The sequence below is a fragment of the Phenylobacterium ferrooxidans genome (assembly GCF_042714595.1).
Classification (GTDB): domain Bacteria; phylum Pseudomonadota; class Alphaproteobacteria; order Caulobacterales; family Caulobacteraceae; genus Phenylobacterium; species Phenylobacterium ferrooxidans.
The window spans coordinates 1-41,661 of sequence record NZ_JAOTJD010000045.1; the positions used below are offsets into that span (position 1 = coordinate 1).

The 41,661-nt window shown below is 68.4% G+C and carries 38 protein-coding genes, 1 tRNA gene and 1 riboswitch; of the genes, 17 read left to right on the forward strand and 22 right to left on the reverse strand.

Going from position 1 to position 41,661, the window contains the following annotated elements:
• Positions 1-322, reverse strand: a 322-nt coding sequence (locus OCL97_RS19010) for a gamma-glutamyltransferase (RefSeq protein WP_377371344.1), incomplete at its 3' end; no start/stop codon positions are given.
• A 100-nt stretch (positions 323-422) separates the two neighbouring features.
• Here OCL97_RS19010 and OCL97_RS19015 point away from each other — a divergent pair.
• The 3 genes from OCL97_RS19015 to OCL97_RS19025 all read left to right on the forward strand — a co-directional run bounded on the left by OCL97_RS19015 (position 423) and on the right by OCL97_RS19025 (position 4,663).
• Positions 423-1,448 carry a P1 family peptidase gene (locus OCL97_RS19015; RefSeq protein WP_304780805.1) on the forward strand — a complete coding sequence of 342 codons (1,026 nt, stop codon included), beginning with the start codon at positions 423-425 and terminating at the stop codon, positions 1,446-1,448.
• A 246-nt stretch (positions 1,449-1,694) separates the two neighbouring features.
• On the forward strand, positions 1,695-2,954 hold the full coding sequence (locus OCL97_RS19020; protein ID WP_377371345.1) for a hypothetical protein: 1,260 nt from the start codon (positions 1,695-1,697) through the stop codon (positions 2,952-2,954).
• Between the two features lie 38 nt (positions 2,955-2,992).
• Positions 2,993-4,663, forward strand: a complete 1,671-nt coding sequence (locus tag OCL97_RS19025) for a glycosyltransferase family 4 protein (protein WP_377371346.1) — start codon at positions 2,993-2,995, stop codon at positions 4,661-4,663.
• Between the two features lie 19 nt (positions 4,664-4,682).
• Here the strand turns inward: OCL97_RS19025 and OCL97_RS19030 are convergent, their stop codons facing one another.
• Positions 4,683-5,348 (reverse strand): class I SAM-dependent methyltransferase, encoded by a 666-nt coding sequence (locus OCL97_RS19030; RefSeq protein WP_377371347.1) that lies wholly within the window; start codon positions 5,346-5,348, stop codon positions 4,683-4,685.
• Between the two features lie 181 nt (positions 5,349-5,529).
• Here OCL97_RS19030 and OCL97_RS19035 point away from each other — a divergent pair.
• Positions 5,530-5,606 (forward strand) — tRNA-Arg (locus tag OCL97_RS19035).
• A 78-nt stretch (positions 5,607-5,684) separates the two neighbouring features.
• Here OCL97_RS19035 and OCL97_RS19040 read toward each other — a convergent pair.
• Positions 5,685-6,176: a winged helix-turn-helix transcriptional regulator gene (locus tag OCL97_RS19040; protein ID WP_377371348.1), complete on the reverse strand. Its 492-nt coding sequence runs from the start codon at positions 6,174-6,176 to the stop codon at positions 5,685-5,687.
• 30 nt (positions 6,177-6,206) lie between these two features.
• On the reverse strand, positions 6,207-7,010 hold the full coding sequence (locus tag OCL97_RS19045; protein ID WP_377371349.1) for a PAS domain-containing protein: 804 nt from the start codon (positions 7,008-7,010) through the stop codon (positions 6,207-6,209).
• A gap of 175 nt (positions 7,011-7,185) precedes the next feature.
• Here OCL97_RS19045 and OCL97_RS19050 point away from each other — a divergent pair, with 175 nt between their 5' ends.
• Positions 7,186-7,830, forward strand: a complete 645-nt coding sequence (locus tag OCL97_RS19050) for a hypothetical protein (protein ID WP_377371350.1) — start codon at positions 7,186-7,188, stop codon at positions 7,828-7,830.
• Positions 7,831-7,836: 6 nt separating this feature from the next.
• On the opposite strand, the gene OCL97_RS19055 is transcribed toward OCL97_RS19050, so the two are convergent.
• From OCL97_RS19055 to tauD, 3 genes are read right to left on the reverse strand one after another with little or no spacing between them, the layout of a single operon-like run.
• On the reverse strand, positions 7,837-8,586 hold the full coding sequence (locus OCL97_RS19055; RefSeq protein WP_377371351.1) for a hypothetical protein: 750 nt from the start codon (positions 8,584-8,586) through the stop codon (positions 7,837-7,839).
• A 57-nt stretch (positions 8,587-8,643) separates the two neighbouring features.
• Positions 8,644-9,036, reverse strand: a complete 393-nt coding sequence (locus OCL97_RS19060) for a hypothetical protein (protein ID WP_377371353.1) — start codon at positions 9,034-9,036, stop codon at positions 8,644-8,646.
• Positions 9,033-9,911, reverse strand: a complete 879-nt coding sequence (gene tauD / locus OCL97_RS19065) for a taurine dioxygenase (protein ID WP_377371354.1) — start codon at positions 9,909-9,911, stop codon at positions 9,033-9,035. The genes OCL97_RS19060 and tauD overlap by 4 nt, the downstream gene beginning before the upstream one ends.
• 85 nt (positions 9,912-9,996) lie before the next feature.
• Between tauD and OCL97_RS19070 the strand changes: the two genes are divergently transcribed.
• The 3 genes from OCL97_RS19070 to OCL97_RS19080 all read left to right on the forward strand — a co-directional run bounded on the left by OCL97_RS19070 (position 9,997) and on the right by OCL97_RS19080 (position 13,545).
• Positions 9,997-10,266, forward strand: a complete 270-nt coding sequence (locus OCL97_RS19070) for a hypothetical protein (RefSeq protein WP_377371355.1) — start codon at positions 9,997-9,999, stop codon at positions 10,264-10,266.
• Between the two features lie 124 nt (positions 10,267-10,390).
• Positions 10,391-11,569: a carbohydrate porin gene (locus tag OCL97_RS19075; RefSeq protein ID WP_377371356.1), complete on the forward strand. Its 1,179-nt coding sequence runs from the start codon at positions 10,391-10,393 to the stop codon at positions 11,567-11,569.
• A gap of 59 nt (positions 11,570-11,628) precedes the next feature.
• Complete coding sequence (locus OCL97_RS19080; RefSeq protein ID WP_377371357.1) at positions 11,629-13,545, forward strand: HAMP domain-containing methyl-accepting chemotaxis protein; 1,917 nt, start codon at positions 11,629-11,631, stop codon at positions 13,543-13,545.
• Positions 13,546-13,635: 90 nt separating this feature from the next.
• On the opposite strand, the gene OCL97_RS19085 is transcribed toward OCL97_RS19080, so the two are convergent.
• The 5 genes from OCL97_RS19085 to OCL97_RS19105 all read right to left on the reverse strand — a co-directional run bounded on the left by OCL97_RS19085 (position 13,636) and on the right by OCL97_RS19105 (position 19,474).
• Complete coding sequence (locus OCL97_RS19085; protein ID WP_377371358.1) at positions 13,636-14,562, reverse strand: aldo/keto reductase; 927 nt, start codon at positions 14,560-14,562, stop codon at positions 13,636-13,638.
• A gap of 69 nt (positions 14,563-14,631) precedes the next feature.
• The gene (locus tag OCL97_RS19090; RefSeq protein WP_377371359.1) at positions 14,632-17,007 is read right to left on the reverse strand and encodes an ATP-binding protein; all 2,376 of its coding nucleotides are present in this window, start codon (positions 17,005-17,007) and stop codon (positions 14,632-14,634) included.
• An 88-nt stretch (positions 17,008-17,095) separates the two neighbouring features.
• On the reverse strand, positions 17,096-17,881 hold the full coding sequence (gene eutC, locus OCL97_RS19095; protein ID WP_377371360.1) for an ethanolamine ammonia-lyase subunit EutC: 786 nt from the start codon (positions 17,879-17,881) through the stop codon (positions 17,096-17,098).
• Positions 17,881-19,281, reverse strand: coding sequence for an ethanolamine ammonia-lyase subunit EutB (locus OCL97_RS19100; RefSeq protein ID WP_377371361.1), 1,401 nt, complete (start codon positions 19,279-19,281; stop codon positions 17,881-17,883). Before OCL97_RS19100 ends, eutC begins: the two co-directional genes overlap by 1 nt.
• A gap of 37 nt (positions 19,282-19,318) precedes the next feature.
• The gene (locus OCL97_RS19105; protein WP_304777220.1) at positions 19,319-19,474 is read right to left on the reverse strand and encodes a hypothetical protein; all 156 of its coding nucleotides are present in this window, start codon (positions 19,472-19,474) and stop codon (positions 19,319-19,321) included.
• Positions 19,475-19,772: 298 nt separating this feature from the next.
• Between OCL97_RS19105 and OCL97_RS19110 the strand changes: the two genes are divergently transcribed.
• The 3 genes from OCL97_RS19110 to OCL97_RS19120 are packed head-to-tail and all read left to right on the forward strand — an operon-like array spanning position 19,773 to position 24,444.
• Positions 19,773-21,557, forward strand: a complete 1,785-nt coding sequence (locus OCL97_RS19110) for an FAD-dependent oxidoreductase (RefSeq protein WP_377371362.1) — start codon at positions 19,773-19,775, stop codon at positions 21,555-21,557.
• On the forward strand, positions 21,545-23,392 hold the full coding sequence (locus OCL97_RS19115) for a 2-oxoacid:acceptor oxidoreductase subunit alpha (protein WP_377371363.1): 1,848 nt from the start codon (positions 21,545-21,547) through the stop codon (positions 23,390-23,392). Before OCL97_RS19110 ends, OCL97_RS19115 begins: the two co-directional genes overlap by 13 nt.
• Complete coding sequence (locus OCL97_RS19120) at positions 23,389-24,444, forward strand: 2-oxoacid:ferredoxin oxidoreductase subunit beta (protein WP_304777223.1); 1,056 nt, start codon at positions 23,389-23,391, stop codon at positions 24,442-24,444. The genes OCL97_RS19115 and OCL97_RS19120 overlap by 4 nt, the downstream gene beginning before the upstream one ends.
• A 306-nt stretch (positions 24,445-24,750) precedes the next feature.
• Here the strand turns inward: OCL97_RS19120 and OCL97_RS19125 are convergent, their stop codons facing one another.
• Positions 24,751-25,545, reverse strand: a complete 795-nt coding sequence (locus OCL97_RS19125; RefSeq protein ID WP_377371364.1) for a phytanoyl-CoA dioxygenase family protein — start codon at positions 25,543-25,545, stop codon at positions 24,751-24,753.
• Positions 25,546-25,599: 54 nt separating this feature from the next.
• On the opposite strand from OCL97_RS19125, the gene pseH reads away from it, so the two are divergent.
• Entirely contained in the window at positions 25,600-26,154 is a 555-nt protein-coding gene (gene pseH / locus OCL97_RS19130; protein WP_377371365.1) for a UDP-4-amino-4,6-dideoxy-N-acetyl-beta-L-altrosamine N-acetyltransferase, read from the forward strand.
• Positions 26,155-26,282: 128 nt separating this feature from the next.
• Positions 26,283-26,750 (forward strand): hypothetical protein, encoded by a 468-nt coding sequence (locus OCL97_RS19135; RefSeq protein WP_377371366.1) that lies wholly within the window; start codon positions 26,283-26,285, stop codon positions 26,748-26,750.
• Between the two features lie 7 nt (positions 26,751-26,757).
• Here the strand turns inward: OCL97_RS19135 and OCL97_RS19140 are convergent, their stop codons facing one another.
• A complete protein-coding gene (locus OCL97_RS19140; protein WP_377371367.1) occupies positions 26,758-27,453 on the reverse strand; it encodes a cytidylyltransferase domain-containing protein in 696 nt (231 codons plus the stop codon).
• 178 nt (positions 27,454-27,631) lie between these two features.
• Between OCL97_RS19140 and OCL97_RS19145 the strand changes: the two genes are divergently transcribed.
• The gene (locus tag OCL97_RS19145; protein WP_377371368.1) at positions 27,632-29,017 is read left to right on the forward strand and encodes an AMP-binding protein; all 1,386 of its coding nucleotides are present in this window, start codon (positions 27,632-27,634) and stop codon (positions 29,015-29,017) included.
• Positions 29,018-29,131: 114 nt separating this feature from the next.
• Here OCL97_RS19145 and OCL97_RS19150 read toward each other — a convergent pair whose 3' ends face one another.
• From OCL97_RS19150 to OCL97_RS19180, 7 genes are all read right to left on the reverse strand, one after another.
• Positions 29,132-29,671: an HD domain-containing protein gene (locus tag OCL97_RS19150; protein WP_377371369.1), complete on the reverse strand. Its 540-nt coding sequence runs from the start codon at positions 29,669-29,671 to the stop codon at positions 29,132-29,134.
• A 116-nt stretch (positions 29,672-29,787) separates the two neighbouring features.
• Positions 29,788-32,160: a hybrid sensor histidine kinase/response regulator gene (locus OCL97_RS19155; RefSeq protein ID WP_377371370.1), complete on the reverse strand. Its 2,373-nt coding sequence runs from the start codon at positions 32,158-32,160 to the stop codon at positions 29,788-29,790.
• Positions 32,161-32,249: 89 nt separating this feature from the next.
• Complete coding sequence (locus tag OCL97_RS19160; RefSeq protein ID WP_377371371.1) at positions 32,250-33,245, reverse strand: NAD(P)/FAD-dependent oxidoreductase; 996 nt, start codon at positions 33,243-33,245, stop codon at positions 32,250-32,252.
• Positions 33,242-33,640, reverse strand: a complete 399-nt coding sequence (locus OCL97_RS19165) for a thiol-disulfide oxidoreductase DCC family protein (RefSeq protein ID WP_377371372.1) — start codon at positions 33,638-33,640, stop codon at positions 33,242-33,244. The genes OCL97_RS19160 and OCL97_RS19165 overlap by 4 nt, the downstream gene beginning before the upstream one ends.
• Before the next feature lie 201 nt (positions 33,641-33,841).
• Positions 33,842-34,195 carry a GFA family protein gene (locus OCL97_RS19170; RefSeq protein ID WP_377371373.1) on the reverse strand — a complete coding sequence of 118 codons (354 nt, stop codon included), beginning with the start codon at positions 34,193-34,195 and terminating at the stop codon, positions 33,842-33,844.
• A gap of 18 nt (positions 34,196-34,213) precedes the next feature.
• On the reverse strand, positions 34,214-35,395 hold the full coding sequence (locus OCL97_RS19175) for an ImmA/IrrE family metallo-endopeptidase (protein WP_377371379.1): 1,182 nt from the start codon (positions 35,393-35,395) through the stop codon (positions 34,214-34,216).
• On the reverse strand, positions 35,395-35,712 hold the full coding sequence (locus tag OCL97_RS19180) for a type II toxin-antitoxin system HigB family toxin (protein WP_377371374.1): 318 nt from the start codon (positions 35,710-35,712) through the stop codon (positions 35,395-35,397). The genes OCL97_RS19175 and OCL97_RS19180 overlap by 1 nt, the downstream gene beginning before the upstream one ends.
• Before the next feature lie 379 nt (positions 35,713-36,091).
• Between OCL97_RS19180 and OCL97_RS19185 the strand changes: the two genes are divergently transcribed.
• Entirely contained in the window at positions 36,092-36,748 is a 657-nt protein-coding gene (locus OCL97_RS19185) for a hypothetical protein (protein ID WP_377371375.1), read from the forward strand.
• Positions 36,749-37,250: 502 nt separating this feature from the next.
• On the opposite strand, the gene OCL97_RS19190 is transcribed toward OCL97_RS19185, so the two are convergent.
• Positions 37,251-37,946 (reverse strand): restriction endonuclease, encoded by a 696-nt coding sequence (locus OCL97_RS19190; protein WP_377371376.1) that lies wholly within the window; start codon positions 37,944-37,946, stop codon positions 37,251-37,253.
• Positions 37,947-38,123: 177 nt separating this feature from the next.
• A riboswitch (cobalamin riboswitch) is annotated at positions 38,124-38,316 on the forward strand.
• Between the two features lie 154 nt (positions 38,317-38,470).
• Here OCL97_RS19190 and OCL97_RS19195 point away from each other — a divergent pair.
• Positions 38,471-40,474, forward strand: a complete 2,004-nt coding sequence (locus OCL97_RS19195) for a TonB-dependent receptor plug domain-containing protein (RefSeq protein WP_377371377.1) — start codon at positions 38,471-38,473, stop codon at positions 40,472-40,474.
• 57 nt (positions 40,475-40,531) lie between these two features.
• Positions 40,532-41,661 (forward strand): cobyric acid synthase (locus OCL97_RS19200; protein ID WP_377371378.1); only part of this gene is annotated, 1,130 nt, incomplete at its 3' end.

Sequence of the window (41,661 nt, forward strand, 5' to 3'; positions counted from 1 at the left end):
CGGCGGGCGGGTCCTGGGGGCGTTTAGAGGGGGTCCCTTGGGGGGTTTTGGGGTGGAAAGAGGAAAGAAGGGCCCGCCGGCGGAGCCCGGAGCTTGGGGGCCCCACCAGCCCAAGCACCGCCTGCACGGCCACCGCCGCGTCCACCGCCGAGCCGCCCCGGCGCAGCACGCTGACGCCGGCCTCCACCGCCAGCGGATTGGCGGCGGCCACCATGCCTGTTCCGACGCCGGGGGCGGGTGCGGTAGGGGCAGATTGAAGAGAGGCGCAGGCGCTGGCCAGGCCGGCCAGCAGGACAATGCTCAGGCGCTTGAGTTGCGACACAGACGGACCACGCGGAAATGAGGGGACTGGAAATGGGGCGGCGTCACCATAGCGACGCATGCGTGGACAACAAACGCCAAGCCATGCTCTTCGTTCGCTCATGAGCCAAAAGCCCCCCGCCGCTCCCGGAACGCGCAACCTGATCACCGATGTGCCCGGTCTGACCGTCGGCCAGGCCCAGGACGTGGCCGCCCGCACCGGGGTGACCGTGATCCTGCCCGACGCGCGCGCCGTTGCGGCCTGCGACGTGCGCGGCGGCGGGCCGGGCACCCGGGAGACCGACGCCCTGGCGCCGGAGAACCTGGTGGAGGCCATCGACGCCATCGTGCTGTCCGGCGGCTCGGTCTATGGCCTGGCCGCCGCCGACGGCGTGGTGAGCTGGCTGGGCGCGCGGGGCCGGGGCTATGGCCTGGTTGATCGGCCCGGCGTGCCCAGGTCGCCGGTGGTTCCGGGCGCGATTCTCTACGATGTGGCCAACGGCGGCGACCGGGCCTGGGGTGAGGATCCGCCCTATCGCCGCCTGGGGCGCGAGGCCGTCGAGGCCGCGGGGCTCGACGTCGCCCTGGGCACCACGGGCGCGGGGACCGGCGCCATGGCCGGCGCTCTGAAGGGTGGCACGGGGTCTGCCTCCATCCTGGCCGCCGACGGGATCGCCGTGGGCGCCCTGGCCTGCGTCAACAGTTTCGGCTCGGTCGTCTCCGGCGACGGGCGCACCTTCTGGGCCGCGCCTTTCGAGCTGGGCGGCGAGTTCGGCGGCCTGGGCTCGGCGGGTCTCTCGGCGCGGCCCGACATCTGGGACCTGGCCAAGGCCGATCCCCAGGCCCGCATGAACACCACCATCGCCTGCGTCGCCACCGACGTCGTCCTGACGCCGGCCCAGGCCAAGCGGGTGGCGGTCATGGCCCAGGATGGCCTGGCCCGCGCCATCCGCCCCATCCACGCCCCCTTCGACGGCGACGTGGTCTTCGCGATGTCCACCGGTGTCAGGCCCCTGGAGGGCGGCGATTTCACCGTCGCGCGCATCGGGGCGCTGGCCGCCGACTGCCTGGCCCGGGCCGTGGCCCGGGCGGTCTATGAGGCGACGCCCTGGCCGGGTTCCGACGTGCGCTGCTGGAAGGATTTGTAGGGCTCGCCCTGTCCGCTCCTCCCGGCGAAGGCCGGGATCCAGGTGAAACCCACTCCGGTCGCGATGACACCCGAGATGGGACTGAGGATCAGCTCGAACAGTTCCGGATGAATCTGGGTCCCGGCCTTCGCCGGGATGCGCGGCGTTTTCACGCCGGCTGCACGAATGCAGAGCCTGTCTTCATTTTTGCCGCGTGAATCCGCTAAGCTTAGCCGTTAAGTGACCCGCCTTTCGAGGAGACGCCCAATGGCTTGGATGAGGACGACGGCGGCGGTCAGTGTGATCGCTCTCACCGCCGGCGCGGCCGACGCGCAGCAGAAGCAGGTCGTGACCGGCCCGGTCGCCACCTATTGGATGAGCGCCCAGACCCAGTCCGGCTTCGGCGCCGGCATGGGGGCTCCAGGCGCCAAGCCGTCCATGAGCCAGATGATGGGCGCCATGAGCGGCGGCGGCGCCAGCAAGAGCCTGACCCTGCAGCTGGGATCGTCGCGCAAGCCGGCGGGCGAGCCGACCGCCGAACACCTGCCGCCCCAGGCCCTGCGGGCAGGTCCGACCCTGCCCCTGCTGACGCCGCGCGCCGAGCCCGTGCAGCGCACGGAGGAGACCCCGACCTTCTCCCGCGACTTCCAGAAGCCCAAGGGCCGAATGCTGATCTTCTGGGGTTGTGGCGAGCGCGCCCGTCCCGGCCAGCCGCTGGTGATCGACTTCGCCAAGATGACTGAGGGCAAGATGCCGCCGGGGATGGAGGCCATGAGCCGGGGCCTCAATGTCACGCCGATGCAGCCGCCGTCGCCCAGTCGCAACGCCACCTATGGCGAGTGGCCCAACGAAAAGACCCGCACCAGCGTGCCGGGCAACGGCTCCCTGGTGGGCGAGCATCGGATCCGCGGGACCTATTCGCCGGACATCGCCTTCAGCCTGAACGGCGCCCAGGACTTCCTGGGGCCGCTGAACCTCACCACCAACGCCATCAGCGCCAGCGGCGCCGGGCAGCTCGGCTGGGGCGCGGTTCCGGGGGCGCAGGCCTACCTGGCGACGGCCATCGGCGGGGGCCAGGACGACACCGTGGTGCTGTGGACCTCCAGCGAGGTCCAGGCCTCGGCCTTTTCCCTGCCCGACTATCTCAGCAATGGCGACATCAGCCGGCTGGTGGCGAACCGCGCCCTGATGGGTCCCCAGACCACGGCCTGCACGGTGCCCCAGGAGGTGGTGAAGGCCGCGCCCCAGGCCATGGTGCAGCTGGCCGCCTATGGGAACGAGACCAACCTCTCCTATCCCGAGCGGCCGAAGGACCCCAAGGTCGCCTGGAACATCGAGTGGACGGTGAAGGTCCGCTACAAGTCCCAGACCGGCGGCCTGCTGGGGATGGAGATGCCCGGCGCCCAACAGCAGGGCCAGCGGCCGATCATGGTCCCCGGCGGCCAGGAGCAGGAGGAGCCGACCGCGGCGGAGGCCATCGGCGGCGCCTTGCTGCGCGGTCTGGGAGGTCGTATTCCCCGCTTCTGACCGGGCGGAAACGGCCCTCTGAGCGTGGGGGCGGACCTTTGGCGTCGCGACTGGCGATCTACCATCCGTCGGGCCAGTTCAACCTGGTCAACAACCCGTTCGGCAAGGATGTCGCCAATCTGGAGCTGTTCCGGGCGCTCGCCGCCCATGGCGGTTTCGACCAGGTCAGCTTCCTCAGCCAGGCCAACATCTCGGGCGCCGACCTGCGCAAGGGCCTGCTGGGGGACGCGCCCGGCGGGGCGACCCTGACCACCGGCAGCCTGCTGGCCCAGGGCGCTGTGGCGCAGTCGGGGACCCTGCTGCGGGGGACGCCGGCGCTGTCGGACATCTCGTGGCTGCGGCGGCGCGCGGTCGGCGACCGGGCCTACAGCCTGATGGGCCTGGTCCACACCCTGGCGCCGCCGGCCCTGCGCGCCGACATGGCGATGGCCGTCACCTCGCCGATCCAGCCCTGGGACGCGCTGATCTGCACCTCGCCCTCGGTGCAGGACGCCCTGAACCGGATGTTCGACGACTGGTCCGGCTTCCTGGCCGACCGCTTCGGCGGGGCGAAGAACCCCAAGCCCTACCTGCCCCTGATCCCGCTGGGGGTCGACCAGCCCGCCATCCAGGCCCGCGCCGACCGGCCGGAGGTGCGCGCCAAGCTGCGTGAGGAGCTGGCCATCGGCGAGGCCGACATCCTGCTCCTGTGGCTGGGCCGGCTGTCCTTCTTCGAGAAGGCCGCGCCCCAGCCCATGTTCCGCGCCATTGAGGAGGCCGCCCAGGCCAGCGGCGTGAAGGTTCACTTCGCCATGGTCGGCTGGTTCCCCAACGGCGATCAGGACCGGCTCCGCTATCAGGCCGCCGCCGACGCCTACGCCCCCTCCGTGGCGGTTCACTTCCTGGACGGCAACGACCAGGGCCGGGTGGGATCGTTCTGGGCCGCCTCGGACATCTTCCTCTCCCTGGTGGACAACATCCAGGAGACCTTCGGCATCACCCCGGTGGAGGCCATGGCGGCGGGCCTGCCGGTGGTGGTCAGCGACTGGGACGGCTACCGCTATACGGTGCAGGACGGCCAGCAGGGGTTCCTGATCCCGACCCTGGGCGGACCGCCCGGCGGGGCCAGCGTGGGGGCCGCCGAGCGCCACGCCCTGGGCATGGAGTCCTACCAGCTCTATGTCGGGGCGCTCGCCCAGCACACCGCGGTCCATGTCGGCCGCGCCGCAGAGGCCATCGCCGCCCTGATCGCCTCGCCCGACCTGCGCCGCCGCATGGGGGAGGCCGGTCGCAAGCGGGTGCGCGAGATGTTCGACTGGCCCGTGGTGGCCCGCCAGTACGCAGGCCTGGCCGACGAACTGACCGCGATCCGCGAGGCCTCGCCCCCCGACGCCACCCAGGGCCGGCTCAACCCGGTGAAGGGCGACCCGAACCGCGATTTCGCGGGCTTCCCCAACCAGGTCCAGGACCTGGAGACCCTGCTCCATGTCCGGCCCGGCGTCACGACGGCGGACGTGGATCGCGCCATGGGGCTGGACCTGGACCGCTTCGCCAGCTCATGGCGCTGCACGGGCCCTGAATGCGGGCAGGTCCTCGACATCCTGGGCGCGCAGACGCGTTCGGTGAAGGAGGTCCTGCTGGACTTCCCGGTCGAGCGGCGGCGGCCGGTTCAGATGGGCCTGATGTGGATGTGCAAACTCGGGATGCTGGACTGGCTGGAGGGCGCGTAAGCCCTGAGCGGTCGCCGGCCTAGGGGTTGATCTTGCGCGTGTAGAGCTGGCCGATCGGGGCGCCCATGAAGATGTTCATCTTGCGCTGGAAGATGTTCATGAAGGCGTCGATGGCGGGCTTGGGCATCTTGAGCACGTCCTGCGTCCCCGGCGCGTCCATGGACCACAGATAGTCGTCGAAGATCATGATCCCGCCGACCTTCAGCACCTGGAACGCCATGACGGCGTCCATCAGGACGTCGGGCGCCTGGTGCGAGCCGTCGATATAGACCAGGTCGAAATACTCGGTCTTGCCGTCGGCGATCAGCTTGGCCATGGCCAGGTTGGAGAAGGTCTTCAACTTGTGGATATCGACCTTATGCGGGGCGACGCCCCGGGCGATCTCGATATTGCGGTCGAAGCGCCTCTCCACATCCGACATGTCGGTCTCGATCCGGCCGCCCTTCTGGTGCTCGATGCCGCCGCCCCAGGTGTCGGCGCACCAGATCTCGATGTCGCCGCCGACGGCGATGGAGCAATATTCCATCATCCAGACCGTGGAGCGGCCCTCGAAGGACCCGATCTCCAGGATCTTGCGCGGCTTGTTCTTGTCGACGATCTGACGCCAGGTCGGGAGATTGCCCGAGAACCAGTCCTTGGAGAATTCGTAGGGAATGACGTTCGGAGCCTTGGAGGTGTCGGTCATGTGCATCGCCTGCTGGGCGGACACCCGGCCCACCTCTTGTTTCTGCGTCCCGTATGTTGGCTCTCTCCCGGCGCGTCAAGTTGGCCCAAGCCAGCCCAGTCGCCGCAATTGGTGCGAGATCGTGGTTGAATCGCGCCCGGCGAACCGCTAGATACCCGCCCTTCGCCGAAAGGCGATGTGCGCGCCCGTAGCTCAGCTGGATAGAGCATCAGACTACGAATCTGAGGGTCGGACGTTCGAATCGTTCCGGGCGCGCCAAATTTTCCCGCCTTCTTCCGCTGTGTATGACGCGACAGCCCCTTGTAGGCAGGCCAGCCTTCGCTTTGAGCGCCTCTCTCAGACCATCGCCTCGACGACCGCGGCCTCATAGGCTGACTGCAGTCTGGCGAAAACCGACTCCCTGGGCGCCGGGGCCCCCAGGTGGAGGTGGCGCAGTTCGTCCATGAACTCCGACCAAAGCTTGGGGCCTCCGTCCTCGAGGATTTGCGCGCGGACAGAGAGCTCCTTGGACGCCGGCGTGTGGCGCAGGCCCCAGCCGCCCATGTGGGCCAGCAAGGGCACCAGGGCGATGGAGGCCTCGGTCAGGCTGTAGATGACCTTCTGCTTGTGGCTGGGATCGTCGCGGCGGGACACCAGGCCGGCCTTCTCCAGGCGCGCCAGCCGGTCGGCCAGGATGTTGGAGGCGATTCCCTCTTCAGACCGGGTCAGAAGCTCGCGGAAGTGACGGCGGTCGCCGAACATCAGGTCGCGGATGACGATCAGGCTCCAGCGATCCCCCAGGGTCTCGAGGGTCAGATTGATCGGGCAGCCAGAGCGTGAGGCGTTCATGCGCCCTCCAAGACCAATTGCAATATAAAATCAGTCTATCTGGCCCGCAACCGGTTGCATAACGAAATCAGATCTGTGCGGACGCGAAGATAAGGCGCAGGGGCAGCCTGTACGGTCACCGCTGCGCTGGTGACCCATGATCAGATGGAGGAGGTGATCCGGCTGACCTATGTCCCGCCCAGGCTTCGGTGGCGTCTGGCCCAACGGCGTGGCCGCGGCATGGGTGAGGAGGTCCCGGACTCGGGGCTGTTCCGCCTCCGGATAGATGCCCAACGCCTCATCGAGCTGGATGGGTCTTGGTGTTCCACCCAGAATGTCCCAGATCTCCTGCGACCAGTCGACAAGCTGGCTTTCGAGGGAGATCTCCCAGCCGCCGATCTTTGCGACCCGCCCCACCGCGCGCAGAGCCGCGGTGGTCTTGGTCAAGGCGGCGCGCTTCTCCTCGGCTTCCGCGCGCGCGCTCTGGAGGTCCGAGACATCACGCGACGTGACGAGGAGAACCTCGAGTTCGCCCCGTTCATCGACCAGCGGCGTGACCACCACGTCCCAATGCTTGCGCCGGCCTCGAGCGGTGTCGCGCGGCGCGCAGAATCGGTCCGAGCGCTGGGCGCCGCCGTTCGCCACCGCCGCCCGCACCTGGGCCCGCGAAGGCTCCGGCCACATCTCGGCCCACACTTCGCCGACAATATCGTTGGGCGACTCCAGCTCCATCAGCCGGCAGCCGCCAGCGTTCACGTAGTTGATCCTGCCATCGAGGCCGATCAGTTTGACGCAGTCCTGGCTGGCCTCCAGCGCCGCCCACAACATCGGCTGCCGCTGTAGAAGGTTACGCATACAATAGGTCCCTGTACTCCCGCGGGCCGCGCACTATTGGGATGGCGACGTCGATCCTCCACCCCACGCGGGCGAGCTTTCGGAACCGTAAAGCCAGGCGACATCTGCGAGCTGAAAGTGCAGCATGTGGCGTTCGGTCGCTGGCGAGGGCCGGGCCTCAGCAGCAAGGGACGTCATGCGCATTCGCTGGACAAAACTGGCCGCTGTCGGGGGGCTGGCCCTGATAGGCGCCTGCACGCAGCCCGGGGCCAAGCCCCCGGCCGCGCCGCCGACAGCGGTGGTCTCGGTCCTGCGCTCGGCCCCGGAGTTCGCGGCCTGCGCCTGGCAGGAGGTGAAGGGCGCCAAGCTTGCCATCCAGGCCTTCGCCTGCGGCCCGGAGCAGGGCGGTCAACATATCGAGGCCGATGACAGCCTGCCGGGCTTCCAGCTGGTCTATGACGGCCCGCCGACCGAGCGGCGCCCCGTGGTGCGCACCTTCGCCAAGCCGGCGGACGCGCCCCTGGAAGCGATCCTGCCCGCGATCCGCGCCGCCTCGCCCGGCCCCCACACCGCGACCTGCGCCTTCGCTCCGGCCCAAGGCTATGACGACAAGGACAAGGGCCGCTTCGTGCTCGAGCCCACTGGCGCGGCCAAGGCCTCGTGGGAGGCCAGCCTGGCGGTGGAGCCCGGCGATCCGCCCTGCGGGCCCATGGGGGTCTCGGCGGCCGGGAACCGCTATTTCAAGGTCATGCCCAGCCACCCCGACCTCGTGGTCTATGCCGACGTGGGCAGCGAGATTCAGATCTTCGACCCCGAGACCCTGAGGGTCATCGCGCCCTGACCCTGCCTATTGCGGCAGGCGGGTGATCATCGGGACGTCCGGATCGGTCGGCGGCGGGACCGCCGCGGCCGGGGCCGGCGGCGCGGGCGCCAGGACGATCGGAGGCGCGGCCAGGGGCGGCGGTGTGATCGGGGTCGGCGTCTCAGCCTCCACCGCGGGTCGGCGTGGCGCGGCCGTGGCCGTACGAGCCGGCGGCGTCGGCGGTGCGGCGACCACCGGCGGCGGGGCCACGGGATCCGCCATGGCCGCGGGTGCGGGCTCAACCGGTGTGGGCTGGGCCGGTGCGAAGGTCTCCGGCGCGGTGGCGACGGCCGGCTCCGACGCGGGCGGATCGCGGGGGAACAGCAGCATGCCGACCACCACGATCGCGGCGATCACCAGTCCGATCCCGGCGACCGGCGGGAAGGGCAGGCCGCCGGCCCGGGCCTTGGGCGCGGCGCTGGCGCGGGCCAGCACGGAGCCGGTCGCCAGGGGCCGATCGTGGGGTTCGGCCGCCGTCTCTGGCGCGGGTGCAGGTGTGGGCTCCGGAGCGATCGCGGGCGCCGGCGGCGGCGCGACAGCCGCGGGCCGCGGCTGAGACACCAGGCCCCCGGTCAGGATGTTGCGGGGTGCGAGGGAGGGCGTCGGGACGCGGATCTGGTTGGTCGGCCGGGGCGCGCGCTTGACCGGCGTGCTGATGCCGAAGGTGGTCGGCGGCTGCCGGCCCCAGGCGCCGCGGGGCGTGCCGAACGGGTTGTCGTCCTGGCCGGGCGGCATGTGATCTCCAAAATGGTCCCCGATGTCGGGACGTGGTGCCTCGGGACTTGGACCGATCTATGACGGGCGGGGCGCGAACAGCCGGCGGAACCGGTCCACCACCACCGGCGAGAGGGCGGCCATCACGCCGCCGGCGTCGGCGACCCAATTGCGGATCGCGGCTTCCGGGACGCCGTGGCGGGCATAGTGGATCACCGACAGGATCAGGGCGAACCCCAGATAGCCCATGGCGATCCTGCGGATCGGCGTGCGGGGCATGGCCGCGAGCCCGGCGCAGGCCGCGACATAGAAGGCCGCGAAGTGCTCCAGATAGTGGGACCCCAGCAGTTTGGGGGTCAGCCAGCCGGGCGCGATCGAGGCCAGGAAGATGGCCAGCAGGGTCAGGCCGAACCCCAGGCGCGCCAGCACCGCCAGCACGCCGGTGTCGGGATAGGTCGCGGGCTCGCTCACGCGGCGGCCGCCTTCACCCCGGCGGGCAGGCGCGAGCGGTGATAGGGCCGATCCCCCAGCACGGTGGCGCGGTTCATGATCCGGCGGTGGGGCAGGTAGTCGTTGACGGCGTAGTGCTGAGTGACCCGGTTGTCCCAGAAGGCGATGGCGTTGTCCTTCCAGCGCCAGCGGACCAGGAACTCCGGCTTCTGGATGTGCTCGAACAGCATGTTCAGGATGGCGTCGCTCTCCTTGCGGCGCAGGCCCTTGATGCGGTCGGTGAAGCCGTAGTTGATGAACAGGCCGTCCTCGCCGGTCTCGGGGTGGGTCCGCACCACCGGGTGCAGGACGGGCGGGTTCTCAGCCAGCGCCTTGGCGTGCTTCTCGGCGCCGGCGCCCGCCGCCACGATCCCCTGCTGCGGGAAGCCGCGGGCGAAGTCGTGCACCGCGTCCAGGCCCGACAGGAACTCGCGGAAGGTCGGCGACAGGGCCTCATAGGCCGCCCTCATGTTCGACCAGATGGTGTCGCCGCCGCTGGGGGGCAGGTGCTTGGCGTAGAGGATCGAGGCCATGGGCGGGGTCTGGATGAAGGTGACGTCGGTGTGCCAGCTGTCGTTGTCGGTGGGGTTGTCCTTGTGGTTGTCCAGGATGAACAGCTCAGGCGCCTCGGGCACGCCGGGATAGAGGGGGTGGGTATGCAGCGCGCCAAATCTCGCGGCGAAGTCGCGATGTTGAACGGGCGTGATGTGCTGGTCCTCGAAGAAGATCACCTGGTGGGCCAGGAGGGCGGCGCGGACCTCGGCGAGCTGTCCCTCGTCCAGCCGCTGCGACAGGTCGATCCCGCCCACGACGGCGCCGATGGTGGGGGTGAGCGGTGTCACCTGAAACTTGGCCATGCTGGTCTCCCTGAGGGCCTCATCTAAGCGCGCCTTGGCCCGGCTTGCCAGGGTGGCGAGTGGGGAATCATGGCAGCCTGCCGCCATGTCCAGTCCCCCCGGCCTTCCCGAGTTCGACCTGCCGATGATCTTCGCCGACAAGGTGGCGGGCCTGGGCTTCCAGTCTGGCGTGTTCCGGGTGGCCCTGGCGGCCAATGTCTCCAACAATCTCGGCGTGACCGAGGTGGTGAAGTCCGGCTTCCTGATCCTCAGCCCCGAAGGCATGCTGGAGTTGCGCAGCCAGGTCGACCAGCTGCTGGGCGAGCTGGAGCGGCGCGGGCTGATGAACCTGAAGCCCGACAAACTGGACGGCTAGCCCTGAGCCGAACACGGTGCGGCCTGCGACAATCGCGCGCGCATGCTTAAGCTTGTTCTTAAGGCGTCTCCCCGAACCTGGCCCATGACGCCCGCCTCAGGAGCGGGTTCGCGTGGGACCACCAATGACCGTGACGACCATGGGGGGGCGACGCCTCGCGCTCCTGGGCCTTGCCTTTGGGGCGGCCCTGCTCAGCCAGCCGGCCTTCGCCCAGGACAGCGCCTGGGCCCTCGCGGCCACCTATACCGCCGATGTCGCGGGCCCGGTCTCGGGCGGCGCGTCTCAGGCCGGCCGGTTCCTGGACAACCTGATGATCGAGGGCGACCTCGACCTCGACAAGGCCATTGGATGGGCCGGCGCCACCGCCCACCTCTCGCTGCTGAACAATTCCGGCGGCGCCCCCAACGACCTGGCGGGGACCCTGCAGGGGATCAACAACATCGAGGTCACCCGTCCACGGGGCAAGGTCTACGAGGCCTGGCTGCAGCAGGACTTCGGCCGCGCCTCCGTGCGGGCCGGCCTCTATGATCTCAACAGCGAATTCTACACCACCGACGCTTCGGGCCTGCTGATCGCGCCCCCCTTCGGCATCGGCTCGGAACTGGCCGCCACCGGCCCCAACGGCCCGTCGATCTTCCCCTCCACGGCGCTGGGCCTGAGGGTCCGCATCGCGCCCTCCGACGCCACCTACATCCAGGCCGCGGCGATCAACGCCAAGGCCGGCGCCCTCGGGGACCCTGGCGGCGTCAACACCGACTTCGACGACGGCGTCCTGCTGGCGGCCGAGGCCGGCTGGACCAGGCGCGGCAAGGTGGCCGTGGGGCTCTGGCGCTACAGCAGGGACCAGAACGACATCGTCGATCTCGACGCCGCGGGCCTTCCTGTGCAGCGCACGGCGGCCGGCGCCTACCTGCTGGTGGACCACCCCCTCCGAGGCGCGCAGGGCGACATCCGCGCGGTGGCGGGCTTTCTCCGCGTCGGCGTCTCGGACGGCGACACCACCCCCTTCAAGGGCGGGGGCCAGGCGGGCCTGTTGATGACGCAGGTCTTCGGCGGACGGCCGGATTCGGCCCTCTCCCTCGGGGTCGCCTATGGCGGCCTCTCCGACAAGTTCCAGCAGACCCTGGCGGGCGGCGGGCTCTCCGCGGCGTCGTCGGAGTCAACCCTGGAGCTGACCTACGCCGACAAGGTCGCCCCGCGGCTCAGCCTGCAGCCCAGCCTGCAGTATGTCGTCCACCCCGGCGGCGACCGCGACGCCGAGGCCGCCGTCGTTCTCGCCCTGCGGGTGTCCATCGATTTGTAACCAACTGCGATTAACCAGAATTCCAAATTCCGGCGTGCGTCCGGCCGAGGGCTGATTTCATGAGTTTTATTTCCAATCTGCGGATTTCCGCCAAGATCCTGGTGATCGTGGCCATGCTGCTCAGCCTCACGGCCGGCATGACCGCCTTCGCGGTGATCAAGGCCAATCAGATGGCGGAGGCCACCCAGTTCCTGGTGAATGATCCGGTGAGGGGCACGCGCCTGGCGGCCAGGGTCGATGGCGCCTTCGCCCGTATGCACCAGATCGCCTACGAGACGGTGGTGGAGACCGACGACGCCCAGCTGCCGGAGCTGCAGAAGGAATTCGACGCCCAGGTCGCCGAGGTGCGCGCCGCCCTGAAGGACATGAAGCCCCTCATCGAGGGCGAGCACGTCGCGCCCTACAACACGATCACCGAGAACCTTGAGGCCTATATCGCCCTCGACAAGGAACTGACCGAGCAACGCCTCATCCACCTGCTGTTCGACTGCGAGAGCACCCTGCAGGACAAGATGACCCCGGTGTACGACAAGGTCCACGCCGCCATCGCCCTGCTCAACAGGCAGCAGATGAAAGACATCGACCAGGCCGCCGTGGACGCGGCGAAGGACAAGCAGGCCGTCTTCTGGTGGCTGGTGGGCGCCGGCGGCACGGGCGCCCTGCTGCTGGGCGCTCTGGCCATCTATATTTCGCGCAAGGAGATCGCGGGTCCCATCGCCGGCATGACCCAGGCGATGGACCAGCTCGCCTCCGGCGACCTGACCACCCACGTGTCGGGCAAGGAGCGCCGCGACGAGATCGGCGCCATGGCCCGCGCCGTCCAGGTGTTCAAGGAGAACGGCCTGGCCCTGACCACCGCCGAGGCCGAGAAGGTCCGCCTTGAGGCCCAGAGCGCCCAGGAACGCCAGCGCGCCGAGGCCGAGCGCGCCGCGCTCGCCGCCGAACAGGCGCACGTGGTGGAGTCGGTGGCCGAAGGCCTGTCGCGTCTGTCCGACGGCGACCTGATGCACCGCCTGCCCGACGACTTCCCCGTCGCCTATGTGAAGCTCAAGGATGACTTCAACCGCGCCATGAGCGGGCTGGAGGAGGCCATGCTGGTCATCGCCGCCAATGCGTCCAGCATGCGGAACGGCGCCGGCGAGATCTCGGGCGCCGCCGACGACCTGTCGCGCCGCACAGAACAACAGGCCGCCAGCCTGGAAGAGACCGCCGCCGCCCTGGACGAGATCACCGTCACGGTGAAAAAGTCCGCCGCCGGCGCCGAGCAGGCCAACGATGTGGTCAACGCCGCCCGTGGCGACGCCGAACGCTCGGGCGTGGTGGTCAACGAGGCGGTCGGCGCCATGGGCGAGATCGCGTCCTCCTCCAAGCAGATCAGCCAGATCATCGGGGTGATCGACGAGATCGCCTTCCAGACCAACCTGCTGGCCCTGAACGCGGGCGTTGAAGCCGCCCGCGCCGGCGACGCCGGCCGTGGCTTCGCCGTCGTGGCCTCCGAGGTGCGGGCGCTCGCCCAGCGCTCGGCGGAAGCGGCCAAGGAGATCAAGACCCTGATCGCCGCCTCCACCCGTCAGGTGGAAAGCGGCGTGCGCCTGGTTGGCGAGACGGGGACGGCGCTGGCCGGCATCGTCAACAAGGTCAGCGAGATCTCGGGCCTGGTGTCGGAGATCGCGGCCTCGTCCCAGGAACAGGCCACCGGCCTCAACCAGGTCAACGCCGCCGTCAACCAGATGGATCAGGTGACCCAGCAGAATGCGGCCATGGTGGAGCAGTCCACCGCCGCCAGCCACAGCCTGGCGCAGGAAGCTCAGGAGCTGAACCGCCTGGTGGCCCGCTTCAAGACGAGCGCCGTGGCTCAACCACCCCAGGGCGCCCGCCGTCAGGCGCCGGCCGCTTCCCACGCCCCGCGCCCGCAGATGCGCGCCACCTCCCAGGTGGCCCAGCGTCCGGCCGACGACAGCTGGGAAGAATTCTAGACCCCAATTCGACCCGCAGCGTCCTCCACCGCGGTTCGTCAGTAAGGCCCTCCCCCTCCCCAGGGGGAGGGTTTTTCTTGGGCGCTTCCGTCAGTCCTTGCTGACCAGCTTGGTGACTTCCGCCACCTGTTCTGGGGTCAGCTTCCAGTCGCCGGCCTTGGCGTTGGCGACGATCTGGTCGGCCCGCGTGGCGCCGGCGATCACCGAGCTGACCACCGGGTGACCCAGGATCCAGGCGAAGGCCAGTTCCAGGATCGTGTGGCCGTTGTCCCGGGCCCAGGCGTCAAGCTTCTCGATCTGGTCGAAGTTCTTGTCGCTCAGGGCCGCGGCGCCGCGGGGACCCCAGGCGGCCAGGCGGGTGCCCTCGGGCGGCGCCTCGCCACGGCTGTACTTGCCCGACAGGAGGCCTGAGGCCAGCGGGAAGAACGGCAGGAAGCCCAGGCCGAACTTCTCGCAGGCCGGCAGCACCTCGCGCTCCACGTTGCGCTCCAGCAGGCTGTAGTTGTTCTGGGCCGAGACGAATCTTTCCAGCCCACTCGTTTGTGATCTCCAATGTGCGTCGGCGATCTGCCAGCCGGAGAAGTTGGAATTGCCCAGGTAGAGAACCTTGCCGTCGCGAACCAGGTCGTCCAGCGCCCTCAGGGTCTCGTCGATGGGGGTGTCGGGATCGGGGCGGTGCATCTGGTAGAGGTCGATGCGGTCGGTGCCCAGGCGCTTGAGGCTGGCCTCAACGGCGCTGACCACATAGCGGCGCGAGCCGCCGGCGTTCTCGCCCATGGCGAACTTGGTGGCCACCACCGCCTTGTCGCGTTTGCCCTTCAGGGCCGCGCCCAGGAATTCCTCGGACTTCGTGCCGCCATAGACGTCGGCGGTGTCGAAGAAGGTGATGCCGTTATCCAGCGCCGCGTCGACGACGGTCTGGGTCTCCTGCGCGCTGATCCGCATCCCGAAATTGTTGCAGCCCAGACCGATGGCGCTGACCTTCAGGCCGCTGGTTCCCAATCGCCGCTGTTCCATGTCGCCGCTCCCAATGTCTTTGGTTTCAATGGGGCGGAGCATAGGACGCGAATGCGCGGCGGCGCTAGCTCACGCGCAGCTGACGACGTCGAGTTGTTCGGCGTCGGCCTCGTCGAGCACGGTCTGGATGGCGATCAGCAGGCGCTCCAGCTCCAGGGGCTTGGGCACCAGGACGTCCATGCCGGCGGCGGTATATTCGGCCGCATGGTGGGCCATGGCGTTGGCGGTCAGGGCGATGATCGGCGTGCGGCGATGGTTCTCGTTGCGCTCCCACTCGCGGATCAGGCGGGTGGCGGTGGGGCCGTCCATCACCGGCATCTGCACGTCCATCAGGATCGCGTCCCAGTCACCGGTGGCCGCCGCCGCCACGGCCAGCTCCCCATTGTCGACGCAGGTCACCTCGACGCCGACCTGGGCCAGCAGGGTGCGCAGCACCAGCTGGTTCATCGGATTGTCCTCGGCCGCCAGGATGCGAAGCGCCGAGCCGTCGCGCAGAGGCGGGGCCTCGAAGACGTCATCCCGCACCGCCTGGCCGTCTGCGTCGCCGATGCGGGTGAGCGGCAGGCGCACCGTGAAGACCGATCCCCGACCCAGGACGCTGGCGGCCTCGATCTCTCCGCCCATCAGGGTGGCGAGTTCCCGGCAGATGGCCAGGCCAAGGCCCGAACCGCCGAACCGCCGGGTGGTGGAGGTGTCCTCCTGGACGAACTTCTGGAACAGGGCGCCCAGCCGGTCGGCGGCGATGCCGGGGCCGGTGTCGGTGACCTTGAACACCAGGTGCGGCGCCGCGACCGAGACATCCACACGGACCTCGCCTCGGTCGGTGAACTTCACGGCGTTGGAGACCAGATTGTAGATGATCTGGCGCACCCGCGTTGGGTCGCCGGCCCAGACGCCGCGAGCCTCCGGCGCCACGGTGACGGCGAAGCTGACGTCCTTCTCGGTGGCCAGGGTGGTGAAGGTGGCGTGCGCGCCTTCCACCAGCTGTTCGACGTCCACCATGGAGGCCTCCAGCTCCAGCCGGCCGGCCTCGATGCGCGAAAGGTCCAGCAGGTCATTCAGCAGGGCCAGCAGCGTCTCGCCGGCCTGGCGGATCACCGTCAGGCGCTCGCGCTGGATCTCCGGAAGGTCGTCTCGGGCCATGGCCTGGGCCATCCCCAGCACCCCGTTCAGCGGCGTGCGGATCTCGTGGCTCATGGTGGCCAGGAAGGCGGACTTGGCCTCGTTGGCGGCGTTGGCGTCGTCGCGGGCCCGCTCCAGGGTGACATTCAGGTCGCGCAGCCGGTCCTCGGATTCCTTCAAGTCCTGGATGGACTGGGTGATCACCACGCAGCGAACGGGACCCTCGCCGGCGAAGCGCGCCGCGGTCATGCGGAACCACTCGCCGCTGCCGGCCTGGTAGGCGCGGATGAAGGACTTGGTCTTGCCGGCGAGGATGGCGCGCAAGCCCTTCATCAGGGCCTTGCCGTGGTTGCCGGGCAGCTTCGACACCACGTCGAAGAGGTTGCGGCCCAGGTGATAGGTGTCGCTCTTGGCGAGCTCCGCGCCCCGGGCCCGGAAGGCCTGGTTCGCGGCCACGATGTCGCCGGTCTCGTCGATGACGGTGAGCATGGCCGCCACCCCGTCGATCACCCCGCGCCCGAAGCGTTCGGACTCCAGCAGTTCGGCATGGGCCTGGCGCTGGGCGGTGATGTCCTGCATGGCGCCGTGGAGGGCCACGCACTTGCCGTCGGCCATCTCCGGCTCGCCAACGATGCGGAACCAGAGGTCCTCGCCGCCGGGGGTGATCATGGGGCTCTCGAACTCGACGCGCTCGCCGGTCTGCATGGCCTGGCGGGTATAGGCCCGGACCCGGTCGCGCTCGCGTTCCGGGTAGATCTCCAGGATTCTGGCGAAGCTCTCAACCCGCTCCGGACGCCCCAGCATTTCCTGCACCTCACGGCTCCAGCGCACCGTGCCGTCGCGCAGGTCCACCTCCCAGCCGCCGAGGCGGGCGAGGTGGCCAGCCGAGCGCAGGGAGGTCGAGGTGGCCTTCAACCGCGCCTCGAACTGCTTGGCTGAGGTGACCTCGGTCTGGACCGAGACAAAGCCGTCATGGGCGCCCGCGGCGTCGTAGGTCGGGCGCACGTCCAGGTCGATCCAGAACTGGCGCTGGTCCTTGGCCTGCAGCTGGACCTGGAGGCGGAAACCCTCGCCCCCGGCGATGTAGCCACGCAGGCGGGCCAGGGTCTCAGGATTGGTGTGGGGGGATTCCAGCAGGGCGCAGGGCGTCAGGCCCCGGCATTCGTTGAGGGAATAGCCGGTGATGGTGGTGAAGCCCTCGTTGATCCACTCGATGCGGCCCGCGGTGTCCAGCAGGACCGTGCCGCTGGAGGTCGCCCGCGCGATACGCGCCAGCCGGCTGTCGAGGTCGCTGCGCGGCTCCAAGCCCTCTGCCCCCCACATTCAAGTCTTCCAAGGATTAACTCTGTTACGCCGGGAATGAACAAAGGGGAAAGCCGGCGCGAAAATTCGCCGCAGGGCATCGGCCTGATCAAGCCGGTGGCAGTGGGACCCGGCTCTCTACAGTGAGGCTCACGAGGTCGCTTTCGTCCTTCAGCCCGACACCGGTCAGGCCAAGGCGCCGCGCCTCGGCGATGTGCCAGGCCAGCTTGAAGGCCGCCTCCTCATAGGACAGGCCCTCAGAGCGGATGTTGGAGATGCAGTTGCGCTCCGCGTCGGTGCGGCCCACGTGGGGCGCGTGGGTCAGGTAGACCCCCAGGCTGTCGGGGCTCGACAGGCCGGGCCGTTCACCCACCAGCAGGGCCACCATGCCGGCCCCCAGGCGTTCGCCGATCTCGTCGCCCAGGGCCACCCGGGCCTGGGTCGCGATGACCACGGGTCCGAGACTCCATCCCGCGCGATCGACATAGGGGGCCAGGGCGGCCACCAGGGGAACGGCGTGGGCGTGGGCGGCGGCGCTGGAAAGCCCGTCAGCCACCACCAGCACCAGGTCGGATCCACGCGCCCCGCTGCGCTCGAGGGTCTCGCGACCGGCGCCCGACAGCCTCCGCCCAAGGTCTGGCCGACGCAGATAGGTCGCCCGGTCCGGCGCGGCGCTGGCCACCTGGACCGTGACGTGGCCAAGCGCCTCCAGGCCGCGGGCGACGGCGTCGGCGTCGAAGGCGGCGTGCGCCGCGTCCCGGGCCTGGGCGTGCGCCAGGGCCAGGGCCAGCACCTCGCGGGTCGGCAGGGCGGGGCCTGCGCGGCCGAGCGCGATCCGCGCGGCGGTCAGGCCGGTGAGCTGGGTCCAGGGATCGCGGGCAGGGGGCTCGCCCATCAGACCCCCGTCAGCAGGCGGTGGGTGGGCGTGCGTGGCAGCAGCCGCCCGTCGCCGCCGGTGATCTTCATGCCCTCCAGCCAGGCCTCGAACTCCGGCGCCCGCCCAAGGCCCAGCAGCTCCCGGATGTAGAGCGCGTCGTGGAAGGAGGTGGACTGGTAGTTCAGCATCACGTCGTCGCCCCCCGGCACCCCCATGACGAAGGTGACGCCAGCGGTGGCCAGCAGGGTCAGCAGGGTGTCGATGTCGTCCTGATCGGCCTGCGCGTGGTTGGTGTAGCAGACGTCGCAGCCCAGGGGCGCGCCCATCAGCTTGCCGCAGAAGTGGTCCTCCAGCCCGGCCCGGATGATCTGCTTGCCGTCGTAGAGGTACTCCGGCCCGATGAAGCCGACGACCGTATTGACCAGCAGCGGATCGAAGGCGCGTGCGACGGCATAGGCCCGCGCCTCCAGGGTCTGCTGGTCCACGCCGTGGTGGGCGCCCGCCGACAGGGCCGAACCCTGGCCGGTCTCGAAGTACATGACGTTGTCGCCCACCGTGCCGCGCTTCAGGGACAGGGCCGCCTCGCGCCCCTCCTTCAGCAGGGCGAGGTTCACACCGAAGCTGGCGTTGGCGGCCTGCGTGCCGGCCACTGACTGGAAGACCAGATCCACCGGCGCGCCGCGCTCGATCAGCTCAAGGCTGGTGGTGACGTGGGCCAGGACGCAGGCCTGGGTGGGGATCTCGAACCGCCCGATCAGGCCGTCCAGCAGACGCAGCAACTCCCCGGTGGCGGCCAGGCTGTCGGAGGCCGGATTGATCCCGATCACCGCGTCGCCGCAGCCGTACATCAGGCCGTCCAGCACGCTGGCGGTGATCCCGGCCGGGTCGTCGGTGGGGTGGTTGGGCTGCAGGCGCACGGCCAGGGTCCCGGCCAGGCCGATGGTGTTGCGGAACCTGGTCGTCACCCGGCATTTCGAGGCGACCAGGATCAGGTCCTGATTGCGCATCAGCTTGCTGACCGCCGCCGCCATCTCTGGGGTGATGGCCGGCGCCAGGCTGGCGAGCACCGCCGGCGTGGTGGTCTCGGACAGCAGGAAATCGCGGAACGCCCCGACCGTCAGGCCGGCGATGGGGCCGAAGGCCTGCGCGTCATGGCTGTCGCAGATCAGCCGGGTGACCTCGTCGGCCTCGTAGGGGATGAGCGGCTGGTCCAGCAGGGTCTTCAGCGGAACCTCGGCCAGGGCCAGCTTGGCCGCCACATTCTCCTGGGCGCAGGACGCCGCCAGTCCCGCCAGGGCGTCCCCCGACCGCAGCGGCGAGGCCTTGGCCAGCAGGTCCTTCAGGTCCGGAAAGGTCCAGGTGGTCGTGCCAACGACCTGACGATAACCCATGGCGCGCCCCGTGCAGGCGGGGATCATGGCGCCTTCGCGCCGAGCTCCCAACCCGGCGGGTTTTTTACAGCGCCCGCGCCAGCCTCAGGGCCTCGGCGTTCTCGGCCCGGGCGCGGCGGTCGTTGATCGCCACGTCGGCGTCGAGGGAGTCGTCGTAGGAAACCTCGTCCTCGAAGGGCGAGATGATCGCGTCGGGCAGGAGGTCCATTTCGTTCGGCATCGGACGCTTCTCCAAGGTTAGCGCTCGCCTGTCGCGGGAAGAGCAGGATGCCGTTCATCTCTCGTTAAGAAAAGCGACACTTCGCCGATCGGCCTGACTCTCACGCACTGTTGACCTGCCGGTGCGCGACCCCGGTCCGCGGGCTTTTCAGTGATCGATGATCAGAAAGCGTATTGGCCTGAGCGTGGAACGGTATTTAGATGAAACCCACGCCGCGTCGGGGTCGGCGGACGCAGTCCTGAAAGCAGGAGGGCGTTTCGCAACCGCGAGAGTAGAGCGTCGCGGGAAGGGATTTGTTTTGCAGCGCACCATTACCGAGGGGCCTGACTACTTTCATAAGGTTGTCGATTGCCAGTGGGCCTGTCCGGCCCACACTCCAGTCCCTGAATACATTCGCTTGATCGCCGACGGCCGCTACTCCGACGCCTACATGGTCAACTGGCGTTCCAACGTGTTCCCAGGCGTCCTGGGGCGCACCTGCGACCGCCCCTGCGAGCCCGCCTGCCGCCGCGGCCGGGTCGAGGATGAGCCCGTCGCCATCTGCCGGCTCAAGCGGGTCGCCGCCGACAACAAGTCCGACATCTCGGCCTTCCTGCCCACCGTCGCGCCGCGCAACGGCAAGCGGGTGGCCCTGGTGGGCGCCGGTCCCGCGGCGCTGACCGTGGCTCGCGACCTCGCCCCGCTCGGCTATCACGTCGTGGTCTTCGACGGCGACGCCAAGGCCGGGGGCATGATCCGCCGCCAGATCCCCCGCTTCCGCCTGCCGGAGGAGGTGATCGACGAGGAGGTGGGCTACATCACCGGCCTGGGTCTCGACATGCGGCTGGGCCAGCGGGTCGACAGCCTCAAGGACCTGCTGGAGGAGGACTATCACGCGGTCTTCGTCGGCACCGGCGCGCCGCGCGGCAGGGACCTGGACCTGCCCGGCCGCCAGGAGGCCGCCGCCAATATCCACATCGGCATCGACTGGCTCTCCAGCGTCGCCTTCGAGCATGTGGACAGGATCGGCAAGCGGGTCATCGTCCTGGGGGGCGGCAACACCGCCATGGACTGTTGCCGCACCTCGCGCCGGCTGGGCGGCGAGGACGTCAAGGTCATCGTCCGCTCCGGCTTCGACGAGATGAAGGCCTCCCCCTGGGAGAAGGAAGACGCCATCCACGAGGACATCCCGATCCTCAACTTCCTGGTCCCCAAGGAATTCACCCATGAGAACGGCCGCCTCACCGGCGTGCTGTTCGAGAAGGTGGTCGCCCAGTTCGACGACAAGGGCCGCCGTAAGCTGGTCCCGTCGGGCGAGCCGGACCAGCACTTCGAATGCGACGACGTCCTGGTGGCGGTGGGCCAGGAGAACGCCTTCCCCTGGATCGAGCGCGACCTTGGCCTGGAGTTCGACGAATGGGGCATGCCCCGGGTCGACGAGGTCACCTTCCAGTCCACCCTGCCTCGGGTGTTCTTCGGCGGCGACTCGGCCTTCGGGCCCAAGAACATCATCTGGGCCGTGGCCCAGGGCCACGACGCGGCCATCTCCATCGACCGGTTCTGCCAGGACCAGGACGTCCGCGACCGGCCGGCGCCTGGAACCTCGATGGTCAGCCAGAAGATGGGCATCCACGAGTGGAGCTACGACAACGACGTCTCCAATGACCTGCGCCACCGCGTGCCCCTGCGGGCCAAGGACGAGGCCCTGCGCAATGTGAAGCTGGAGGTGGAGCTGGGCTTTGACCTGCAGCTCGGTCTCGCCGAGGCCCAGCGCTGCCTGAACTGCGACGTCCAGACCGTGTTCGCCGAGCCGATCTGCATCGAGTGCGACGCCTGCGTCGACATCTGTCCGGTGGACGCCATCACCTTCACCGCCAATGGCGAGGAGGGCGACCTGCGGATGCGGCTCAGCGCCCCGGCCTTGAACCTGACCCAGGACCTCTACGTCTCCGGCGAGCTGAAGACCGGGCGGGTGATGGTCAAGGACGAGGATGTCTGCCTGCACTGCGGTCTCTGCGCCGAGCGCTGTCCCACCGGCGCCTGGGACATGCAGCAGTTCACCCTTGAGATGACCCATGCGGGGGAAAAACCATGCGCCCGCTAGAGGCCGTCAACGACTTTGTCGTCAAGTTCGCCAACGTCAACGGCTCGGGCTCGGCCAGCGCCAACGCCATGTTCGCCAAGTCCTTCCTGCGGATGGGCGTGCCGGTGGCGGCCCGCAACATCTTCCCCTCCAACATCCAGGGCCTGCCCACCTGGTATGAGGTTCGCGTCACCGAGGCCGGCCATCAGGGCCGTCGCGGCGGGGTCGACATGATGGTGGCGATGAACCCCCAGACCTGGGACCGGGACCTGGCCGAGATCGAGCCTGGCGGCTACCTGTTCTACGACTCGACCAAGCCCCTGCCGCCGTCGAAATTCCGCGAGGACATCACGGTGGTGGGCGTGCCCCTGACCGCGATGTGCAACGAGGCCTATTCGGTCCCGCGCGAGCGCCAGCTGTTCAAGAACACCATCTATGTGGGCGCCTTGGCGGCCCTGCTGGACATCGAGATCGGGGTCATCGAGCAACTGCTGGCCGAGCAGTTCGCTGGCAAGGAGCGGCTGATCGCCGCCAATGTCGCGGCCCTGCACATGGGCGCCGACTATGTGAAGGCCAACCTCGCGCCGCTCGGCCTTCGGGCGCGGCGCGCCGACAAGGTGGGCGACCGCATCTATGTCGAGGGCAACATGGCCGCCGGCCTGGGCGCCGTCTACGGCGGGGCCACGGTCTGCGCCTGGTATCCCATCACGCCCTCGACCTCGCTCGCCGAGGCCTTCACCGAGTTCTGCGGCGACTACCGGACCGATCCTGCGACCGGCAAGGCCCGCTACGCCATCGTCCAGGCCGAGGACGAGATCGCCTCCATCGGCATGGTGGTGGGCGCCGGCTGGAACGGGGCGCGCGCCTTCACCGCCACCTCGGGCCCGGGCATCTCCCTGATGCAGGAGTTCGTGGGCCTGTCCTACTTCGCCGAAATCCCGGCGGTGATCTTCGACGTGCAGCGCGGCGGCCCGTCCACCGGCATGCCCACCCGCACCCAGCAGTCGGACATCCTCTCGGCGGCCTATGCCAGCCACGGGGACACCAAGCATGTCCTGCTGCTGCCGCAGGATCCGGGGGAATGCTTCGAGATGGGGGCCCTGGCCTTCGATCTCTCTGACCGCCTGCAGACCACCATCTTCGTCATGCTCGATCTCGACATCGGCATGAACGAGTGGCTGACCGCCCCCTTCGCCTGGGACGACAGCCGCACCCTGGATCGCGGCAAGGTCATGACCCATGACGAGCTGGAGGCCGGCCGCGACTTCGGCCGCTATCTCGACGTCGATGGCGACGGTATTCCGTTCCGCACCTATCCGGGAACTCATCCCACCAAGGGCGGCTATTTCACCCGCGGCACCTCGCGCAATCCCTATGCCCGCTACAGCGAGGAGGGCGGCGTCTATGTCGACAACGTCCAGCGCCTGCTGCGCAAGTTCGAGACCGCCAAGGGCCTGGTGCCGGCGCCGGTCCGCCGCGACGCCTCGCGTCCGACCCGCACCGGGGTGATCTATTACGGCTCCACAGGCGCGGCCATGGACGAGGCGTTGCAGGTGATGGAAGCCCAGGGCCGCTTCGTGAACGCGATGCGCGTGCGCGGCTTCCCCTTCGCCGATGAGGTCTTCGAGTTCATCGCCGCCCATGACGAGGTCTTCGTGGTGGAGCAGAACCGCGACGGCCAGTTGCGCACCCTGATCATGAACGAGGGCGGGGTCGATCCGGCCAAGCTCACCGCGGTGCTGCACTATGACGGCACCCCCATCACCGCCCGTTTCATCGCCGGAGAGATCGCCGGCCAGCTTAGCCCCGCCGCGCCGACGCCGGAACGCCGCCAGGTTCCGGAGGCCGCCGAATGACCTACATCACCAAGCCCCAGCTGCATCACCCGCGCCTCGTTGAGAACGCGCTCGGCAAGACGCGCCGCGACTACGAGGGTTCGGTCTCGACGCTGTGCGCCGGCTGCGGCCATGACTCTATCTCGGCGGCCATCATCCAGGCGGCCTACGAACTCGACCTGCCGCCGCACCGCGTGGCCAAGCTGTCGGGGATCGGCTGCTCGTCCAAGACCCCGGACTATTTCCTGGGCGCCTCGCACGGCTTCAACACCGTGCACGGCCGCATGCCCTCGGTGCTGACCGGCGCCAACCTGGCCAATCGCGACCTGATCTATCTGGGGGTCTCCGGGGACGGCGACAGCGCCTCCATCGGCTTTGGCCAGTTCGCCCACGCCATCCGGCGCGGGGTGAACATGACCTATATCGTCGAGAACAACGGGGTCTATGGCCTCACCAAGGGCCAGTTCTCCGCCACCTCCGACAAGGGTTCGAAGTCCAAGAAGGGCGTGGTCAACCACGACAGCGCCATCGACCTGGTGAGCGTCGCCCTGCAACTGGGCGCCACCTTCGTCGCCCGCTCCTTCTCCGGCGACAAGGCCCAGCTGGTGCCCCTGATCAAGGCGGCGCTGAGCCACCAGGGCTCGGCCTTCATCGACTGCATCAGCCCCTGTATTCAGTTCAACAATCACGCGGGCTCCACGAAGAGCTTCGACTATGTCCGCGATCACAACGAGGCGGTGAACACGCTCGATTTCGTGGTGTCGCGCGAGGCGATCCATGTCGACTACGAGCCGGGGACCAACACCCTGGTGACCCAGCACGACGGCTCGGTCCTCAACCTGCACAAGCTGGCCGAACACTACGACCCCACCGACCGCATATCGGCCATGGCCTATCTGGCCGGCCGCCAGGCGCAGGGCGAGGTGGTCACCGGCCTGCTCTATGTCGACCCCAGGGCGCAGGACCTGCACGAGGGCCTGGAGACCGTGGAGACCCCCCTCAACCAGCTCACCGACGCCCAGCTGATTCCAGGGTCGAAGGTGCTGGAGCGGCTGAACGCTTCCCTGCGGTAGGCCGGCGCCATCCCGCTCTTGCCCCGATGCGGGCAGGGCGATCGCATAGGAACCTGGGTGTCCTGATTGCGAGATGCTCCCCTCCTGGGGGAGCTGGCGCGAAGCGCCTGAGGGGGACTTTGACTCTTGTTTTCGGGCCGAAGAATTCAACGACGTTGATCCCCCCCGTCACGGACCTGCGGTCCGCGCCACCTCCCCCACATCGGCGCTGCGCGCCTGGGGGAGGATCTGGTCTGACCATCATGTGCGATAGCCCTGCCCATGAAGGGAAGAGGGTCGGGTGAGGGGGCTTCCCCGCCGCACGGCCTACGACGACCGGTCCCAGATCGACTTGAAGCTCCCACCCCCCGTCAGCCGCTGCGCCGGGCTCTGCTTGTCGATGTGACCGATCAGGCCGCGATAGACGCCGTAGCCCACCAGTTCCTGCAGCCGCGGCGCGAACCCCCGCACCATCTCCGGCGGGATGCCCAGTTGCTGGTTCTCCTGCTGGCGCACGAAGCCCGCGCAGTAGTTCATGGCGATGCCGGTGCGCCGCGTGTCGGTCTGGTTGGCGCCGCCGCCGTGCCACAGGGCCCCGTCCCAGATCAGCACCGAGCCTCTGGGCATCTCGGCGGCGATGGTTTCGTAGGACCCGCCATATTCCGGGTTCGGCTTCAGATGGCTGCCCGGAACCAGCCGCGTGGCGCCATTGGCCTCCGTGAAGTCGGTCAGCGCCCACATGGAGTTGCACACCAGCGGAGCGTGCGGCTTGGCCAGCGGGATCACCTGGTCGTCGGCGTGGATCGGCTGGGCGCGCTCGCCCGGGTCGATGGCGATGGAGGAGAGCGAGGAGATCAGGCAGCCCTCGTCCAGCACGCCTTCGACGATGGGCAGGACGGCGGGGTGGACCGGGACCTCGGCGAAGACCGGATCATGGACCAGCAGGTTGTAGATCCGCACCGTGCGGTGGCCCTCGAAGCCGTTCATGGCCGGCTTGGCGTCGAGGTCGTGTTCCAGCCGCAGCAAGGCGTCGTTCAGCGCCTCGATCAGGTCGGCCGGAATGGCGTTCTCGACGATGGTGTAGCCGTCGCGCTTCACGCGCTCGATGTGGCCTGCAACCATCGTTTGCTCCCTTGGCGTTTTGCGCGATCTTAGGCGCCGATCCTCGGAGACGCCATGACCGTCCGCCTGCGCGACCTGACCCCCGGCGACAGCGACCGTCTGTTGGCCTGGCGCAACCTGCCCGAGGTGGCGCGCTGGATGTACTCCGACCACGAGATCAGCCGCGCCGAGCACGACCGCTGGTTCGCCGGGATCGCGGGCGACGCCACCCGCAAGTATTGGATCATCGAACTGGACGGCGAGCCGGTGGGCCTGGCCAACCTGGCCGACATCTCCACCGCCCACCGCAAGGCCGCCTGGGCCTACTACCTCGCCAGCCCCGCCGTGCGCGGCAAGGGCGTCGGCGCCTTCGTCGAGGTCTTCGTCCTCGACCACGTCTTCGGCGACCTCAAGCTCAACAAGCTCTGCTGCGAGGTGCTGCTGGAGAACGAGGGGGTCTGGAAGATGCACGAGTCCTTCGGTTTCCAGCGCGAGGCCCTCTACCGCGACCACGTCTGGAAGGGCGGCCGCGGCCACGACGTGGTGGGCCTGGCCATCCTCGCCGCCGACTGGGCCAAGGCCCGCGAGGCCAGCGTCAAACGCCTGCGGGCGCGGGGGTTCGTGATCTGAGCCTGCCGCTCGAACAATAGCTCACCGGATCAGGTGGCGACGGTCAGCGACCTTCGCCGCGGCGTTGATCGCCCCACTTGCACCCTGTCCGGATTCGGTGTTCCCTCTACGTTCCAGGTGAGGCGCGCATGAAAACGGCACAGGCAGGGTTTCGGTTTCCGGTGGTCGGATTTACCCCCGACCTTGAGATGTGGGCGTTCCAGGACTTGGACACCCTGACCTCCTGCGGACCTGAAACGCTCCGAGACAACTTGCAGATCGGGATGGAGTTGGTGGATGCCGATGGTCGCAGGTGGATCGTCCGATCCGTAACCAGAACGGGTCGGGCCGAGTCGGTGCTGAAGAGTGCGCTGTCGATGCTCATGTTCGCCAAGCCGCAATCGCGCATCGAGCATGAGTTGGACGCGCTGGAACCGCTGTCGCTCGACGAGGTCAAGGCGCGCGCCTGCGCCATGCTGGAGGCCTTTCCCGAAGACTACGGACAGTACGACGAGTCCGACAACGTGCTCGCCCCTTTGCTGGCCGAGGTCCGCCGCGCCAGGGATATCGCCAGCCTTCCCGAACTGCTGGGGCTGGACAGCTTCAAGGCCTACTGACGCGCGATCAGACCGCCTTAGAACTGTTCCACTCCAGCGCCGCGATCTCCGCCATGCCGAAATCCGGGTTGGCGGCGTGCAGCGTCCCGTAGACATGGCGCACGAAGTCCAGGTCTTGCGGATGGTCCACCGTCCAGCGCAGGTGGGCCAGGGAGGGGGTCTGGGACAGGAACTCGATCCGGAACCGCTTCGGATTGCGGTACAGGAACGGCGTCACGTGCTCGCGGTCATAGGGGTCGGTCGCCTCGAAGAGCGCGGTGCGCAGCGACGCCGCCGTCATCACCTCGATGTCGAGGCCGTGGGGATAGGTGCGCACCTCCGGGGTGTTGCTGGCATAGTCGGCGCGGGTCGCCGCATGGTGCGCGATCACCGCGTCCAGCACCCGCCAGTCCGTGAGCGGACAATCGGCGGTCATCCGCACCACCGTGGCCGCCTCCGGGAAGGCGTCAAGCGCGCGCCCGAACCGCCCCAGCACGTCGTCGAGGTCGCCGCGCACCACGGTGAGGTCCAGCCGCGCGGCATAGTCGGCCACCGCGTCGTCGCTGGCCTGGTCGCTGGTGGCCAGCACCAGCTCGTCCATCCGCCTCGAGCGCCGCAGCCGCTCCACCTGGCGGCCCAGCATCGGCATGCCCGCCACATCGGCCAGCACCTTGCCGGGCAGCCGGCTCGAGCTCATCCGCGCCTGGATTATGCCTAGGATCATCTCGCCGCTCCAAACCGTCATCCCGGCCAAGCCAAGCGCAGAGCCTGGACCCAGGGGCCGCGACAATCCCCCCTGGGTCCCGGATCGGCCTGGCCGGCCGTCCGGGATGACGGAGAGGGCGTCGGCCCGCGTTCAACCCACCTTACCGGCGGCGGGGCAGTCGCGGTAGGCTGCGCCCATGAACCTCTACGACCGCCTCATCACCGCCTCCGACCGTCCCGGCTTCCTGCTCCCGGACGGCGCGCAGATCACCTACGGCGAGCTGGACGCGGGCGCCGGCCGCCTGGCCGCCCTGCTGATCTCGAGGGGCGTCGTCCCCGGCGACCGCGTGGCGGTGCAGACCGACAAGACGCCTGAGGCGGTCATGCTCTACCTGGCGACGCTGAAGGCCGGCGCCGTCTTCCTGCCGCTCAACACCGCCTATACGGCCAGCGAGGTGGACTACTTCCTCGCCGACGCCGAGCCGGCCCTGTTTGTTCAGGACGCCGTGGCCCTGGCGGCCGAGGCCGCCGACCACGCCCCGCTGGAGACCACCGTCCCCCGCGCTGACGACGATCTCGCCGCCATCATCTACACCAGCGGCACCACCGGGCGGTCCAAGGGGGCGATGCTGACCCACGGCGCCCTCTACGCCAACGCCACGGCCCTGACCGACGCCTGGGGCTTCACCGGCGACGACGTCCTGCTGCACGCCCTGCCGATCTTCCACGTGCACGGCCTGTTCGTGGCCCTGCACTGCGCCTTCCTGGCCGGCGCGCCCATGGTCTGGCTGGCGAAATACGAGGACGCCCCGGTCCTGGCGGGCCTGGCGCGGTCCACGGTGATGATGGGGGTGCCGACCTTCTACACCCGCCTGCTGGCCAATCCGGGCTTCACCAAGGCCGCCGCCGCCCACATGCGCCTGTTCATCTCCGGCTCCGCCCCGCTGCTGGAATCGACCTTCGCCGAGTTCGAGCAGCGCACCGGCCAGGCCATCCTGGAGCGCTACGGCATGAGCGAGGCGGTGATCATCACCACCAACCCGCTGGTGGGCGAGCGCATCGCCGGGAGCGTCGGCTACCCCCTGCCGGGGGTGGCCCTGCGCATCGCCGGCCCCGACCCCACCGGTGTCATCGAGATCAAGGGCCCCAGCGTCTTCTGCGGCTACTGGCGCATGCCCGAGAAGACCGCCGAGGACTTCACCGCCGACGGCTGGTTCAAGACCGGCGACGTGGGCCGCCAGGACGCTGACGGCCGCGTCTGGATCTCCGGCCGCGCCAAGGACCTGATCATCTGCGGCGGCTACAACGTCTACCCCAAGGAGATCGAGCTGATCCTCGACGAGCTTCCCGGCGTCACCGAGAGCGCCGTCATCGGCCTGCCCCACCCCGACTTCGGCGAGGCCGTCGCCGCGGTGGTGATCGGCTCCGGCGACGAGGCCGCCATGATCGCCACGCTGCGGGAGCAGCTGGCCGCCTTCAAGGCGCCCAAACGCATCTTCTTCGTCGAGGATCTGCCCCGCAACGCCATGGGCAAGGTGCAGAAGAACCTGCTGCGCGCGACCTATGCGGGGACGTTCAGTTAAATCCGTCATCCCGGCCAAGCGACAGCGCAGAGCCGGGACCTAGGGGCCCAGCGCACCGCCCCTGGGTCCCGGGTCTCCCCTGCGGGTCGCCCGGGATGACGGGTGTGTTGAGCCCTACCGCTTCGGCGACGAAAACACCTTCACCACCACGTCCTCGAAGCTCTCCAGGCTGTCGACGTCGAAGCCGGGGTCGAAGGCCGGGGCGTCCCAGCGGTCCACCAGCTTCTCGGCCATGGAGAACCAGCTCTCCTCGCGGAAGCTCTCGCGCAGGTTCCCCGGCTTGCCCAGGAACTCGTAATAATAGGCGCCCTGGAAATCCTGGTGCCAGTAGATGGCCTTGTAGATGTCGTCGTTCACATAGGGCTTCAGCATCTCAGCCGCGATCGGCCCGTGGTTGGGGATCGACAGCACCTTGCCGATGTCGTGGCACAGGGCGGCCACGACCTCCTCGTCGGTGGCCCCGTCGCGGCGCGCCAGGGTCCCGGCCATCAGGCTGTGGGTCAGCTGGTTGGCGGCGAAGCCCAGCTCCATGGGCTCCAGCCGGCGCAGGGTGTCCATGATCTGCATGGGCGCGGTGGTCTGCTGGTGAACCCGGTGCTCCCCGCCGATCACCTTCCAGTGCTCCTGGGTCCCCTGGCGCATGTCCGTGAACATGGTGCTCTCCCTTGATCTCGTTGGGCCGATCGTAACCCAGCCTTGGCCCAAGGACCAAGACCCGATCCACCCCCCTCCGCGCATCTTGGCGAGGACCGGGACCCGACGCTTCCCGGCTAAGACAGGGTCGCTTCCCCGAGATCCTTCAGCCCAGCCCACCGGGCGATCTTATCGAGGAAATCCTCCGGCAGGATCGGCTTGGAGATGTGGTCGTTCATCCCGGCCGCGAGGCACGCCTCGATGTGGAGCGGCAGGACATTGGCGGTGACGGCCAGGACCGGGGTCGCACGGTTCAGTCTCGAACTGGCGCGGATTTCGCGCGTCGCCGCCAGTCCGTCCATGACCGGCATCTGCAGGTCCATGAGAATGACATCGAAGGCGGTCCGGTCCGCCGCTTCGACGGCTTCCAGGCCGTTGCTGGCCTGGGTGATCTTGACGTCGAAGGGCTCCAGCAGGATCGACATCAATTCACGGTTCATCGCCAAATCATCAACGGCCAGGACTTCCAGCGGCCTGAGATGGGGGGCCTCGCCCGAGGCGGCGGCGCCGATCCCGGCGGCCGGATCGGCCTTCTCATCGATGCCGGGCGCCTCGATGGTGAACCAGAAGGTCGACCCCTGTCCGACCAGGCTCTCGACGCCGATCTCGCCGCCCATCGCCTCGACCAGGGCCTTGGAGATGGCCAGGCCCAGCCCAGAGCCGCCGTGCTGGCGCGTATTGGACCCATCCACCTGCGAGAACCGCCGGAAGAGGCGGTCAACGTCCTCAGGGGCGATGCCGACGCCGGTGTCCGTCACCTCGAAGCGCAGCCGTCCGGCGGTGTCGGGCGAACAGCGGAGGGTCACGCGCCCCTGGTCCACGAACTTGACGGCGTTGCCCAGCAGGTTGAGCAAGACCTGGCGCAACCGCCCGGCGTCGGCCAGCACCGCGCGCGGCAGGTCTTCCCGCGGCTGGAGGTCCACAGCCAGGCCCTTTCGCCCCGCCTCGGGCAGGACCATCGCCAGGGTGTCATCGAGAAACGCCGCCAGCTCCAGCGGTTGCGGGTCGAGCTCGACCTTGCCGGCCTCGAGCCTTGAGAAGTCCAGCACATCGTTGACGATCTGCAGCAGGCCATGTCCGCTGGTGACGATCCGGCTGACATAGGTCCGCGCCCGGTCGGACAGCTCGCCCAGACCCTCGAGCGCCTGGGCGAAGCCGATGACGGCGTTCAAGGGGGTGCGGATCTCGTGGCTCATATTGGCCAGGAACTCGCCCTTGGCGACCGAGGCGGCCTCGGCCTCGATCTGTTTGCGCTGAAGTTCCTCGGTCATCGTCCGGCGTTCGGTCACGTCCCGCAGCACGGCGACCACCCCGATGAAGACCCCGGCCGCGTCATAGAGGCCGGTCTCGACGCTCTCCATCCAGACCGTGGTCCCATCCCCACGCTGCATCTGGGTCTCGCTCAGGCGGCCGTCGGGGAACAGCAGTCCCGCGCGATGCTGCGCCAGCTCACCCAGGGCTTCGGAGTCCCGCCCGGCGGCTTCGAACTCGGTGATCAGCCGGCCAACGATGTCGTCGGCCTGATAGCCGAATGCGCGAACCGAGGGGGAGATGAATTCAATGACGCCGTGCGCGTCGTAGCGGACGATCACATCGCTCACGCTGTCGGCCAGCAGCCGGTAGCGCGCCTCGCTTTGCGCGATCGCCTGCTCGCGAAGCTTGGCGTTGGTGACGTCGATCATGACGCCGTACAGGTGGGAGACGCCGCCGTCGGCGTCGCGTTCCAGCGACCCGGCCATCCGGACGTACCGCCGGCTGCCGTCCACCCGGGTGATCGGATACTCGTAGTCGGCGGGGTGACCGGTCCCCTGGCCGGCGACCGCCGACCGCAGAAGCTCCTGGTCCTTGGGATCGAACATGCCGATGCCGCCCTGGGGCGGGGGGCCGTCGGCGGGATCGAGGCCGAAAATCGCGAAGGTGCTGGGGGACCATGCGCGGGATTGGGTCGCCGGGACGAACCGCCAGTATCCGACGCCGGCGAGGTCCTCCGCCATCACCGACATCCGGTTGATCTCGATCAGCTCGGCCTGGAGCGTCTCGGTCTGGGCCCGGGTCTCGGTGACATCGGAAATGGCGCCGAGCATCCGGATCGCGGTTCCGTCCGGCGCGAACTCGACCTCGCCGACTTCGTGGACGATCCGCACCGCGCCGTCCGGCAGGACGATGCGATGGTCCACCCGATAGGGTTCGAGTCCCTCTATCGCGCGTTGGACCCCGAGCTCCACGATATGGCGATCATCGGGGTGGACCCGTTCCAGGAAGGCCGGGTAGTTGGGCGCGAACGCATTGGGGGACAGGCCGAAAATCCGGTAGATCTGGGGCGACCAGATCAGGCCGTTGGTGACGATATCCCACTCCCAGCTTCCGGAATTGGACATGCGCTGCATGCGGTCGAAGTGCCGGGCCAGCGACTCGAAATCCAGGTCCGTCAGGCCTGCCAGGTCCGTCATTTGCTCACCTTCGCGGCGCGGCACGCGAGGCAGCGGCCGCAGCGCGCCAGCCCAGGGAACGTCATTTCCCGTCTTGCGTCCATGATTCGTCAAACGACCGCAGCGCCTCGAGGCCAGTCAGGCCGAGGCGCCGGCGCGGGCGCGGGCGCGGCCGCGATTGCGCGGGCCAGGGCCAGGCCCGACAGCCAGGCGCACTCCACCCGCGGCCCGACCAGCCAGTCGCCGCAAACCCCCAGGCCGGTTTCCGGCGACCACAGGGCCTGCGCCCCGGCCGCCCCGGAGCGGGCGTAGCGCCAGCGGTGGGCGGCCAGCGACAGGGGCGCGGGCCAGTCGACGCCTGTCAGGTCGGCGAAGGCGCCCTCCAGCCGATCGGCCACCGCCTCGGCCGGCAGCTCCAGATGGGCCGCCGACCAGTCCGGGCTGGCCTGGATCACCCAGGCCTCCGGGCCGCCGCGCCCCGGCTTGGCGCTGTTGCGCGCCGCCCAGCCGATCGTCCCGGCGCTGCGCAGGATGTCGGCCGCCACCGGCAGCGGTTCGGCGAAGGCCGCCATCACCGTCCAGCAGGGCTGGGCCGGGGTCGCCCGGGCCAGGCTCGCGCCCGCCGCGTCGTGGGCGTCCAGCAGCACGGCGACCTGCTCGGCGGGCGTGGCCAGGATCACCACCTGCGCCTCCAGCGGCGGCGCCCCGTCGGCGATCAGGGTCCAGCCCGCCTCGCCCTTGACCATCGCCTCCACCCGGCGGCCCCACACCACGTCCAGGGGCTGCGCCAGGGCGCGGATCGGCGCGTTCATCGCCGGGGTCCCGACCCACGCGTCCTCGCCGGCCGCGGGCCAGGGCGCGCAGACCCCGGCCAGGGCCCAGGCCCGCACCTGGGCCTGGAATCCCGGGTCCCGGGCGGTGAAATACTGCGCGCCATGGTCAAAGGTCACCTGGCCCAGGGGCGTCTCCACCCGCCGCGCCGACATCCGCCCGCCCGGTCCGCGGCCCTTGTCGAGCACCGTGACCGCATCGCCGGCGCGGGCCAGGGCCGTGGCGCAGGCCAGGCCCGCCAGGCCCGCCCCGATCACCGCGACGCGCCGCGTCACGTGCGCGCCCGGTCGCGGCGTCGGTCGCCGGGGTCGGGTCGGCGGGGCCCACCCAGCAGGGCCTGCAGCCAGGGCCGGATCTTCAGGAAGCCGAGATAGAGACGCTCCAGCCGCGCCAGCACCCGCGGCGACCGCGCCATCTCCCCCAGGGGCCGCAGCGGCGGCACGGCGCGCCACATGGCGGCGAAGGCCTCGGCGCCCGACAGCAGCGGCCCGCCCGGCGCCTGGGCGTGGAACCGCAGTTTCATGGCCGCGCGGTCGATAGGGCACGGCTCGCCGATCGACAGGTCGACGAAGGCGACCTTGCCGCCCAGGGCGCGCAGCACCGCGATCTCGTTGCGGCACAACGGACAGTCGCCGTCGTACCAGACCGTCACCTCAACCGGACCCGCCATCACCTTGCGCCTCCAACGCCTCCGTCGGTACGGCGCCGCTTGGCGGAAGGATGCAGGTCGGCGGGCCTGATGCGCCCGGATTTGGCGCCCTGTCACCGAATTCCCGAGGACCCCCAACCCCTCAACCGTCATCCTCGGGCTTGTCCCGAGGACCCATGATCTCCGCCGAAGATCAGAGGGCAGGGCGCTGGCCGCCTGATGTCAGTCCAGATACCGCTCGCTCACCGCCCCATCCAGATGCCGCACCCGCGCCGCCGCCATGACGTCCAGCTCCATCAGCCGCGCATTCACCCCCATGCGGTTCACCGCCGGATCGTTCGCGCTCCAGTGGGTGACGCAGCCGCAGCCGACGCAGCGATGAAACCCGATCGACCGGTCATCCCACTCATAGACCTCCGTCGCCCCACCCTCGACCCACACCTGAGCCGGCTCGTAATAGGCCCACAGCACCCCATAGCGCCGGCAGATGGAGCAGGTGCACTCGGTCACCTCAACGAGCGCGGCCTCACAGGTGAGGCGGACGGCGGCGCAGTGGCAGGTGGCGAGGGTGGGCATGGGATTTCGATTGCACGCCTAGGCAATTCTTGGTCGACCGAACTCCGGAAAATTCGGACGCACAGCGCTGTGGCCAAGCAGGCCGGCGAACTTCCTGAAATTCTTGTTCGCCCTTTGCCAGCGCCCTGCGACGATTGCTGGATTGACCTCTGCGCGGCGAGCGAACGCCAAAATATCGGCCATGCTGGTATAGACGCCCTTCTGCTTAAAGACGTCCCATAGCTCCTTACGTATCAGGGCATCCTGAGCCCATTGATCCGCTTCCTGCTCAATCACGTCAGAGCTGCTGATTTCCAAATCGTCGAGAATGAAGGCCCGATCACCGGAGAGATGGAGCACCACGTGGGCAAGTTCGTGCAGCAGCGTGAACCAGAAACTGTCAATTCGATCACGGCGGAGGGTAAGAGCGATTACAGGGACTCCGTCGGCTGTCCGTCGTAGCGAGGCACCGTCCAAGTGGGTGCCGGGCAGATGTGGAAGGACCACGAGAATGACGCCCAGCTGCGCGAGCATCGCTCGAGCGCGTTGCGGGCCGTCATCATAAACACTTAGCCCGACGAGAGCCCTGACGACGGAGGTCGTAACTGCCTTCGGATCAAATCGCCCGAAGACAGCCTCACTCTCAGAGTAAAGCAAAGCCGCCGCGCACCACGCTCGCACTGCAACGAGGTCCGTTTTCGCGTTGGTCCGTTCGGTGCGCGTCTTGCGTAGCAGGGCCAGGGCCGTGTCTCCACCCAAGGCCCTTGCCATGAATTTTTCAAAGGTCTCCCCGCCTCCCAGTACGCCCCAGGTCGAGAGTTGCTTCGCCGCAGGCTTGGTTAGCTCGACGGTTGCTTGCTGCCTGGGTTGTGGCCGGATCAACACCTCAGCCGGAATGCCTAGATGTTCATTGAGCGCCCGAATCATATCGATCGACAGCGGACGAACGCCGCTCAAAACCTCCGAAACGCGCGCTCTAGATCCGAGATACGGCTCCAGATCGCGAGGCGTGAGCTCATCCTGCTCCATGCGAAAACGGATTGCAGCCAAAGGGGTTGGCATAGGGATCGGATAGCGTTCGCTTTCGTAACGCTCGATCAAAGTCGCAAGGATTTCGAGCTCGTCTTCCTCTGGAGTTCCCGGCGCGGCATCCATCAGGTCTTCAAGCCGAGCCAGATTGGCCTCGTAGTCGCTCTCGCTGCGAATAGGCTTCACCATCATCACGAACGGCCTCCTCCGCCAACGGTTGCCACATCGATCTTGTCGTACTCCGCATGAGAGCCGACGAATTTGATCAACACGATCCCACGCCCATAGCTGACGTGGACAACAAGCCGATGCTTGTTGCCTCCAATATTGAATACGACCCGGTTGTCGCTCACGAAGCTCGCCGACCGATACCTGGCCTTGATATCCGCAGGTGATCTCCAGGCAGCCGATTTCGCTTCGGCGTGCCAGGCGATGAGAGGCTCTTCAGCATCATCTCGCCCAGGCGTCTCCCAGTACCTCTGGAGTGCACCCTTGGTGATCACGCGCATTGTTATGCCTTAACCGACTCGCGACGTCAAGAGAATGATCCCAAAAAGGGAGCGTCATATTTGTTTCCAAAATGGGACCGTCGATATTGCGACTTGGTCGGTTTGGAGTCATGGTGGCCCCAAGCGGCGATTCCCGCCGCCGCATGGAGGGCCCCATGGCCAAGTCTCGTAACGAAACCACCTCGCCCCGCGCTGCCACCGCTGCAAGCAAGGTCCTCCGGGACCCGAGCTCGTCGGCTGCCGCTAAGACCGCAGCGGCTTCGGCGCTCACCCAAGCGCGCAACAAGGGGAAGTGAGCCTCAGGAGCTAGACGGTCGCGGCGTGCCGCGACCGTCGATCCTAAGTCGCGCGCAACTCTCCGCATTGATTGAGACGTCCAATGCCCACCATCGGATTTTCTGCGTACTTGAAACTGATTTCGCTGAACCAGCGCCCGCGCGACAGCGCTATTCGCGGCCGCGTGCATCCCACAGGGGGCGGATACGACTTCCACCGCAGCATGAAACGGGCGGCGCACCGTTTGCTCGCCGAAGGCGCGCCTTTGGACGACATCTTGGGGTCTCTGGCGACGATCAAACGTTCGTCCGAGCGCCAATCTGCAATGAAGGCACTGGCCCGGTTGGCCGAGTGGCGGGCCAGCAATCCCGGCGAACTCTTGAGCTATAGCCCGGCGACCTACAGGCACGGTTCGGGGCTGTTCAAAGTTGCGTTTACACCTGACTTCGGTGTGAGGCTTGGAGGTGCAGGGACGGCGATCCATATCTGGAACACCGCCAAGCCCGAACTAACTGCCCGGACCGTCTACGCCGCGCTCTCATTGTTCCCTGACCTTTACGACAGCGCCGACACCCCGGACGACTTTGCCCTGCTGTCATTACGGGAACCGCAACTCTTCCGGCTGAGTGCAGCGGGCCGGTTCGCCGGCTTGGGCGAGAGCATGGCAGACAAGGTTGGCGAGGCCTTCCGCTCCGCACTCTCCGATCTCGGAACGATCACGCCAACCGACCAGCCGGGTTTTCCAACAGGCTCATCTTAACAATTCCACGGCGCATGAAGAGGACCCAGTCGATGAAACCCCAGTGGATACGCCGGCGTGCTCACACGCGACGCCTTCTAAAAGGAGGGGCAACATACGTGAGGGCCAATTGGGCGCTCCGATGTTCGAAGGGTGTCAGCAAAAGCGGGAGCTATCGTCACCCGTGTCCGCATTGCGGAGCCTCGGTCACCAGCGTGCATATGCCCAACGGAGGTTGGGCGCATTTCGAAGGTGGGAAAGGGCTTGGGCGGGTAAAGCATCCCTGTCTTCACATTGGCGACGGGCTCTCGAAGAAGCGTGACGATCAGACAGGTGATCTCTTCGATCGCCCGCAAACTCAAGATCTCTGCACAGAGGCCGCTTCGGCTGCACTCTAAAGAGAGTGCGCGCCGGACAGACGCTGCACGCTCCTGAGTCCCTCTACGCGGATGCGTGCTTATGTGCTCTCGAAGGGCTCGGTATTTGTACAGCGGCCGCTCTCTGTTGGCGGCGCCATATCCTTCTAGCCGCCGAGCTGGAAAGGATCCGTGAGAAGAGGCTGGTTCGTCAGGCCAGCGACTTGCGCCGCGTATGCGAGTCGGGCCTCAATTTTGTGCACAAGATCAGGCCAGTCTTGGGCGAATTCCCCCCCTCCAAAAGGTACCGGGAACTCTCCACGCAAGCCTTCATCAATGATGGGGTCTAGACCGAAGATGGGGCCTGCGGCCTCTGCAAATTTGCTGCTGTAATCGTTCCCAGCTTGCCGATGCATCCGCATCAAAATCCGAACTAAATCGTTCTTTTGCGCGCGCCAATTACGAACCAAATCTTGCTGCGCCCATTCTGCTGTGTCGGCCCTGAGGGCGGCAAGACTTCCAAGATGGACGTTTGTGTTGCGCGTTACGTCTAGAGCGCCTGACTGAAAGCCGGTCTCAGACAGCAAATATCCGCGATCCGCTCCAATATTCTGAACAACGGTTACTAACGCTTGGGCTTTCTCTTTAGTGACGTTAGTTTTCCAATGTTTGCATTCGATTACCCAAAGAAAATCAATGCCGTGGGCTTTTCCTTTCACAACGACATCGATGTTGTTTCCGCCGCGAGCTCCTGTCACGGGAACATCAGTTTCAGACGAGAATCCGAGCGAGCTGAAGAAACCAGCCGTATCATCTTGGTAGAGTCTCCAAGCTGGCCTCGGCCGACCAATGGACCTCACCATGCGGAGGCATCCTCTCCAAACAGACGCTGCGTACAATCGCATGGGTAGAGCTTGCAATCTGGCCGTCAACCCAATGAGTTTTGGTTGCATTCAAGCTGGGCATTCACGGCCACGCTTTGAGGCTTCCGCCCCCTCCCACCCCGACCCCCACATTGACCCCCACCCCGCCTTCGCCCTAAACCCACCGTTGCGACAGGTTCCCCGCGAGGGGATGAAAAGGGAACTCGGGTGGAAAACCCGGGCTGCCCCCGCAACTGTAAGCGGCGAGCCCGCGCGCCATCAGCCACTGGGTCCTTCGGGGCCTGGGAAGGCGGCGCGCAAGGGGTGCTGACCCGTGAGCCAGGAGACCTGCCTGACGCAGTCGTCCTTCGACCGGCCGGGGTGCGCCGAGCGAACGGGGATTGTCCCGAGAGGCGACGTTTGTTGGGCCGTGGCCCGGCGATCGTGCGCCCTGACGCCCACCCCGGCGTCCTGACGTCCTGTCGCTGAGCGGCGGTTCGTCGTCAGATGAAGGGGCAAGACCCATGAAGACCTATCTCCAATCGACCTCCGCCGCCGCGCGTGCGTCCGTGACGCTCGCCGTGGCTCTGTTCAGCTCAAGCGCGGCGCTCGCCGACGACACGGCGCGTGTGTCTGTGACCCCCACCCCCGACGCGGCCGGGCCGGAGGCCGCCAACCCGCTAGCTGAGCTGATCGTCACCGCCGCCCGCGGGCCGCAGGACCCGGCCAAGGTGGGGCAGTCGGTCACCGTCCTGACCGCCGCCGACATCGCCGCGCGCCAGCAGGTGCTGGTCTCCGACCTGGTGTCGCGCACCGTGGGCGTGGCCATGTCGCGCAATGGCGGGCCGGGCGGCATCACCACCCTGCGCATCCGCGGGGCGGAGGGCGACCAGACCGTGGCCGTGGTGGACGGGGTGAAGATCAACGACCCGTCGGCGCCCGGCGGCGGCTACAATTTCGCCAATCTGCTGACCGGCGACGTGGCGCGCATCGAGATTCTGCGCGGCGCCCAGTCGACCCTGTGGGGCGGCCAGGCCATCGGCGGGGTGATCAACCTCGTCACCGCCGAGCCGGCGGGGGCCTTCGAGGGCGGGCTGCAGGCGGAAGCCGGCACGCAGGAGACCAGCTATCTGCGCGGCGCTGTGGCCGGGCGCAGCGACCACCTGGTCTGGCGGCTGTCGGCCAGCCGCTATGAGACGAGCGGCGTCTCGGCCTATGCCGGGGGGGCGGAGGACGACGGCTATCGCCAGGCCGCGGTCAGCGGGCGGGCGCGGATGATCGTTTCGGACGACCTCTCCGTGGACCTGCGGGCGGTCTATACGAAGAACCGCAACGACTTCGACGGCTTCCCGGCGCCGGTCTACGCCTTCGCCGACACCGGCCAGTCTGCGGAGATCGAGGAGCTGGTGGCCTATGGCGGCCTGAACCTCGCCCTGCTGGACGGCCGGCTGAAGAACCGCCTGGCCTTCGGCTACACTAACTCCGACAGCCTGAACTATGACCCGGCCCAGGCGGTGACACCGGTTACCTTCGACTCCACGGGGCGCAACCGCCGCTGGGAGTACCAGGGGAGCCTGGAGATCAGCCCGGCCTGGACCGCCACCTTCGGGGCCGAGCGGGAGCAGGCCAGCTTCCGCAGCCGCGCGCCCTCGGCCTTTGCGCCGTCGCCGGTGGCGGCCCGGGCGGAGGTCGCGATCGACAGCCTCTATGCTCAGGTTCGTGGGGACCTCAACGATCACCTGTCGGTCAGTGTCGGCCTGCGGCGCGACAGCCACGACACCTTCGGCGACCACACGCTCGGGCAGGTGGCGGCCGCCTGGTCTATTGGCGAGGCAACCATCCTGCGCGCCAGTTTCGGCCAAGGATTCAAGGCCCCGACCCTCTATCAGCTCTACAGCGCCTACGGGAACCTGGGGCTGGCGGCCGAGCAGGCCGACGGCTGGGACCTCGGCGTCGAGCACTCGGTGGGGGACGGTTGGCTGGTGGTGGCGGCCACCGGCTTCTGGCGGGAGACCGAGAACCAGATCGACTTCGTCTCCTGCGCCTTCGGGTCGCTGGCGGGGATCTGCAACCCGGGCGGGGTGGCGCGGTTCGGCTATTACGACAACACCGCAAAGGCTGCTGCACAAGGGGTTGAGCTCACCGCGGCGGTCGAACGGGGCCCCTTCAGCCTCGACGCCAACTACAGCTGGACCCACACCGAGAACCGCTCGGCGGGCGCCAACCGGGGCAAGCAGCTGGCCCGCCGGCCCGAGCACCAGGCCAACCTGGCGGCGACCTGGCGATGGCGCTCTGGTCTCTCCGCGACGGCCGACATACGCCACGTCGGGGCCAGCTTCGACAACGCCGCGGGGACCTACGTCCTGCAGCCCCACACCCTGCTGGACCTGCGGGCGTCCTATCCCGTGAACGACACTTTCGAGGTCTATGGCCGGATCGATAACGTCCTCGACGACAGCTACGAGACGGTGCGCAACTACGGAACCCTGGGCCGCGCCGCGACCCTGGGCGTCCGCGCCAAGTTCTGATGCGATAAGGGTTTGCGGCGGGGGAGGGCCTCCGCCGCGGCTCCTCTGGAGGGTCCCATGGCCGCGCTGATGATCCAGGGCTGCGGGTCCGATGTGGGCAAGTCGGTGCTGGTCGCCGGCCTCTGCCGGCTGTTCGCCAACCGCGGCCTGAAGGTCGCCCCCTTCAAGCCGCAGAACATGTCCAACAACGCCGCGGTCACCGCCGACGGCGGCGAGATCGGCCGCGCCCAGGCCCTCCAGGCCCTGGCCTGCCGGGTCCCGCCCACCGTCGACATGAACCCCGTCCTGCTCAAGCCCCAGAGCGACACGGGGGCCCAGGTGGTGGTCCGGGGCAAGGCGGTCGGGACCTTCGAAGCCGCCGCCTACCAGGCCCGCAAGGGGGCGTGGCTGGAGGTGGTGCTGGACAGCTTCGCCCGCCTGGAGGCCGCCCACGACCTGGTGCTGGTGGAGGGCGCGGGCAGCCCCGCCGAGACCAACCTGCGGGCCGGCGACATCGCCAATATGGGCTTCGCCCGGGCCGCCGGCGTGCCCGTCGTCCTGGTGGGCGACATCGACCGGGGCCATGTGATCGCCGCCCTCGTCGGCGCCCACGCGGTGCTCGATCCTGACGACGCCGCGATGATCAAAGGCTTCCTGATCAACAAGTTCCGCGGCGACCCGGCCCTGTTCGACTCAGGCCGCGCGGAGATCGTGGCCCGCACCGGCTGGCGCGACTGCGGCATGGCGCCCTGGCTGGCGGCCGCCCGCCGCCTGCCCGCCGAGGACGCCCTGGTCTTCGATCGGCCGACGGGCGCGAAGACGAAGATCGCCGTGCCCCTGCTGTCGCGGATCGCCAACTTCGACGACCTCGACCCCCTGCGCGCCGAGCCGCAGGTGGACCTGGTGTTCGTGCCCCCCGGGACCGCCCTGCCGGGCGACGCCGACCTGGTGATCCTGCCGGGGACCAAGTCCACCCTGGCTGACCTCGCCTTCCTGCGCGCCCAGGGCTGGGACATCGACCTCGCCGCCCACGTCCGGCGCGGCGGCCGGGTGCTGGGCATCTGCGGCGGCTTCCAGATGCTGGGCCGCGCCGTGGCTGATCCCCTCGGGCTGGAGGGCCCCGCGGGCAGCGCCCCGGGCCTTGGCCTGCTGGACATCGAGACCGTGCTGGCGGGCGACAAGGTGCTGGCGCCCACGGCCGGCCGCCT

What these genes read in the sequence shown, in the direction of transcription:
- OCL97_RS19030 (WP_377371347.1), bottom strand. Translation starts at nt 5,348, where the DNA reads ATGACCGACACCTCCAAGGCTCCGAACGTCATTCCCTACGAATTCTCC.
- tauD (WP_377371354.1), bottom strand. Translation starts at nt 9,911, where the DNA reads ATGGCCAAGTTTCAGGTGACACCGCTCACCCCCACCATCGGCGCCGTC.
- OCL97_RS19085 (WP_377371358.1), bottom strand. Translation starts at nt 14,562, where the DNA reads ATGGAACAGCGGCGATTGGGAACCAGCGGCCTGAAGGTCAGCGCCATC.
- OCL97_RS19050 (WP_377371350.1), top strand. Translation starts at nt 7,186, where the DNA reads ATGCGCATTCGCTGGACAAAACTGGCCGCTGTCGGGGGGCTGGCCCTG.
- OCL97_RS19175 (WP_377371379.1), bottom strand. Translation starts at nt 35,395, where the DNA reads ATGATGGTGAAGCCTATTCGCAGCGAGAGCGACTACGAGGCCAATCTG.
- eutC (WP_377371360.1), bottom strand. Translation starts at nt 17,881, where the DNA reads ATGGGCGAGCCCCCTGCCCGCGATCCCTGGACCCAGCTCACCGGCCTG.
- OCL97_RS19105 (WP_304777220.1), bottom strand. Translation starts at nt 19,474, where the DNA reads ATGCCGAACGAAATGGACCTCCTGCCCGACGCGATCATCTCGCCCTTC.
- OCL97_RS19140 (WP_377371367.1), bottom strand. Translation starts at nt 27,453, where the DNA reads ATGATCCTAGGCATAATCCAGGCGCGGATGAGCTCGAGCCGGCTGCCC.
- OCL97_RS19100 (WP_377371361.1), bottom strand. Translation starts at nt 19,281, where the DNA reads ATGATCCCCGCCTGCACGGGGCGCGCCATGGGTTATCGTCAGGTCGTT.
- OCL97_RS19070 (WP_377371355.1), top strand. Translation starts at nt 9,997, where the DNA reads ATGTCCAGTCCCCCCGGCCTTCCCGAGTTCGACCTGCCGATGATCTTC.
- OCL97_RS19170 (WP_377371373.1), bottom strand. Translation starts at nt 34,195, where the DNA reads ATGCCCACCCTCGCCACCTGCCACTGCGCCGCCGTCCGCCTCACCTGT.
- OCL97_RS19015 (WP_304780805.1), top strand. Translation starts at nt 423, where the DNA reads ATGAGCCAAAAGCCCCCCGCCGCTCCCGGAACGCGCAACCTGATCACC.
- OCL97_RS19195 (WP_377371377.1), top strand. Translation starts at nt 38,471, where the DNA reads ATGAAGACCTATCTCCAATCGACCTCCGCCGCCGCGCGTGCGTCCGTG.
- OCL97_RS19155 (WP_377371370.1), bottom strand. Translation starts at nt 32,160, where the DNA reads ATGACGGACCTGGCAGGCCTGACGGACCTGGATTTCGAGTCGCTGGCC.
- OCL97_RS19125 (WP_377371364.1), bottom strand. Translation starts at nt 25,545, where the DNA reads ATGGTTGCAGGCCACATCGAGCGCGTGAAGCGCGACGGCTACACCATC.
- OCL97_RS19040 (WP_377371348.1), bottom strand. Translation starts at nt 6,176, where the DNA reads ATGAACGCCTCACGCTCTGGCTGCCCGATCAATCTGACCCTCGAGACC.
- OCL97_RS19120 (WP_304777223.1), top strand. Translation starts at nt 23,389, where the DNA reads ATGACCTACATCACCAAGCCCCAGCTGCATCACCCGCGCCTCGTTGAG.
- OCL97_RS19185 (WP_377371375.1), top strand. Translation starts at nt 36,092, where the DNA reads ATGCCCACCATCGGATTTTCTGCGTACTTGAAACTGATTTCGCTGAAC.
- OCL97_RS19145 (WP_377371368.1), top strand. Translation starts at nt 27,632, where the DNA reads ATGAACCTCTACGACCGCCTCATCACCGCCTCCGACCGTCCCGGCTTC.
- OCL97_RS19045 (WP_377371349.1), bottom strand. Translation starts at nt 7,010, where the DNA reads ATGCGTAACCTTCTACAGCGGCAGCCGATGTTGTGGGCGGCGCTGGAG.
- OCL97_RS19165 (WP_377371372.1), bottom strand. Translation starts at nt 33,640, where the DNA reads ATGGCGGGTCCGGTTGAGGTGACGGTCTGGTACGACGGCGACTGTCCG.
- OCL97_RS19080 (WP_377371357.1), top strand. Translation starts at nt 11,629, where the DNA reads ATGAGTTTTATTTCCAATCTGCGGATTTCCGCCAAGATCCTGGTGATC.
- OCL97_RS19190 (WP_377371376.1), bottom strand. Translation starts at nt 37,946, where the DNA reads ATGGTGAGGTCCATTGGTCGGCCGAGGCCAGCTTGGAGACTCTACCAA.
- OCL97_RS19055 (WP_377371351.1), bottom strand. Translation starts at nt 8,586, where the DNA reads ATGCCGCCCGGCCAGGACGACAACCCGTTCGGCACGCCCCGCGGCGCC.
- OCL97_RS19150 (WP_377371369.1), bottom strand. Translation starts at nt 29,671, where the DNA reads ATGTTCACGGACATGCGCCAGGGGACCCAGGAGCACTGGAAGGTGATC.
- OCL97_RS19115 (WP_377371363.1), top strand. Translation starts at nt 21,545, where the DNA reads ATGCGCCCGCTAGAGGCCGTCAACGACTTTGTCGTCAAGTTCGCCAAC.
- OCL97_RS19075 (WP_377371356.1), top strand. Translation starts at nt 10,391, where the DNA reads ATGACCGTGACGACCATGGGGGGGCGACGCCTCGCGCTCCTGGGCCTT.
- OCL97_RS19090 (WP_377371359.1), bottom strand. Translation starts at nt 17,007, where the DNA reads ATGTGGGGGGCAGAGGGCTTGGAGCCGCGCAGCGACCTCGACAGCCGG.
- OCL97_RS19020 (WP_377371345.1), top strand. Translation starts at nt 1,695, where the DNA reads ATGGCTTGGATGAGGACGACGGCGGCGGTCAGTGTGATCGCTCTCACC.
- OCL97_RS19180 (WP_377371374.1), bottom strand. Translation starts at nt 35,712, where the DNA reads ATGCGCGTGATCACCAAGGGTGCACTCCAGAGGTACTGGGAGACGCCT.
- OCL97_RS19135 (WP_377371366.1), top strand. Translation starts at nt 26,283, where the DNA reads ATGAAAACGGCACAGGCAGGGTTTCGGTTTCCGGTGGTCGGATTTACC.
- pseH (WP_377371365.1), top strand. Translation starts at nt 25,600, where the DNA reads ATGACCGTCCGCCTGCGCGACCTGACCCCCGGCGACAGCGACCGTCTG.